At 46.3% G+C, this 49106-nt stretch carries 40 protein-coding genes and 1 rRNA gene (1 of these 41 only partly in view); 11 read left to right on the top strand and 30 right to left on the bottom strand.

Going from position 1 to position 49106, the window contains the following annotated elements; translation table 11 throughout:
- Together BM257_RS11295 and BM257_RS11290 are read right to left on the bottom strand one after the other, a co-directional pair.
- Positions 1-72, bottom strand: a 16S ribosomal RNA gene (locus tag BM257_RS11295); the annotation flags it as partial.
- Between the two features lie 353 nt (positions 73-425).
- Entirely contained in the window at positions 426-2747 is a 2322-nt protein-coding gene (locus tag BM257_RS11290; protein WP_092072545.1) for a transglycosylase domain-containing protein, read from the bottom strand.
- Positions 2748-3004: 257 nt separating this feature from the next.
- Between BM257_RS11290 and BM257_RS11285 the strand changes: the two genes are divergently transcribed.
- Genes BM257_RS11285 through BM257_RS11260 form a run of 6 tightly spaced genes read left to right on the top strand, consistent with a single transcriptional unit; the run spans position 3005 to position 9284 of the window.
- Positions 3005-4342: a TolC family protein gene (locus BM257_RS11285; protein ID WP_092072542.1), complete on the top strand. Its 1338-nt coding sequence runs from the start codon at positions 3005-3007 to the stop codon at positions 4340-4342.
- Positions 4343-4357: 15 nt separating this feature from the next.
- Positions 4358-5545 (top strand): efflux RND transporter periplasmic adaptor subunit, encoded by a 1188-nt coding sequence (locus tag BM257_RS11280; protein ID WP_092072539.1) that lies wholly within the window; start codon positions 4358-4360, stop codon positions 5543-5545.
- The gene (locus BM257_RS11275) at positions 5542-6297 is read left to right on the top strand and encodes an ABC transporter ATP-binding protein (RefSeq protein WP_092072536.1); all 756 of its coding nucleotides are present in this window, start codon (positions 5542-5544) and stop codon (positions 6295-6297) included. The genes BM257_RS11280 and BM257_RS11275 overlap by 4 nt, the downstream gene beginning before the upstream one ends.
- Before the next feature lie 2 nt (positions 6298-6299).
- Positions 6300-7517 carry an ABC transporter permease gene (locus BM257_RS11270; RefSeq protein ID WP_092072533.1) on the top strand — a complete coding sequence of 406 codons (1218 nt, stop codon included), beginning with the start codon at positions 6300-6302 and terminating at the stop codon, positions 7515-7517.
- Complete coding sequence (locus tag BM257_RS11265) at positions 7510-8559, top strand: sensor histidine kinase (protein WP_092072530.1); 1050 nt, start codon at positions 7510-7512, stop codon at positions 8557-8559. The genes BM257_RS11270 and BM257_RS11265 overlap by 8 nt, the downstream gene beginning before the upstream one ends.
- Positions 8560-8573: 14 nt before the next feature.
- The gene (locus BM257_RS11260) at positions 8574-9284 is read left to right on the top strand and encodes a LytR/AlgR family response regulator transcription factor (protein ID WP_092072527.1); all 711 of its coding nucleotides are present in this window, start codon (positions 8574-8576) and stop codon (positions 9282-9284) included.
- 121 nt (positions 9285-9405) lie between these two features.
- Here BM257_RS11260 and nqrF read toward each other — a convergent pair whose 3' ends face one another.
- The 6 genes from nqrF to BM257_RS11230 are packed head-to-tail and all read right to left on the bottom strand — an operon-like array spanning position 9406 to position 15080.
- Entirely contained in the window at positions 9406-10674 is a 1269-nt protein-coding gene (nqrF, locus tag BM257_RS11255; protein WP_092072525.1) for an NADH:ubiquinone reductase (Na(+)-transporting) subunit F, read from the bottom strand.
- A 6-nt stretch (positions 10675-10680) separates the two neighbouring features.
- Positions 10681-11307 carry an NADH:ubiquinone reductase (Na(+)-transporting) subunit E gene (nqrE, locus tag BM257_RS11250; protein WP_092072522.1) on the bottom strand — a complete coding sequence of 209 codons (627 nt, stop codon included), beginning with the start codon at positions 11305-11307 and terminating at the stop codon, positions 10681-10683.
- A 3-nt stretch (positions 11308-11310) separates the two neighbouring features.
- Complete coding sequence (locus tag BM257_RS11245; protein WP_092072519.1) at positions 11311-11934, bottom strand: NADH:ubiquinone reductase (Na(+)-transporting) subunit D; 624 nt, start codon at positions 11932-11934, stop codon at positions 11311-11313.
- A gap of 4 nt (positions 11935-11938) precedes the next feature.
- On the bottom strand, positions 11939-12556 hold the full coding sequence (locus tag BM257_RS11240; RefSeq protein WP_092072516.1) for an FMN-binding protein: 618 nt from the start codon (positions 12554-12556) through the stop codon (positions 11939-11941).
- A 21-nt stretch (positions 12557-12577) separates the two neighbouring features.
- The gene (locus tag BM257_RS11235; protein ID WP_092072513.1) at positions 12578-13735 is read right to left on the bottom strand and encodes an NADH:ubiquinone reductase (Na(+)-transporting) subunit B; all 1158 of its coding nucleotides are present in this window, start codon (positions 13733-13735) and stop codon (positions 12578-12580) included.
- Positions 13736-13739: 4 nt separating this feature from the next.
- Positions 13740-15080 carry a Na(+)-translocating NADH-quinone reductase subunit A gene (locus BM257_RS11230; RefSeq protein WP_092072510.1) on the bottom strand — a complete coding sequence of 447 codons (1341 nt, stop codon included), beginning with the start codon at positions 15078-15080 and terminating at the stop codon, positions 13740-13742.
- Positions 15081-15398: 318 nt separating this feature from the next.
- On the opposite strand from BM257_RS11230, the gene BM257_RS11225 reads away from it, so the two are divergent.
- Entirely contained in the window at positions 15399-19679 is a 4281-nt protein-coding gene (locus BM257_RS11225) for a translocation/assembly module TamB domain-containing protein (RefSeq protein WP_177216099.1), read from the top strand.
- A 194-nt stretch (positions 19680-19873) separates the two neighbouring features.
- Here BM257_RS11225 and BM257_RS11220 read toward each other — a convergent pair whose 3' ends face one another.
- The 20 genes from BM257_RS11220 to BM257_RS11125 form a co-directional block, all read right to left on the bottom strand.
- Positions 19874-22402, bottom strand: coding sequence for a glycosyl hydrolase 115 family protein (locus BM257_RS11220; protein ID WP_092072504.1), 2529 nt, complete (start codon positions 22400-22402; stop codon positions 19874-19876).
- Between the two features lie 175 nt (positions 22403-22577).
- Positions 22578-23774, bottom strand: coding sequence for an OmpA family protein (locus BM257_RS11215; RefSeq protein ID WP_092072501.1), 1197 nt, complete (start codon positions 23772-23774; stop codon positions 22578-22580).
- Between the two features lie 179 nt (positions 23775-23953).
- A complete protein-coding gene (locus BM257_RS11210; protein ID WP_177216098.1) occupies positions 23954-25324 on the bottom strand; it encodes an OmpP1/FadL family transporter in 1371 nt (456 codons plus the stop codon).
- Positions 25325-25484: 160 nt separating this feature from the next.
- Positions 25485-26027, bottom strand: coding sequence for a 2-oxoacid:acceptor oxidoreductase family protein (locus BM257_RS11205; RefSeq protein ID WP_092072498.1), 543 nt, complete (start codon positions 26025-26027; stop codon positions 25485-25487).
- Positions 26028-26054: 27 nt separating this feature from the next.
- On the bottom strand, positions 26055-26825 hold the full coding sequence (locus BM257_RS11200; RefSeq protein WP_092072495.1) for a thiamine pyrophosphate-dependent enzyme: 771 nt from the start codon (positions 26823-26825) through the stop codon (positions 26055-26057).
- A gap of 1 nt (position 26826) precedes the next feature.
- Positions 26827-27906, bottom strand: coding sequence for a 3-methyl-2-oxobutanoate dehydrogenase subunit VorB (locus BM257_RS11195; RefSeq protein WP_092072492.1), 1080 nt, complete (start codon positions 27904-27906; stop codon positions 26827-26829).
- 4 nt (positions 27907-27910) lie between these two features.
- Positions 27911-28141, bottom strand: a complete 231-nt coding sequence (locus BM257_RS11190) for a 4Fe-4S dicluster domain-containing protein (RefSeq protein ID WP_092072489.1) — start codon at positions 28139-28141, stop codon at positions 27911-27913.
- Positions 28142-28156: 15 nt separating this feature from the next.
- Complete coding sequence (locus tag BM257_RS11185; protein ID WP_255405819.1) at positions 28157-28360, bottom strand: tetratricopeptide repeat protein; 204 nt, start codon at positions 28358-28360, stop codon at positions 28157-28159.
- Between the two features lie 7 nt (positions 28361-28367).
- A complete protein-coding gene (folD, locus tag BM257_RS11180; protein ID WP_092072486.1) occupies positions 28368-29246 on the bottom strand; it encodes a bifunctional methylenetetrahydrofolate dehydrogenase/methenyltetrahydrofolate cyclohydrolase FolD in 879 nt (292 codons plus the stop codon).
- 8 nt (positions 29247-29254) lie between these two features.
- Positions 29255-30607: a signal recognition particle protein gene (gene ffh, locus BM257_RS11175; RefSeq protein WP_092072483.1), complete on the bottom strand. Its 1353-nt coding sequence runs from the start codon at positions 30605-30607 to the stop codon at positions 29255-29257.
- Positions 30608-30698: 91 nt separating this feature from the next.
- Positions 30699-31391 (bottom strand): hypothetical protein, encoded by a 693-nt coding sequence (locus tag BM257_RS11170; RefSeq protein ID WP_143096838.1) that lies wholly within the window; start codon positions 31389-31391, stop codon positions 30699-30701.
- Positions 31392-31403: 12 nt separating this feature from the next.
- Entirely contained in the window at positions 31404-32000 is a 597-nt protein-coding gene (locus tag BM257_RS11165; RefSeq protein ID WP_092072476.1) for an epoxyqueuosine reductase QueH, read from the bottom strand.
- Positions 32001-32023: 23 nt separating this feature from the next.
- On the bottom strand, positions 32024-32836 hold the full coding sequence (locus BM257_RS11160) for a DnaJ domain-containing protein (protein WP_092072473.1): 813 nt from the start codon (positions 32834-32836) through the stop codon (positions 32024-32026).
- Positions 32837-32859: 23 nt separating this feature from the next.
- Positions 32860-33522 (bottom strand): hypothetical protein, encoded by a 663-nt coding sequence (locus BM257_RS11155; RefSeq protein ID WP_092072470.1) that lies wholly within the window; start codon positions 33520-33522, stop codon positions 32860-32862.
- A gap of 480 nt (positions 33523-34002) precedes the next feature.
- Entirely contained in the window at positions 34003-35091 is a 1089-nt protein-coding gene (locus BM257_RS11150; protein WP_092072467.1) for a hypothetical protein, read from the bottom strand.
- Positions 35092-35440: 349 nt separating this feature from the next.
- Positions 35441-35971: a DMT family transporter gene (locus BM257_RS11145; RefSeq protein WP_092072465.1), complete on the bottom strand. Its 531-nt coding sequence runs from the start codon at positions 35969-35971 to the stop codon at positions 35441-35443.
- Between the two features lie 42 nt (positions 35972-36013).
- Positions 36014-36808 (bottom strand): prephenate dehydrogenase, encoded by a 795-nt coding sequence (locus BM257_RS11140; RefSeq protein WP_092072463.1) that lies wholly within the window; start codon positions 36806-36808, stop codon positions 36014-36016.
- Between the two features lie 7 nt (positions 36809-36815).
- Positions 36816-37880 carry a bifunctional 3-deoxy-7-phosphoheptulonate synthase/chorismate mutase type II gene (locus BM257_RS11135; RefSeq protein ID WP_092072460.1) on the bottom strand — a complete coding sequence of 355 codons (1065 nt, stop codon included), beginning with the start codon at positions 37878-37880 and terminating at the stop codon, positions 36816-36818.
- Between the two features lie 14 nt (positions 37881-37894).
- On the bottom strand, positions 37895-39085 hold the full coding sequence (locus BM257_RS11130) for a pyridoxal phosphate-dependent aminotransferase (RefSeq protein ID WP_092072457.1): 1191 nt from the start codon (positions 39083-39085) through the stop codon (positions 37895-37897).
- Positions 39066-39908, bottom strand: a complete 843-nt coding sequence (locus BM257_RS11125; protein ID WP_092072454.1) for a prephenate dehydratase — start codon at positions 39906-39908, stop codon at positions 39066-39068. The genes BM257_RS11130 and BM257_RS11125 overlap by 20 nt, the downstream gene beginning before the upstream one ends.
- A gap of 355 nt (positions 39909-40263) precedes the next feature.
- On the opposite strand from BM257_RS11125, the gene BM257_RS11120 reads away from it, so the two are divergent.
- From BM257_RS11120 to BM257_RS11110, 3 genes are read left to right on the top strand one after another with little or no spacing between them, the layout of a single operon-like run.
- On the top strand, positions 40264-42126 hold the full coding sequence (locus BM257_RS11120) for a heavy metal translocating P-type ATPase (RefSeq protein WP_092072451.1): 1863 nt from the start codon (positions 40264-40266) through the stop codon (positions 42124-42126).
- A 7-nt stretch (positions 42127-42133) separates the two neighbouring features.
- The gene (locus BM257_RS11115) at positions 42134-43228 is read left to right on the top strand and encodes an AI-2E family transporter (RefSeq protein WP_092072448.1); all 1095 of its coding nucleotides are present in this window, start codon (positions 42134-42136) and stop codon (positions 43226-43228) included.
- 13 nt (positions 43229-43241) lie between these two features.
- Entirely contained in the window at positions 43242-45308 is a 2067-nt protein-coding gene (locus tag BM257_RS11110; RefSeq protein WP_092072445.1) for a GH3 family acyl-acid amido synthetase, read from the top strand.
- 57 nt (positions 45309-45365) lie between these two features.
- On the opposite strand, the gene BM257_RS11105 is transcribed toward BM257_RS11110, so the two are convergent.
- Both BM257_RS11105 and BM257_RS11100 read right to left on the bottom strand, forming a co-directional pair.
- Positions 45366-46763, bottom strand: a complete 1398-nt coding sequence (locus BM257_RS11105; RefSeq protein ID WP_092072442.1) for a C1 family peptidase — start codon at positions 46761-46763, stop codon at positions 45366-45368.
- Positions 46763-47665 (bottom strand): M48 family metallopeptidase, encoded by a 903-nt coding sequence (locus BM257_RS11100; protein WP_092072439.1) that lies wholly within the window; start codon positions 47663-47665, stop codon positions 46763-46765. Before BM257_RS11100 ends, BM257_RS11105 begins: the two co-directional genes overlap by 1 nt.
- Positions 47666-48483: 818 nt before the next feature.
- Between BM257_RS11100 and BM257_RS11095 the strand changes: the two genes are divergently transcribed.
- A protein-coding gene (locus BM257_RS11095; RefSeq protein ID WP_092072436.1) for an AlkZ-related protein crosses the window boundary here: on the top strand, positions 48484-49106 show its 5' portion. It continues 46 nt past the right edge of the window; 623 of the gene's 669 nt are visible here — the first part of the coding sequence; it begins with the start codon at positions 48484-48486; its stop codon lies off the right edge, out of view.

Below are 49106 nucleotides of genomic sequence, written 5' to 3'. Positions count from 1 at the left end.
CTGCCCCTCGACTTGCATGTGTTAAGCCTGTAGCTAGCGTTCATCCTGAGCCAGGATCAAACTCTCCACTGTATAAATATCTTTCTATCCAATAAAGGATTGTCTCTGTCACAGAACGCTGTCATTATCCGGTAGTCAAGATGGATCTTATAAAGCACCTGTCATCTTCTTGACGGTTCGTAAATCTGTCTTACCCGAGTACCCGTAAAGGTACTCGCTTCTTGTACTACTACTTCTCTGTTTTATGCAATTTTCTCAAAGAGCTCTTTCTCCTTGCCATCGCATCAAGTTTTTGAGCGAAAGCGGATGCAAAGGTACAACAAATTTTTGAACCTCCAAAACTTTTCATGAACTTTTTTACATAAAAACAAAAAGTTTTCGCTTTCCATGACAAAAAGCGAAAACCTCTATACCTTATTTATATATTACTCAAAAATTTCACCTACATCCTCTTCCGGGACATCTTCCAATCCTGATTCATCATATTGACAAGGATTATACCCTGCAGGTAAATCGAATACTGCCTCGCTGTTATAACCGAGACGTTTGTCATTATAAACACGTTTCATGTAATATGCCCATACAGGAAGTGCGCCTGCGGCACCCTGTCCCATACTAGTCATGGTAAAGTGGATATCACGATCCTCACCACCTACCCAACACCCACTGACCAATGTTGGAGTAATTCCCATAAACCATGCGTCACTATTATTGTTGGTAGTACCGGTCTTACCAGCTATATCTCCTGGAATATTATATTTATAACGCAAGCGACCTGCCGTACCCCCCTCAACAACACCTTTCAACATATACAGCATTTTATGCGCACTCTCCTCGCTAATGACCTCATTCATACGAGGCTGGAATTCCACAATCGTGTTACCCTCATTATCAGCAATTCTTGTCACGAAAAGGGGTGAAGTACGAATGCCATGATTTACAAAAGTAGTATAAGCGCTAACCATTTCACCGACTGTGATATCACAAGGGCCAAGACAAAGCGCCATCGATGGATGAATCTCTGGATTATTAATACCATACTCCCGCAATAGCGTTACAAAAGCCTGAGGATTAAGTTTACTCATTAGATAAGCAGAAATCCAGTTGTTGGACTGTTGCAGTCCCCATTTTAATGTCACCATCTCTCCGTAACGGGCCCGACTACCATTACGAGGTGTCCAGGCTCGCCCACCAACGATATACGTCTCTTGCACATTAGGAGCCAAATCACAAGGGGAAAAACCATTCTCCATTGCCAAAGAATAAAGGAACGGCTTGATGGTAGATCCAACCTGTCGACGACCCTCCATACACATATCATAAGCGAAATGCATAAAGTCAAGACCTCCAACATATGCTTTGACATGACCATTCTGTGGACACATACTCATAAAACCACAACGGAGAAACGATTTGTAATAACGAATAGAGTCCAACGGAGTCATAATCGTATCCTTTTCTCCATGATATGTAAAGACAGACATCTCCGTTTTGGTATTAAACGATTTCTTGATTTCCTCATCAGAAGCACCCGACTCCTTCAACACACGATACCGCTCACACTGTCGCACTGAGCGCATCAATATCTTATTAACCTGTTCCGCCGACAGTTTACCCGAATAAGGAGCGCTTTTTCGCCCTCTGTTCTCCTTGTCAAAAGCTGGTTGCAAATATTTCACGATATGCTCACGGGCAGCCTGTTCTGCGTATTCTTGCATACGAGAGTCTATCGTTGTATATACTTTCAAGCCATCTGTATACACATTATAAGTATCCCCATTCCTCTTACGATTTTTGTTACACCAGCCATAAAGCGGATCCGTCTCCCAATTAATAGAGTCCTGATGAAATCTTACCATATTCCATGACGGATAGTCCTTACGTTCAGGTTTTTTTGCCATCATATACCGACGCAGGAAATCACGGAAATAAACTGCAACACCATCTTTATGGTCAGACACATGGAAATTCAATTTTATGGGTTCTGTCGAATATTTCTGATAGTCAGTCTCGGATAAATAACCTGCCTTTACCATCTGACTCAACACTACATTACGGCGTTCTTGGCTTCTCTCACGATAACGTACAGGATTATAGTACGACGGATTCTTACACAATCCCACTAATGTGGCAGCCTCATTCACTGTCAAGTCTTTTGGATCCTTTCCAAAATAGGTATTAGCCGCAGTCTTAATACCCACCGCATTATGTAAGAAATCAAAATAGTTGAGATACATCGTAATGATCTCATCCTTTGTATAATTACGCTCTAGTTGTACAGCAATCACCCACTCTATCGGCTTCTGCAGCAAACGTTCCATCACGCTATGGGCTGTACCTGAATAAAGTTGTTTTGCCAACTGTTGGGTAATCGTGGAGCCACCGCCTGCACTCTTCTGGCGCAGCAGTCCTCTTTTAACAATCGCACGTCCAAGAGCATAGAAATCAATACCAGAATGGTCATAAAAACGTATATCCTCGGTTGCCACCAATGCCTGAACCAACGAAGGTGATAATTGTGAATAGTCAACCAGGATACGATTTTCCTTATTATAGTTCCATGTTCCCATTATTTTTCCATCAGAACTATAAATCTGAGTAGCATATCTGTTAATCGGGTTCTGGAGTTCCTCAATAGGAGGCATATAGCCAATCCACCCATTGTTGATTGCCCAATATGCGAATACTGATGTGACAATAGTCGCTCCCAGTAAAGCCCACAATATGCGTATGACTATTTTACTCATTCAAATAGACCTTTTTTATTTAACGATGCAAATATACGGGTTTTTATTGACATAAGGAAATTTTTGAGACATTTTCAACCAAAGGAGCGAAATTTCTAAAAACTGTTAACAACCCTTTTCTTTATCGAAGTTTTAAATGATTATTTCTACTAACTCGGAATAATTATCTATTTCATTTCCTCGATTCTCAGAATATTCATACTTTTGCACCATCAAAAATGAACAAAAACGAATAAAAAACAGGTATAATTATAAAGATGAAAAGAATATTCCTGACCATGTCCTTATATCTCCTGACGATTCTAGTATACGGACAGAAGAAATGGACCTTACAAGAATGCATTGATTATGCGATGCAGAATAACATTACCATACAGCAGGCAAAGCTGAAGAAACAAACAGCTACAGAGACCAGGAAACAGTCACAGGCGGCACTGCTACCTTCACTCAACGCCTCTACCAACCAGACCGTGGGTTACCGTCCATGGTTAGAGACAGGTACAACTACTGTTTCCAATGGTACCGTTAATACTAAAGTCAATAAGACCTATTATAATGGTACCTATGGCATCAACGCCTCTTGGACCGTATGGAATGGCAACCAGAACCGCAATCAGTTGAAACTCAACAAGGTTGCTGAGGAGCAAGCTGATTTGGATATCGCAGAGGTCGCCAACTCTATTCAAGAGCGTATCGCCCAACTCTACATCCAGATCCTCTATCTCAACGAGGCCATTCATGTCAATGCAGAAAGTCTAGAGACCAGCAAGAAAAACGAGGAACGAGGCAAGGAAATGGTAGAAGTCGGCAAGATGTCAAAGGCAGACCTTGCTCAGCTTACCGCTCAACGTGCCACTGATGAATATAACTTAGTAGAGGCGAAGAGCAACCTCGCCGACTACAAGTTGGAACTGAAACAACTGCTGGAGATCACCGGTGAACAGGAATTTGACATTATGACTCTTGAAGCCTCTGACGAGCAGGCACTGGCGGAGATTCCCGCATTAAGTGGTGTTTATGAGAAGGCATTGGCACAGCGACCGGAGATCCAAAATGCCAAACTTGATTTAAAGTCGAGCGACCTACAAATGAAGATAGCCAAGGCTGGTCACCTGCCAACCGTCAGTCTTTCCGGTGGTGTAGGGACAAGTACCGCCTCGATGAGTTCTAATGAATGGGGTACACAGATGAAGACAAACTTCGATGCCTCCATCGGTGCCTCCCTCAGTATTCCTATCTTCGACAACCGTAAGACGAGAACGGCTATCAACAAGGCACAGATACAACGGGAACAGGCATTGCTGGACATCCAGAACGAGCAGAAAGACCTATACGCCACCGTTGAGGGTTATTGGCTGGATGCCAACACCAACCAGCAGAAGTTCAAGGCTGCCCAGAGCTCTGTCGCCAGCGAGCAGGCAAGTTACGATCTGTTATCAGAACAGTTCCATTTAGGATTAAAGAACATCATCGAACTGATGACCGGTAAAGACAAACTGCTCAAAGCACAACAGAACAGGTTGCAAAGCAAGTACATGACGATCCTGTATCAGCAACTGCTACGCTTCTACGAAGGGGAAACATTGAAAATATAAAAATAAAGAAGATATATGAAGAACAAAAAAGTATGGATTGGCGTGGGTGTTATCGCCCTCATCATCCTCATTGTCTTCCTGCTATCAGGAGGAAAGAAAGAAGAGAAAGTGTCTTTTGAGACAGCAAAAGCAGAGATACAGAACATCCATACCAACATTACTGCCACTGGTACTATTGAGCCTGTCACATCAGTAACCGTTGGTACACAGGTTAGTGGTATTGTGTCAAAGCTTTATGTTGATTATAATAGCGTCGTGAAGAAAGGACAAGTCATTGCCGAGCTTGATAAGACCAATCTAACCAGTGAGCTGAATACGGCAAAAGCCAACCTTGCGTCAGCCCAAAGTACCCTGAACTACGAACAGGCAAACTTCAACAGATACCAGACCCTTTATGACAAAGGACTCGTCAGTGCCAACGACTATGAGAACGCTCGTCTCTCATACGAGAAAGCACGCCAAACGGTGAACTCCTCTCGTGAGAGTGTTCATAAGGCGCAGACCAACCTCGGTTATGCCACCATCACCTCCCCTATTGATGGTGTGGTATTATCGAAATCAGTAGAGGAAGGACAGACTGTCGCAGCCTCTTTTAACACCCCCGAGCTCTTCACTATAGCCCAAGATCTCACAGATATGCGAGTGATTGCAGATATCGATGAGGCAGACATTGGCGGTGTGAAAGAAGGACAGCGTGTGACCTTCTCTGTTGATGCCTTCCCCGATGATTCTTTCGAGGGCGAGGTGACACAGGTTCGTCAGCAAGCCACTACCGAGAGTAACGTGGTAACCTATCAGGTTGTCATCTCCGCTCCCAACAAAGACCTTAAGCTCAAACCTGGACTGACTGCCAATGTCACCATTTTCACCATGGAGAAGAATCAGGTGCTGGCTGTTCCTTCTAAAGCCCTTCGCTTTACAGTCAATGAAGCATTCCTTTCCAAGGGAGAACAGATAAGCGACTGTGAGGGTGACCATAAAGTATGGACCAAGGAAGGAAACACTTTCAAAGCTCATAAAGTTGAAGTTGGTACAACCAACGGTATGCTCACTGAGATAACAAGCGGCATCAGTCAGGGCACTGAGGTGTTAGTTGATTTCAAAATCTCTGGTGGTGAACAGCCAGATGAGCAGCAAACCAGCAATCCTTTCATGCCAAGACCACGCGGAAATAACAAGAACAATCAACAACAAAAGAAATGAATAACGACAGAAAAGTTGTCATTGAATTGCAGAACGTGAAGCGATACTTCCAAGTAGGCAGTGAGACGGTGAAGGCATTGCGTGGTGTCTCGTTCAAAATTTATGAAGGAGAGTTCGTCACCATTCAAGGAACCTCGGGTTCCGGCAAGTCCACCCTGCTTAACCAGCTAGGCTGTTTGGATACTCCCACGAGTGGAGAATACTTCCTTGACGGAGTTTCTGTCCGTACCATGTCAAAGACTCAGCGTGCGCATCTTCGTAATCAGAAGATCGGATTTGTATTCCAGAATTATAACCTGCTGGCAAAGACTACAGCCATAGAAAATGTAGAGTTACCATTGATGTATAACAACAAATATGATGCAAGACAAAGACGTGCCGCAGCCATCAAGGCATTGGAAGCAGTAGGACTTGGTGACCGTCTGGAACATAAAAGCAATCAGATGTCTGGAGGACAGATGCAGCGTGTTGCCATTGCCCGTGCGCTGGTCAACGATCCTGCTGTGCTCCTTGCCGACGAGGCTACTGGTAACCTTGACACACGAACCTCTTTCGAAATGCTGGTACTCTTCCAAGAGTTATATCATCAAGGGCACACCATCATCTTCGTGACCCACAACCCTGAGATTGCGGAATACAGCAGTCGTAACATCAATCTGCGTGATGGTAAGATTCGCGAGGACACCATCAATACGAATATCAAGTCGGCAGCCGAGGCTCTTGCCGCCCTACCCAAACCGCAAGACGATTAAAAATGAATATATTAAATCTATTTAAAGTCAGTTTCAAGGCAGTAGCCAATAACAAGATGCGTTCCTTTCTCTCCATGCTAGGTATCATTATCGGTGTGGCAGCTGTCATCATCATGATGGCGATAGGACAAGGATCAAAGGAGAGCATCCGCAAGGAATTGTCGACAATGGGTACCAACCTACTGACCATCCGCCCAGGTGCCGATATGCGTGGTGGTGTCCGTCAAGATCCGTCTAGTATGCAGACATTAAAACCAGCTGATTATGAGCGTATTCTCCGTGAGAAGAAGTTCATAACAAAGGTATCTCCAGAGGTAACGGCAAGCGGACAGGTCATCTATGGTAATAATAACACCAATACGTCAATATATGGTGAGTCCACCGAATATCTGGACATCAAGCAATGGGAAATCGAGGATGGCGAATGTTTCACAGAAGAGGACATCAAAAAAGCCTCTAAGGTAGTTGTGGTAGGAAAAACCATCGTCACCGAGTTGTTTGGTGAGAATGTCGACCCTGTCGGTAAAACGATTCGTTTCAAGTCTATCCCGATGCGTATTGTCGGTGTCTTGAAATCGAAGGGTTATAATTCTTGGGGTATGGACCAAGATAATGTGATGATAGCACCTTATACCACTGTGATGAAGCGTATTGCTGCCCAGACGTGGTATTCGAGTATCGTATGCTCTGCTGTCACTGAAGAACTTTCCGATGCCGCCATAGAGGAGCTGACCCAGATTCTACGCGACAATCATAAAATAAAAGGGGATGCTGACGATGACTTCACCATCCGCTCACAGGCGGAAATGATGGAGACGATGTCGTCAACCATGGACACTGTCACGCTGATTCTGGTAGTAGCCGCTGCCTTCTCATTGCTCGTTGCCGGTATCGGTATCATGAATATCATGCTGGTATCTGTGACAGAGCGTACCAAAGAGATAGGACTACGAATGGCAGTAGGTGCAACAGGACCAGTCATCTCCTTGCAGTTCTTGATTGAATCCGTACTCATCAGCGTCACGGGCGGACTCTTAGGCATCTTAGTCGGGTGCTCGGCAAGTGCCAGCTTGAGTTCTTTTGGTATGCCTAGCAGTGTACCAGCCTGGAGCATCTACGTATCTTTCCTGGTATGCGTCTTTATTGGTGTATTGTTCGGTTATATCCCAGCCCAAAAGGCTGCCAATATGGATCCTATAGAAGCTATCCGCCATGAATAAAAAAATTGAGATTGTACTGCATATTGCCGCATGGTTGGTAATGTTCCTGTCGCCCATGATTTTCATGAACCAAGGACATGGTGTTTCCCCTATGCAGTTTCTGACCATGTGCACAGTGCCTGTCGCCTTTATAATCGTGTTCTACATGAATTACCTATGGCTTACCCCTCATTATTTTGTACCAGGTCGCCATCGTTACTATTTCATTGTTAACACTATTGTGATTATTTTGCTGGGTATTGGACTGCATTTTTGGATGAACTATACCCAAAAACTATTTAATCCAGGGCAACAATACACCAGCACATGGAACACGCTCGGTTTTATTATGCGAGACATTTTCAACCTTGTCATCTCAGCAACCATTGCCACCCTGGCACGTCTCTCATTCAAATGGTATCGTGCAGACCGCATCAGGCGTGACTCTGAGGCAGCACAAGTGGAGGCAGAACTGAAGACACTGAGATGGCAGATCAATCCACATTTCCTACTCAACACCCTCAACAATATATACGCCCTCACTGCCTTCGACACACAGAAGGCACAAGAGTCGATACAAGAACTATCGAAAATGCTTCGCCATATTCTATACGACAACCAACAGCCTACTGTGGCTATTAATGACGAGGTGGAGTTTATGAAAAACTATATCCAATTGATGCGCATCCGACTTCCTGAGTCGGTAAAGGTTATTTCTCAATTCTCCATTAAAAATACCCAATTAGAAATAGCCCCTATGCTCTTTATCTCACTCATTGAGAATGCTTTCAAACATGGTGTCAGCCCTACCCTGCCCAGCTTTATCCACATTGACCTGTCAGCTGATGACAAACAGATTGTCTTTGATATCAGTAACTCCAATTACCCTAAGAATCAGCAAGACCGTAGTGGACATGGTATTGGACTCTCACAGGTGCAACGTCGTCTCGAATTAGCCTATCCAGGACAATACATATGGGAAAAAGGCGTCAGCGATGATGAGAAGACCTACCGTTCTAAGATTATTATATCACCATCCCAAAATATCGAAATAACAAATTAATTATAGAATTCATTATGACCATTACATGTGCTATTATTGATGATGAGCCCCTCGCCGCCGGATTACTTAAAAGTTATGTTGAGAAGACCCCTTTCCTTCAGCTTATCGGAACTTTCGGCAGTGCTATAGAGGCAATGCGAGAACTCAGGTCTAATCCTGTACAACTGCTCTTCCTTGATATTCAGATGCCAGAACTCTCTGGTATTGAGTTTGCTAAGATACTGACTCCCAGTACGAAGATTATATTTACTACCGCCTTCCAGCAATATGCCATAGAAGGCTATAAAGTGAATGCCCTCGACTACCTGATGAAACCTATCTCGTACGATGAGTTCCTCACTTCTGCCAATAAGGCGCTCGACTGGTATACCATTGCCCAAAAGCAAGAACTCTATGCACGTGACCGCTTCATGTTTGTCAAAAGTGACTATAAGCTCATCCGCGTCAGTCTTGACGATATTCTTTATATAGAGGGACTTAAAGACTATGTCCGTTTCTACCTGCAGGACGGTACCCGTATTATGAGTCTGATGAACATGAAGAAGATTGAGGACTATCTGCCTCATCCAGAGTTCCTACGCACCCACCGCAGTTTCATCGTCCACATGCCTCTTGCTCAGCAAGTCGACCGTTTCCGCATTGTCTTCGGTGATCAGTTTATTCCCGTCTCGGATTCCTACAAAGACGAAGTTCTGCAGTATCTTGACGCTCACACGCTCGTATAATTTTAATTGAATGTCTTATTATAAGACAGACCGTACCTAAGACCCGTATTAGCAAAACGAAACAGGTTGCATGACTTATTGGAGTCACGCAACCTGTTGCAGTATTTAATCGGAAAGATTGTTATCCTCCAAAATTATCATACATGATGCTCTCTGGCTCTACACCGAGGGAGTCAAGCATGGAAACAACAGCCTTCGACATCGGACCAGGACCGCACATGTAATATTCAATATCCTCAGGAGCTTCATGGTCTTTCAGATAAGTCTCGAGCATTACCTGATGAACGAAGCCAGGAGTATACTTCACACCTGCAGCATCAGCAGCAGGATCAGGACGGTCAAGGGCGAGGTGGAAGTGGAAGTTAGGATACTCCTTTTCCAGACCCAGGAAGTCGTCGAGATAGAATACCTCATTGAGAGCACGCGCACCATAGAAATAGTGCATCTCACGGTCTGTGGTATGTAACGTCTTTGTCATATGCATAATCTGTGCACGAAGTGGAGCCATACCAGCACCACCGCCGACCCATATCATCTCCTTCTTCGAGTCAAAATGAGGATGGAAGTCACCGAAAGGACCTGACATAATCACCTTGTCACCTGGTTTCAAGGAGAAGATATAGGAAGAGGCAATACCCGGGTTCACCTCCATAAAGCCACTACGGTCGGGCTTGAAAGGAGGTGTGGCGATACGTACCGTCAACATGAACACATCACCCTCCGCTGGATAGTTCGCCATCGAGTAGGCACGGATAGTGGGCTCTGGATTCTTACACTTCAACGGGAAGAGTCCGAATTTCTCCCAAGAAGGCAGATACTCGTCACCTATCAACGACTTATCAAAGTCCTTATCGTAGTCAATGCAGTCGAAGGCTGGAATCTTGATCTGTGCGTAAGAACCAGGAAGGAAATCCATGTGCTCACCAGCAGGCAACTGTACCTTGAACTCTTTGATGAACGTAGCCACATTCTTATTGCTGATGACGGTACACTCATATTCCTTCACACCAAGGATACTCTCATCGACATGAATCTTCAAATCACCCTTCACTTTACACTGACATCCTAAACGCCAGCCAGCCTTAATCTCCTTGCGGCTGAAATGAGGCTTTTCTGAGTCGAGAATCTCGCCCCCACCCTCAAGGACCTGCACCTTACACTGTCCACACGAAGCCTTTCCGCCACAGGCAGAGGGCAGGAAAACACCATTCTCGTTGAGTGTCGACATCAGACTGTTACCTTGAGCAACAGAGATGGTGCGGTCACCATTAATCTCGATATTTACGTTACCACTGGGTGACAAATATTTCTTTGCCACCAGCAGAATAACAACCAACAGGAGTATGACAATCAGGAAAACTCCTATGCTATATGCTATAAACTGTCCCATAACGCTTTAGATATTTAGTCCGCTGAAACACATCATAGCCATAGCCATGAGTCCTACGGTGATAAACACGATGCCAAGCCCCTGTAAAGGTTTAGGCACATCAGAATATTGCATCTTCTCACGAATGGCACCTAGTGCTACAATTGCGAGTGTCCAGCCGATACCAGAGCCGAAGCCATAGACGATGGCATCCCATATGCTGGTAATTGCCTGAGAATTGTCAGGCTCCATGAGGATGCGCTGCTGCATAAACAGAGAGGCACCCATGATGGCACAGTTAACAGCAATCAGTGGCAGGAAGATACCCAGTGCAGCATAGAGTGACGGAGAATATTTCTCCACTGTCATTTCCACCAACTGTACCATACCGGCAATAACAGCGATAAAGAGGATAAATGACAGATAACTAAGGTCAACACCCTCCACCAGACAGTCGGGACCCAACACTTTTGTCTGCAACAGATAGTTTACAGGAACGGTCACGGTAAGTACGAAAGTAACTGCGAGACCTAATCCCAAGGATGTCTTCACGGTCTTCGACACGGCAAGGTAGGAACACATGCCGAGGAAGAAGGCGAAGATCATATTGTCCACAAAGATGGACCTGAATAATAGACTTATTGCGTGTTCCATAACTTATTTCTCCTTATAAAAGTAAGCACGATGAATCCATATCACACAACCCACAAGAATCAGTGCCATAGCAGGCATCGTCATCATACCGTTGTTCACGTAACCGAAGTCATAGCAGGCATCGGGGATAATCTGAAAACCTAGCAACGAGCCACGTCCGAGGAACTCACGGACAGCACCAACGATGACAAGAATCATCGCGTAACCGAGTCCGTTACCCACACCGTCCAGGAAAGAAGGCCAGGGTTTGTTTTGCATAGCAAACGCTTCCAAGCGACCCATCAGGATACAGTTAGTGATAATCAGACCAACATAAACGCTCAGTTGAACACTCACGTCGTAGGCGAAAGCTTTCAGAATCTGAGAAACGATAGTTACGAGAGCAGCCACAACCACCAGTTGTACCACAATACGGATGCGGTTAGGAATGGTGTTGCGGATTATTGAGATAATCACATTGGCAAATGCAGTGATTACCGTCACAGCGAGTCCCATCACGATTGCCGGCTTCAACTGTGAAGTGACGGCAAGAGCCGAGCAGATTCCCAGTACCTGTCCGAGTATGGGGTGGTCGAGGTTCAACGGATTCGTAAAGACCTCTTTATTTTGTTTACTGAATAATGCCATAGTCTTACTTCTTTAAAATATCAACATACTTTTTCAGACCTTCACGGAGCATGTCACTGACACCATTGGAAGTCAACGTGGCACCCGTCACACAATCAACCTCAGAAGAAGGGTTCTCCACTTTCTTCGCTACGGCAATCTTCAGTTCACCGTTCTCGTCGAAAATTTTCTTACCCTGGAATTTCTCCTGCCACTCCTGAGAGTCCTTGATCTCAGCACCTAATCCTGCTGTCTCACTCTCATGGTTAAAATAAGCGCCATAGATAGTGTTCAGGTCGTCATTAACAGAGACAAAAGCAGAGATTCCACCCCAAAGTCCCATACCCTTCAAAGGGAAGACATATTTTTTCTCACCTTTAATGTCACATATGTAGTATAACTGGTCACCAGCCTTTTCCTCACTCTTGACCACTTCTGCATACTTAGCCTCAGCTTCCTGTCCGTCCAAGCCACGAATATTCAGCGAATAGAGGATCTGCTTCTTCACGTCAAGCGCTACATTTGCATCCTGCATAGGCTTCAATGCCTGAAAGACAAACGCTAATAGGAAAGCAACAATAACCACAAGTATCGTACTATATATAATAATGTACGCGTTAGAGTTTGTATTTAACTTAGCCATAATTTCAATTCTTCAATCTTTTCAATTCTTCAATCTTTTCTGGCGTTTTGAGATATTGCGCTCCACGATAAAGTGGTCAATCATAGGAGCAATCATATTACCAAAGAAGATGGCAAGCATCATACCCTCAGGATAACCTGCGTTCATCACACGGATGATGATAGCCATGGCACCAATAATGAAACCATAGATATACTTACCACATTCGGTACGGCAGGAAGTCACAGGATCAGTAGCCATGAACACAGCACCGAAGGCAAAACCGCCCAGAATAAAATGATGCCACCAAGGCATGGTCGTCATACCTGTTGACTCAAAGAGGACACCCATAGCAGCACCACCGACAAAGACACTCAGCATCGTACGCCAAGAGGCAATACCCATCCACAACAGGATGATAGCGCCAATGGCGATGGCTATAACAGATGTCTCACCAATAGAACCTGGGATAAATCCCAAGATCATGTCACAGATACATGTATCTGGAGTAGTACCCTGTGCAATTTGTCCCAACGGAGTAGCAGCGGTAAAATTATCAGGCAAAATGTTACCAAGTCCGAAAATACTATCCTGTGCTACCCATACGGTATCACCTGTCATCTTCGACGGATAAGCGAAGAACAGGAACATACGTGCCGCAATGGCAGGATTGAACAAGTTCATACCAGTACCACCGAAAATCTCTTTACAGAAGATCACGCTGAAAGCACACGCCAAAGCCAACATCCACAACGGGCAACCAATAGGTACAATCAACGGAATGAGAATACCTGATACGAGGTAACCCTCCTGTATTTCCTCTCCTTTCCATTGTGCCCAGGCGAACTCGATACCCAGACCGACAATATAAGAAACGAGAATCTTTGGCAGTACGGCAAGGAAACCAAAGAAAAACACCTCAAAGAAAGAGGCGTTTGCCAGTGTTCCTGCAGCAAGATAGTTCTGATAACCTACATTATACATACCAAACAGCATGGCAGGCATCAGAGCAATCACTACCATACTCATAATACGCTTTGAGTCTATTGCATCATGGATATTCACGCCCGTCTTTGCCGTTGTATTCGGAACATAGAGGAACGTCTCAAAACCATCGAAGATAGAACGGAAAGCATGCAACTTACCTTCGGGTTCGAAGTTGGGCTTGATCTTATTGAGATAGTTTCTTAATGCGCTCATAGTCTTATGCGTTTTCTTTACGTAATATATTCAAGCCCTCACGGACTATGCGCTGCAATTCCAGTTTGGAAGAATCCACAAACTCTGCAAGGGCGAAGTCCTCAGGACTAACCTCATAAATACCCAACGCCTCCTGGCGGTCGATATCACCGGTAATAATAGCTTTGATAAGATACTCTCCGTAAATGTCCATCGGCAATACTTTATCATACTCACCGCTCATGATCATGTGGCGCTCACCACCCTTCACACGGGCATCCAAAGCATATTTCTTCTTGCCGAAGAGCCAGGAGAAATAACTGCGGTTGACAGAGAACTGATTGAAGCGTGGCATGATCCAACCAGCAAACTCATCAACATCATCACCCTCGGGAATCACAGTGATCTCAGAGGTGTGGGCACCCAGGAAACCATCCTTCGTGGTAGGTTTGCCTGTCAAAACATTACCATTGATGATACGCACATGGTGGTCAGCATCATAACTGTTGCTCAACAAGGTAGCCAACTCCTCTCCTACCAGCATATCCACATAAGCAGGAGCTTTTATTTCACTACCGCAAAGTGCAACGGTACGACGGAGATCAACCTTACCTGTATTAAACAGACGACCAATGAAGAGAACGACTGTCGGCTCTACAGTCCATACAACCTCCCCTTTGTTCACTGGTGAAAGATGATTCACCTGAACACCGACATTACCAGCGGGACATGGTCCGTCAAAGACATTTACCTCGACATTTTGACAGTTCTCAAAACTAGAGTGCACACCACAACCGAGGTAAGTCTTGGCAATCTTCGACAAGGCAGTAAGACCCGTCTGGAAATCACCTTCCTGTCCTTTCACCTCAAACTCAAAGTTACCAGCCAGCGGCATGTCACGCAAAGCAGAAACAAAAACAGCCTTTGGCATTTGTGAGGGATTCGTGGAGATGGCATAAGGCAACTGGTTGATATAACCAAAAATTCCCGCCTCCAACAACGCATCGATAACAGCCTTGCCGTCCATCTTCGACACATCCTTTTTGCCAAAATCAACTTGTTCCTGCTGGGCATCAGCGTCGACTCTGACACAGAGCACTTTTCTACGTTCACCACGCACTATCTCACGGACTGTTCCGCTGACAGGAGAGGCAAACTTCACTTCTGGATACTGTTTGTTGACAAACAAAGCATCCCCGGCTTTTACTTTATCACCTTCCTTGACCACGACCTTTGGAACAACGCCCTCGAAATCATCAGGAACCAGTGCATACTGCCCATTAGATTTCAGTTGGATACGCTTTTCCTCTGCCTTGCCTTGCAAGTTGATGTCCAAGCCTTTTCGCAATTTAATTACATTTGCCATTTATATAAATGTTTTGGAATAAACTCTCTCAAACGTTGCAAAATTAATAAAAATTAGGTATAAAATAAGCATTTTTCCTTTGAAATATTCCGAGGTCACAACTTTTTATCGTAATTTTGTAGCAAAAACAGAGAGTATCAAAAAAATTGCAATCTCTGTCTGACAGATTGCAGACTATAGAAGATACATAAAGTGAAAGTTCTCAAACATATATTCAGTATTACCATATGGGTAGTCATCGGACTGTATATTCTGATGATCTCGTCTTTTCATATTCCTGCTTTCCAACAATATATAGGTGAAAAAACCGCAAATCTGTTGGCTGACAAACTAGGGACAGAGGTCAAGGTGGGCAGTATCAATCCGGGATTCCTTAACCGACTCATTATTGACAAGGTGTCCATTATGGACCAACAGGGGAAGGAAATGCTGAAAGTACATCGCTTAGGCATCCGTATCAGTCTATGGGACTTATTTAATGGTAAGATATCCATCTCATCGGCACAATTATTCGGAGCCCATGCCCGTTTTTATCAGACGACTCCTGACTCAGACCCAAACTTCCAGTTTGCATTAGACTCTCTCGCCTCCAAAGACACGACCAATCAGACTCCCCTTGACTTGCATATCAACTCACTGATTATGCGACACTCCAGTGTGCGCTTTGACCGTCTTTATGAAACGGAGACCCCTGGGGTATTTAACTCCTCACATCTTTTCGTAAAGGATATCAGTGCCTATGTTATCCTCAAGACACTCACACCAGACACGCTGAATGTCAACGTGAAGAAACTTGCATTCACGGAACAGTCGGGATTGAGAATCAACAAACTATCGATGCGTTATGAAGGTGGACGTTCTATGAGTCATTTGTATGATCTACGCATCCAGATGCCTAACACAGATGTTTGTCTGAAAGACGTGACGGCAAACTATAAGTTTGATGGCGACCACTTGTTGATAGAATCACTAACCTATCAGGGGGAACTGCCGCAGTCGCATGTACGCCTCTCTGACTTGTCATGTTTCCTTCCCTCTTTCAAGACATTCAATAGTACCCTGACTATCGCCTCCCATTTCAAGGGGAAAGGCTATGACATAGAAATACCCGACGTTAATGTCAGTTCCTCTACAGGTGATATCGATATCCGTTGTAACGGATTCATCAAACAGCTTAATCATGAGCCACAATGGTATATCAACCTTAAAGATTTATCTCTCTCTGCTAAGACCCTTAACTTCATATCCATGAATTTGAAGGGAAAACAAATAGAGGTGCCTTCTGTTATTGAGCGTATGGGAGACATTCATCTAGCAGGTGATGTCAGTGGCAGGGCTTTGCAACAAGTCAATGCCAGTCAACAGATTCGCTCTGGTGCTGGTAATGCTACCGTACATTTCGCGTTGACACCTAAACAGGACTTCATGGGTGAGATAGAAACGACGGGACTGGACCTGAGGCAATTGCTTAACGACGAACAATTTGGTATGCTAGTCACCAATATCAAACTTCACGGCTCTCTTGCCAAGAATCAGGAGAAAGTGCATGCCGACGGGGTTATCAGTAAGTTAGAATACAATCATTATTGCTATCAGAATATCAAAGTGAATGGCAGCTATGCCCAACATCATATCGAAGGGAAATTATCTGTTGATGACCCAAATGCTACTATCGACATCGAGGGACATGCCATAACAGGGCAAGGTAAGAAAGATATTGATTTGAAAGGTTCTATCAGAGATTTCTCCCCACAAGCCACTCATCTCTCCGAGCATTGGAAGGATGGCAGATTCTCCGCTAACATCGAGACTACACTAAACGGCTCAAGTCTGAATGACGCAAAAGGATTTATTCGTATCACAGACTTTTCCATGAGAAGTAGTGAAAAAGATTACAAATTGAACGATCTACAGATACAGACAGGGTTCGATGAGCAAACACACTATATGTTATTGAATAGCGATTTCGCTCAAGTAGAGATACGAGGTGAGTTCGACTATCAGACACTGGCACAGAGTTTTACTAATTTCCTCGCCAGTAAGATGCCTACCATACCAGGACTACCCCAAATGAATCCTAACACCCACAATAACTTCACGATTAATGCTACTGTGCATAAAAGTGACTGGTTACAGCAACTCTTTGACATTCCCCTTTCTATCAGGAAACCTGTCATCTTGGAAGGATTTGTCAATGATAATGTCCATGACATCAATTTAGAATGTCACATGCCTGCATTCTATTATGGGGAAAGTGGCTACCAGAACGGGCAAATCACTATTACTACACCTGGTGACTCACTTGCTTGTAGCATCAATATCACCAAGTTAATGGAGAACGGGAATCACTTCGACTTGAACCTAAAAGGAAAAGCGCATAATAATCAACTTGTCTCTTCATTTGCATGGGACAACCATGCCCAAGAGCGTATGAGCGGTGTGTTAAACAGTACTGCTAATTTCTTCACGACACCTAATGGTGACCAAGTGGCGTTTTTCGGTATTGCCCCTTCTCATATTAATATTCATAATACTATATGGAACGCAGAGCCTTGTACTATCAGCTATTCCGACAAGCGATTGGAAATCAATGAATTTAACGTCCATCATGGAGAACAGCATCTGATGATTGATGGTACGGCATCGGAAAACATCAGTGATTCCATTGTTGTCAACCTCCACGGCATTGACGTTGCCTATATCCTTGAACTCGTCAATTTCGATGCGGTAAGTTTCAGCGGGCTCGCCACCGGAGAAGCTGTTGTTAAGGGTATTTTTGGTAAACAACTACAAGCGAATGCCGACCTTATCGTCAACCAGTTTGAGTTCGAACATGGACGAATGGGAACATTAGATGCCCATGTCAACTGGAATACGGAAAAAGAACAGATTGATATTCACGCCATTGCCAACGACGGCAAAGACGCTATGACATATATCGACGGTTATGTCTCACCCAGCAACAATTACATTGACTTAGGTATTAAGGCTGCTGGTACACATATCGACTTTATGCACTCCTTTACCCAGAGTTTTCTTAGTAAGGTGGAAGGACATTCTGATGGTGATGTACGTCTCTATGGTCCATTGGATGAGATTAACCTAACAGGTGAATTAGTCATCAACGGGCTTGCACACGTTAAACCGACTGGTTGCACCTACCAGTTACGAAATGACACCATCCGCATGGTACCAAACGAAGTGGAATTTGTCAGATGTCCTATCTATGACATCCACGACCGTCAAGGTATTGTCACTGGTGGCATTCACCACGACTGCCTGACAAATCTCTCCTACGACCTCAATATCAATGCCCAGAATTTACTTGCTTACGACTTCCCCGATTTCGGTGACGACACTTTCTATGGAACGGTCTATGGCACAGGTGAGGTATCTATTCATGGTCGTTCAAGGGAGGTTGTCATCGACATGAATGTGACACCACAGCCAAACTCTGTCTTCGTCTATAATGCTGCTGACCCTGATGCTGTCTCCAACCAGGAATTCATCCATTGGGGAATCACCGACCGCTCACAACCTTCCGATACAACGAAGGTAAAAGCAACACTTCCTGTAGAAGAACGCTCTGACTTACGTGTCAATTTCCTGATAAACTGTACGTCAGATTTAACCTTACGTCTCTTGATGGATAGCCAGACTGGTGATTTTATCACCTTACGTGGTGACGGAGTCTTACGTGCCAACTGGTTTAACAAAGGTGGATTCAATATGTTCGGGACCTACCGTGTTGCCAATGGTACTTATAATGTGACCATCCAGAATGTTATCAAAAAGAATTTCACCTTCCAAGAGGGAGGTAGCATCGTCTTTGGCGGTGACCCCTATAACGCAAGTCTTAATTTACAAGCAGTAAATACCGTTAATGGGGTGTCGCTCTCTGATCTCAATGTGGGCAGAAGTTTTTCGAATACTGTAAGAGTTAACTGTCTGATGAATATCACAGGACAGCCCTCTCAACCTGTCGTCGAATTCGATCTTGATATGCCGAATGTCAATACGGACGAGAAACAAATGGTACGCTCCCTGCTCAATTCTCAGGATGAGATGAACCAACAGGTGGTCTATCTACTTGCCATCGGACGTTTCTATCCTCAAGGTGCTAATAACGCTGAGAATTCTAATGAACAAAGCCAAACTTCCCTTGCCATGCAGAGTCTGCTTTCAGGTACGCTCTCTGGACAGATTAATACTATTCTGAAGAACGTCATCAAGAGTAACGACTGGAGCTTTGGTGCCAACATCTCGACAGGTGACGAGGGGTGGAACAATGCTGAGTATGAAGGACTTGTCAGTGGACGGCTTTTCAACAACCGACTGCTTATCAACGGGCAGTTCGGCTATCGTGACAATACCACTAGAGCCAATCCATCCTTCATTGGTGATTTCGATATCCGATACCTGCTGTTCCCCAATGGGAACCTTGCACTGAAAGTATACAACCAAACTAACGACCGCTATTTCACCAAGTCAAGTTTGAACACACAAGGTATCGGTCTTATCATCAAGAAAGATTTCAATAACTGGCGTGACCTCTTTTCGAAGAAGAAAAAGAAAGAAAAAGAAAAGAAGAAGAAATAATCACAAACGAGCCATTTGGCAACCACAATACAAAGAAACAGGTCGCTCATCCCGAGCAACCTGTTTTTTATCCTAACTAACAATCTTCTTACCTATAGAACCACCTATATGTTCTTTATGCTTTTTCTAATGCAAATTTACATCAATCAAACTTAATATTTTTCCATCTTGTCAGGAAAATATATCCCGATGCCTTATTTTTGACCTGAGTCAATCCGACAAGGTGACTCATTCATGAAGAGATAAGAGGGTTGATAACCACCTGCGTCTATCACAAACTTTTCAAAAACGATAGCAGGATCATCGGGCTGGAGGGTGAGCGTGTGGGTATCGCCTTTTTCCAAAGGCAATTCCAACACGCTCTCCACGACCCTTCCTGCCACTGTTGGGTAATAAATAGTGTAGATATTTTCCTTATCCTCATTAAGATTCTTATTAAAATTGACAGTGACAGGAGCACAGCCGTCAAGGGTTACCTGATAGGTCAGTCCACCTTTGTTCAGATAATCGAGAGTAGACTTTACCACCACATGTACTTTGACCTTATCAGGAACCTGTCCGTCGGTCTTAAAGCGATATGACAGACTACCTCCTTTTGTACCTTCCGTATAAGGCATTAATGTTATTCCACTGCGTGTACGTCCCATTTCAGGAATGATGGTCCATACTGTCTTGTCATTATGCTGAGCCTCAAAGAAATGTTCCGCTTCCATTGATACCACCCCATTCACCATAGTAAAGACATAGCCTCCAGGAACAATTTTTTCCATTCGTTTCACCTCTGGTATACGGTCTGCAGGGAAATCATCATTCCAAGAAGTATAACCAATATGCTTTTGTATCATCATTCCATTCCATTTTCCATGAGCTATATTATGGTTATAGTCTGCACATAACAATGAGTCACGACGGAAAGCCTGTTCCACTTTATCTGCCCAGAGATTACAATCAGGATTACCTTCCACATACAGTTGATGGTTCATCGCCTGAGCATAGTACATTTGATATAGGTTCGACATCGCTTGAATAGGAAAGAGTATCAACTGCTTATAGGCATCACGATAACGTTCGTCGAGAGAAATGTACTGACGTAATGCTTCTGCTTCCAGACACATATATTCATCAGCGACCTGTCGCCATTCTCCTGTGTGTATATTATAAGTCCTAAAGTTCAGCATCTCCGCCGTAATTCGACCATTCATTTTACAACAAAGATTAAGGAGGCGCGCTGCCTCAGCAGCCTGGCTCTCACCAAACTGCTGACGGCAGAACGCATGAATATGGTTGATAACTAGTTTTGGTTCATATTGAAGAGGGTTCCATGCCATATCCATGAATAAGGAGATAGGATACTCCATCGGTTTCAAATCACCGACATTCAATATCCACATCCGCTCAATACCATTGACATAGGCAAGATACAGTTGTTCGCACATGTTTTGGGCTGGTGTTACATTCAACCATTTTGTATTACGGGGAGCTCCCACATAGTCAACATGATAGTAAAGTCCCCACCCTCCTGGATGCTGACGTTCTTTCATATTTGGCACACGACGCACATTTCCCCAGTTGTCATCACACAAAAGCATGATAACATCATCAGGAACCCGCATGCCCTTATCGTAATAGTCTAACACCTCTTTATATAAAGCCCATACCTGAGTCGTCTCTTTGGCTTTCTTTCCTGTCACCTGACTAATCATACGACGTTGGTTTTCAACAACACGCTGCAATAGTTTGATATCCGCATCCTCACTCATTGCCTCGTCTCCATCACCACGCATTCCAATAGTCACCATATCCTCCGTATCCTTCATCCGTTCAATACCTTCACGGAAGAACTTATCGAGGTTCTGTTTATTTTTTTGGTAATCCCATGGACCCCATTCTGTACGATGGCGTGCATACTCCTGATGGTTACGCGCCATGGGCTCATGATGGGATGTGCCCATGATAATTCCCATATCATCAGCCGTCTTAGAGTTAAGCGGGTCGTCCGCATAAAAAGCCCACATCCACATCGCAGGCCACATCATGTTACCACGCAGACGAAGAATCAGCTCAAATACTTTCTCATAAAAACGATGATCACCATAATTCGTGCCGAATGTATTTTTCACCCAGGTGGTTAAACACGGAGCCTCATCATTGAGAAAGATACCACGAAACTCTACCACTGGTTCACCATCCGTATATATTCCCTGATGAATATATATCTGATCATGGTGTTCTACGGGTACATCTGCCCAATAATACCAAGGCGAGACACCCATCTGTTGAGAAAGCTCATATATACCATAGACAGTACCGCGGCGATCACTACCTGCTATGACTAGTTGATTATCTATTAATGTAATAATATATTTCTCTTTCTTACCTTGTAATAAAGAAGCATCCAGTTTCTTCTGCTTAACAAGTTGATCAATGAAAACAGACTTTCCTAATGTGCCTACTATAATTTGAGCCTTTGAGGAATTAACCAAGACAGCATCTTGTCCTGTTACTCTTCCGAAATCTTCTGTTAAAGTCTTGGACGCAATAGCCACAGCTTTTGCATCTTTAGCATCATAGCCAATGGTTATCTTACCCTTGGATAATAACATGTCACCTGCAGAAAAATCCACAAAACGAGGAGCTGCCATTGAAATGGTACACACATGAAGAAATAGGAGAGTCATCACACGACAAACATTTCTTCGTAGGATATATAATATATGTTTCATAAGTCAATTTTGTCGTTTCTTGTTTTTGCAAAGATACTACCATTATGCATACTACACAAGCAAATAAAACGAAAAAATGAAGGGATGAAACAAATTGAAAAATAATTGATAAAAAAACGAAAAAAAATCCCCGCAGACTTTTCGTCTACGGGGACTTTTTTATTTTAAGTTTTGATTATTTTGTTGTATCAACGAACATTGCAACACGGTTGAAGTCGTTCTCCTCAGAGATTTCGCTGGTAGCACCCAGACCCTGAGTGGTGATACGATCCTTAGAGATCTTGTAACGCTTAATCAGAGCATTAGCAACTGCAGTTGCACGAGCCTCAGAAAGCTTCTGGTTCAGCTCTGCAGGACCCTCTGGAGAAGCATAACCCTTAACGACAACCTTTGCCTCAGGATGATTCTTCATGTACTTAGCAACCATCTCAACACTTGCATACTGAGCAGCGTCAATAGTGCTCTTACCCTGACGGAAGATAACGATAGGCTGGAGAGTGGTCTCCTTCTTCTCCTCTACGATCTGAGTAGGACGAGCCTCGCACTCAGCGAGCTTCTTCTTCAGGTCGTTGATGGTCTGGTTAGCAGCGTTGATCTGACCGTTCTTAGCGTCAACGTCAGAACGAAGCTCATTGATCTTAGCGTTCAGAGCGTCGATCTCAGCCTGGTCGCGGAGCTCCTCAACCTTGAAGTTGTGAGTACCGTTGCTTGTACCGAATTTGTAGTTGATACCAGCCTTCAGAGAGAAAGCACCGTTGGTCTTCTTACCATTGAAGAGGAACTCAACCTTGCGGAATGGGTTTGCATACATAGGAACAGGCTGACCGAATACAACACCTGGCTCCAAATAAACCTGCCACTGCTTAGCAGAACCGAAGTTCAGAGCGAAGTCGATAGCAGCTTTTGCGTTAATACCACCCTGCTTCTCTGCCCATGCGCGGCTATAACCACCACCTACGAGAGCGATAACCTCAAATGCACGTGGCTCACCTTTGTAACCAGCGAACAAATTGTTCAGGTTCCATGTGCTCAAAATGTCAAAGTCTGTAGCGTTGATGAAAGTCTTGCTACCGAACATGGACTTAGAATCAGACTTGTTTCCGAAGTAGTTGTTGATGTCCAAAGCCAGACCGAATACGGTGGTCAGGTTCTTACCAATGCGTACACCGAACTCGGGAGATACACCCTTCATGAAACCATAATCTTCACCACCTCCCAAATTAGTTCTGAACTTATTCATGGGAGTAGCTACACCGGCATTGATACCGATGTACCAGTTGTCACCAGCCTTGTTAGCTGTAACTGCAGTTCTCTGTGCATACACAGAAGCTGTCATCATAGAGACAGCAAGCATTAAAAAAAGCTTTTTCATTTTCTTACTAACTTAGTTAATTTATAAATAAATCTACCTATTCTCTTTAAATTTGGGTGCAAAGTAAATAAAAAAAACTATAAGTTCCAAAAAAAACGTGTAAAAAGTACGATTTTTACTTCATTTTCTTGATTTATATTGACTTTTTTACGTTTTCACTTCCTTTCTGTAACAAAAAATCAGAATTTATAGTCAATACCGACACCTATTACATTGTTTGTACGGGAATATACATCCTTGCCTGCATAGGGTGTTCCGAGGTAATTATTCTGGCTCTTGGTATAGTCACTGTAAATACTGATGAAATAACCGGCATTCATACGGATCTTCTTGGTGATATTCCAAGCACCACCCAGTCCGATAGACCAACTATCACATGCAAATGAGGTATTTTGTTCGTAACCGTCGCTCAGACCATAGTCTGTACGCTGCGCTCCGCAACTGACAGTGAATTTCTCATTGATATCATACTCCACACCAGCCAGGAACTCATGTGTACCATGCTTCAGTTCTTTTTGACGATCATTAGCCATTTTTGCGTTTTTGTCATCAAAGAAATGATACTCCAGAGTAGCACGTAATTTCGGGGTAAACTCATAGCCCGCAGCCACCGACAATAAAGCAGGCATGTCGTAACGGGTTCTGGCTCCATCCTCATAGGGTGCAGTATATCCACCAAGCTGTGTGTTAAGAGCTGACAGTTTTGCTTGTGCCCCAACAGGATCAACTGCCATCATAGCAGCGATGAGATTGGTGCCGAGTCCGGCATCCAGGACATTAGTCTCGTTCTTTGGATTGATTTTGGTTCTGAATTCATAGCGTGCTGCCAAAGTCAGAGGTCCTTGGTGGTAGTTGAGACTTATGATTGGTGTAAATCCCCACCCTTTCTGGTCAACATCAAGTAAGAGTTTTGCCAGTTCTCCAAATTGAGGATGATCTGTAGCAATGACGTGTCCACGATAATATCCATCGTAATAGTTAGCACGGAATCCGACAGCTGCAGAGAGGTAGTCCGTAAAGCGGTAGGTGAAGTTTAGTTGTCCGCCATAAATATACTGTTTACCTTTCATCTCAGAGTCGAGTTTATACTGATTTGGCATGATGCCGTTGCTTGCAAGCATACTGGTCAGGAGTATGTTGAACATGGGAACACCCTCTTTATACTCTACAAAACCGCCGCTGCCCACGATACCAATCATTGCCGATACAGCAATACGGTCTTTTTTATAGGAAGCAAACAGGGCAGGCACAATAGGAGCTGAAGCCTTGCCATGATATTTATGATGGAAGTCATTACCAAGGAATCCCGGTATCGTCGTCTCTATATCACGGTCTTGCCAAGGTTTCTGGAAATTCAGAGAGAGCTGCCACCCCTCATGTCCCCATGCAAGTCCTGCAGGATTACTGAAGACAGCGTCAATATCAAAAGAAGTACCACGTGCCATCATACGGTCAAAGGCGATGTGATAATTTGTGTTGGTCATCAGTCCGCCGGCACGAACGCCAACAGACATACATAAGATTACTACAAGAGTAAAAAATTTCTTCATATTCATTTCCTTAATGGTTTTCGGCTGCAAAGATACAAATAATAAACGAATAAACCGAAAAAAAGGCGATAAAATTACGGAAAACGAACAAACTGGTCGTTTAGGCATAAAAAGAGGCATGGGAGTTCCCATACCTCTTATACCTTATTATAAATATTATTTATATCTTCTCTATGATCTTTCCACCCTCTTCGATAGCCTGCATATTGAGAGGAATCATAGCATGGTGGCGTTCTGGGAGCGTTTTGAAGAGAGCCTTCTCCACTCCTTTCGTACTGACGACAGGAGCCACTTTGAGGAGACCTCCAAGGACAATCATATTGAACACCTTGGCATTTTTCATCTCAGCAGCTTTGTCCATAGCATCAATACGATAGACAGTGATATCCTTACGTGTCGGTGGATTAATAATACCATAGCCGTCATAGATAAGGATGCCACCAGGTTTGAGCTTAGGTTCGAACTTCTCCAAAGAAGGTTGGTTAAGCACGATAGCGATATCAAATTTACTAAGGATGGGAGAACTGATTTTCTCGTCACTCACTATCACAGTAACATTAGCAGTACCGCCCCGCTGTTCCGGACCATAAGCAGGCATCCAAGTCACCTCCTTGTCGTCCATCAACCCGGAATAGGCAAGAATCTTACCCATCGAAAGGACGCCCTGGCCACCGAAACCACTGATAATTATTTCTTTCTTCATAACTTCTTACAACTTACATCAAACAACTTATTTCTCACTGGTTGTGTCTTTCAAGTCACCTTTCGGATAGTAGTTGAACATATGTTCCTCCATCCACTCATTGGCTGCTTTAGGTGACATTTTCCAACCACTGTTACAAGTCGAGACAATCTCTACCAGACTGCTGCCCTTGCCTGCCATTGAAGCCTCAAAAGCCTTGCGGATAGCCTTCTTTGCACTGCGGATGGCAGCAACGGTCTCTACTGACTGGCGGGTCACATAACAAGTTCCTTCCAGTGTGGCGGCAATCTCAGTGATATGCAGGGGATAACCATGCAAGTCAGCCTGACGACCATAAGGACAAGTAGAAGTCTTCATACCCATCAATGTCGTAGGAGCCATTTGTCCACCCGTCATACCATAGATCGCATTATTAATAAAGATGATAGCGATATTCTCTCCACGGTTCAAGGCATGAATTGTCTCACATGTTCCGATGCAGGCAAGGTCTCCATCACCTTGATAGGTGAATACCAGGCGGTCAGGCCACAAGCGTTTGATAGCAGTAGCGACAGCAGGGGCACGTCCATGTGCAGCCTCCTGCCAGTCGATATCCAGATAGTTATAAGCGAAAACCGCACATCCCACAGGTGACACACCGACAGTTTTCTCCTCCATTCCCATTTCCTCGATAACCTCAGCTACGAGTTTATGGACTACACCATGCGAGCAACCAGGGCAATAGTGCATATGGTTGTCGTTCATCAGTGCAGGCTTCTGATATACCAGGTTCTCTGGTGCTATGATATTGTTTTCCATCTTACATCATCTTCTTTAAAGCTTCTATAATCTCCTCAGGCTCTGGTACGATACCACCCAGACGACCGAATTGCTCAACAGGCAGGGCACCATTAATAGCAAGACGCACATCCTGTACCATCTGTCCGGCATTGATCTCTACGACAAGAACACCTTTCTTTCCCTGTGCCATCTCAGCAATTGCCTTCGAGGGGAAGGGCCATAATGTAATTGGACGTAACAGTCCCACTTTGAGACCCTCCTCACGAGCCATCTCTATAGCTTTCTGTGTCAGACGCGCCGCAGAGCCAAAAGCGACAATCAGGTATTCCGCATCATCACAATAGAGTGTCTCATAACGTACTTCCTTCTCCTGGATCTCCTTGTATTTCTCCTGCAAATGAAGATTACGAGCCTCCATTGCCTCTGGCTTCAATTCCAAGGAAGTAATGATATTCGGTTTACGATCTTTGGTGCGCCCGATCGTTGCCCAAGGACACTCCTTCCGGATTTGCTCCTCTGTGCGACGAGGTTTATAAGGAGGCAAAACTATTTTCTCCATCATCTGTCCGATAACACCATCGGAAAGAATCATTGCCGGGTTACGGTATTTGAAGGCAAGCTCAAAGGCAAGGTCGACGAAGTCAGCCATCTCCTGTACAGAGTTAGGAGCCAGTACAATGACATTATAGTCACCATTACCACCGCCACGGGTAGCCTGGAAATAGTCACCCTGGGAGGGCTGGATAGTACCCAGTCCAGGACCACCACGCTGTACATTCACGAAGACGCCAGGCAGTTCTGCGCCTGCCATATAAGTGATACCCTCCTGCATCAAGGCGACACCTGGTGATGAAGAAGAGGTCAGCACACGCTTTCCAGCGGCTGCCCCACCATAAATCATATTAATAGAAGCCACCTCGCTTTCAGCCTGCAGCACTACCATACCAGTAGTCTCCCAAGGCTTTAGCTCGGCAAGCGTCTCAATCACTTCACTCTGTGGGGTGATAGGATATCCGAAATATCCGTCAGCACCACAACGGATGGCAGCGTGGGCTATCGCCTCGTTGCCTTTCATAAGTGTTACTTCCTGTTCTGCCATCTTTTTACTCCTCTACTTTTTTACGATAGACCGTGATACATCCATCCGGACAAACCACTGCACATGACGTACAGCCAGTACACTTGTCTATCTGTGCCGGCTCCACATAAGGATAGCCATGCACGTTGACACGATTAGCCAATGCGATGACGCCCTGTGGACAAGCACTCACACAGAGCACACATCCTTTACAGCGGTCGGTATTCACCACAATAGCACCTTTCAGTTTAGCCATTTTTTTAGTATTTGTTTATGGATTATAGTAATCCTTATGATAAAAACTCATGATATCGTCGAGCATCCGTTTCGCCTCTACGGCAGGACTCTCTGGGTCAAGCTCTATCGCCTTGATATAGCAGTTAATCGCTTCTTGCCAGTTACCCTGTTTCCGCCAGTCATTGCCTTGTTCGTAGTATTGCCGGGCGGTAGTAAGTTCCAAACTCTCGACTTTCAACTCTCAACTATTTATAATACTCTTTCTTACCAGCGGCAAGGGTATTCTTCATCAACGAACAGATCGTCATGGGTCCTACTCCACCAGGAACAGGTGTGATATAAGAACACTTAGGAGCCACCTCGTCAAATTTCACATCACCATTCAGACGGAAACCGCTCTTACGAGTTGCATCCGGCACACGAGTGGTGCCCACATCCACGATGACAGCCCCCTCCTTCACCATATCCGCAGTCACGAAATCGGGCTGACCGATGGCAGCGATGATAATATCAGCCTCACGGCACTCTTCTTTGAGTGTTTTGGAGCGTGAGTGGCAAACGGTCACTGTAGCGTCACCATACTGTTTCTGCATCATCAACTGTGCCATAGGCTTTCCCACGATATTCGAGCGTCCGAGTATCACACATTTCTTACCACTGGTCTCAATATTATAACGCTTCAGCAGGGTGATGATACCCAAAGGAGTAGCAGAGATAAAACAAGGAAGTCCGATAGCCATACGACCCACATTGATAGGATGGAAGCCGTCGACATCCTTACGATAGTCGATAGCCTCGATGATCTTCTGCTCGTCAATATGTTTGGGAAGGGGCAACTGTACGATAAACCCGTCGATATCACCATTCTTATTCAGGCGATCGACACACTGTAATAGTTCTTCCTCCGTGATATCATCCTCGTAGCGGATGAGTGTCGACTTGAAGCCGCAAGCCTCACAGGCAAGCACTTTATTCTTCACGTAAGTCTCGCTGCCACCATCGTGACCTACGAGTACAGCAGCCAAATGAGGCTGCTTACCGCCACGTGCCACAATCTCTTTTACCTCTTCGGCAATCTCCGCTTTAATAGCTGTTGCCGTTGCTTTTCCATCTATTAATTGCATATCTTAAATTATAATTTCGGCATTCCGCCCCGCATCTTCATAGCGGCAGCCATCTGCGCCATCTTTGAGCTTCCTCCTCCTGCTACCATCTTCATCACCTTACGTGTCTGGTCGAACTGTTTCATCAGACGGTTCACTTCCTCTATCTTCGTTCCAGAGCCTTTAGCGATACGCTGACGACGGCTTTGGTTAATGATATCAGGATTGGCACGTTCTTTTGGAGTCATTGAGTTGATGATTGCCTCAATACCCTTGAAAGCATTATCGTCGATATCAATATCCTTGATAGCCTTTCCCACTCCTGGGATCATCCCTGCGAGATCTTTGATATTACCCATCTTCTTGATCTGCTGTATCTGTCCCATGAAGTCGTCGAAGTCAAACTTGTTCTTGCGGATCTTCTTCTCCAGACGCTTCGCTTCCTCCTCGTCAAACTGTTCCTGGGCACGCTCTACCAAAGAGACGATATCACCCATTCCGAGGATACGGTCTGCCATTCGCTCTGGGTGGAACACGTCAATTGCCTCCATCTTCTCACCTGTTCCCACGAACTTGATAGGTTTCGTGACCACAGTACGGATAGAGAGGGCGGCACCACCACGGGTATCACCATCGAGTTTAGTAAGTACCACACCATCAAAATCAAGACGGTCATTAAACTCCTTAGCGGTATTGACAGCATCCTGACCCGTCATCGAGTCAACGACGAAAAGTGTTTCGTCAGGATTGACAGCCTCCTTCAAGGTAGCTATCTCGTTCATCATCTCCTCATCGACGGCAAGACGACCAGCGGTATCGATGATGACGACGTTATAACTCTTTGCCTTTGCCTCTTTGATGGCATTGTTGGCAATCTCCACCACATTTTTGTTGTCTGGCTCTGAATAGACGGGAACACCGATGCTCTCACCTACCACATGCAATTGCTGGATAGCGGCAGGACGATAGACGTCACAAGCCACCAGTAAAGGATTCTTATGCTGCTTTTTCTTCAGCATATTGGCAAGCTTTCCACTGAAAGTTGTCTTACCAGAACCTTGCAGACCAGACATGAGGATGATAGAGGGACGACCCTCCAGTTTCAGTTCCACAGCCTTGCCGCCCATCAGGTCAGCAAGCTCATCATGGACGATCTTCACCATCAACTGTCCCGGCTTCACGGCAGTGAGCACGTTCATACCCATTGCCTTCTGCTTAACGGTATCCGTGAAGTTCTTTGCCACCTTGTAGTTGACGTCGGCGTCCAACAGGGCGCGACGTACATCCTTCAAGGTCTCCGCCACGTTTATCTCGGTGATTTTACCCTCACCTTTCAGTATCTTAAACGACCGTTCTAGTCTATCACTTAAGTTCTCAAACATAATACATTATTAATTTTAGGGTGCAAAGGTACACAAAAAAAACGAGACTCACAAATAATGCGCCTCGTTTTTACTCTAAATCGAAACTTTGTTATTTCATCTTCCCTTTTTTGTCATAACCATAGACATGTTTCTGTCCATCCCATGTATAGACATGGCTCACTGTCTCTTCTGCTGCAACGTCGTACTCTGTAATAATAAAGTCCTTGCCCTTACGAGGCAGGTCATAACTATAGAACTCATACTTAGGCTTGAACGTGTCGACAGGACTCTCTACGGGAGTCATCGTCTCTGTCTCCGGGTCATAGTCATAGAAACATACGACCTCTATCTCCGGGTCGGTAGGACCACCCATGAGGATGGCAAACAGACGATGACCATTGTCACAACGCCATACACACGACTCCATATAGTCACTGTCCGTACCTCCTGAGTTCACACACATATAACCGCTCTTGCGGTCTACGATATCCTCGGAATCATATTCCGGATAAGACTTATAAGTAAACTTCGGGTCCTGTGCCTTTTTCAGGATACCACTGACCACATACACCTTCCATACATCATTGAAAGCTTTCGTCAAGGTGACCACGCCAGGAGCCTTGCCGCCTCCCTTTACTTTGATGGGACGCGCTGCCCAACCCTTGCCGACTTTTACCATATCCATATCCTCGTATGATTCATACGTATAGGCAGGATTATACCTTTTATCTGGTTTCATCTGTGCGTTTGCCTGTAGGCAGACCATCGTCATCGCCATCAGCGTCATTAAAACTTTTCTCATCTTTTAAAAGGTCTATTGGTTATTGTTATCTGTTGTTTCTTTCCTTTGTGAGAACTCACAACCGCAATACTGCTGATTATAGAACTGATACTCCCTCAACAGTTGGTTGCGACGCTCCTGCAGTCCTCCCTTTCGCCAGTTCTGATCCCAGAAGGTAGTACCCTCTACTGTCTGTTCCGCGAGATGTCCCGCACGGTTAATCTGTTCCAGGCTCTTCCAACGGGAGGAGGCAAGCGTGGTAGTGAAATACCGCAGTCCCTGTTTCCTTGCCTCTTGCGCCGCCCTCGTCAATCGTAGTGTGAAACACTGTTCACATCGCCTTCCGCGTTCTGGCTCAGCCTCCATGCCACAGATATCCCGCAACCACCCCTCATGGTCGTAATCCCCGTCAATCCACCGAATACCCAGACTCTCCGCATGACGCTTACTCTCGTTCTTACGGATCTCATATTCCTCGTGAGGATAGATATTGGGATTATAATAGAAGATCGTTGGTCTCACACCATTGGCGAGCATCCACTCTACAATAGCAGATGAACAAGGAGCACAACAGGCATGCAGCAATACCTCATGTAATCCATCCGGCACGATAATAGCAGGACTCTTCAACTATCAATTATCAACTGTCAACTTTATAGCCCTCTTGCTTTCCAGATACGGTCCTTTGCCGCATTGATCTCCTGGAATTTCTTCTCAGCGGCTTTGCGGATATCCTCACCCAAGGCAGCAACCTTGTCAGGATGATGCTCCAGGGCTAGTTTGCGATATGCTTTCTTCACCTCCTCGTCTGTTGCATTGGGTGACACACCAAGTACCTGATAGGCAGAGGCAAGGTCGTCCTTACCTAATCCCATCATCGAGTCGACTTCATCAGCAGACATCCGCATCCACTGGGCGCACTCCTTCAATGCCATGATCTCACTCTGAGGCACCTTGCCGTCAGCCTGTGCCACCATCACGAGGAAGTTCAGCAGTTGCAGGCGCTGGGAATAATCCATATTTCGGGATATCTGCTGACAACAGTCCGCCACAGTCTGTCGGAAGTTCTGCATCCCTACCCTTTTCTGCTCGTCGAAGAGTTTCTTCAGGATGTCATTACCTTGAACGACAGCTTGTTCACCGAAGTTCTGACGCAGCATCTGGCGCACCATCTCCATCTCTGAGTGCATCACCTTGCCGTCAGCCTTCATAATATAAGAGGAGAGGACGAGCATCGAGAACAGGAAACTGTTACGCTGACCATAGTCTGTGCGCTGTCTTGTCTGCTGATAATTATTTGCCGCCTGTTGTCCGAAAGGATTCTCGAACGTTCCTTGCGTCTCTGGTGTATTGACGGAATCCATCATCGAGTCGAAGAACTTACCCAACACGATACCAGCCAGCGCACCTAACGGTCCTGCCGTCATCCATCCCAGGAAACCACCTATCCAAGCTCCAAATGCCATATCTTATCTCTATCAACTATCAACTAATACTCATGCCACCATGCCGACTGGTTCTGTTCCTCACGCTCCAAGTCGTCAATCAGACACTCAGCCAGTTTATACACCACTTCCTGAGGCACCAGGAGACGAGGGTCGTCACTATGGGGATTGATAGAGGCAAGGAAATGAGGAACCTCTCCCTTGTAGACCTCCTTCATACGAAGGTTGTTATCATTGACACCCGAGCAGCTATAGGTGATATTCGCCAGACGGTCACAGAGCTTGACGAAAGGCGCATAAGGGGTCTTGCGGATTCCCTTGTAGTATTCCTCTCCTGCCCGTTCTGCACGAGTACGCCCTTTATCATTGGTCAGCGCATAGGCTATCTCCGTCGCCATCAATGCCTGTTCCTCAGTCATCATCCCACGAGCTGTCTTCAACACGTCATTATAGGTCAGACGGGCATCCTCGATACTGTCGTGATAATAACCACCAAAGAACAATGGAAGGAGATCTTCCTCCCTTGCACATACCAAATGACCAAAGTCCCTGATTCCGTTTACTACCATATCCAAATGATAACCATAAGGTAACTCATCTCCATAGGTCTGGTTCACACTACGATGTAACTCATGAGCCGACTCTCTGATGCGTTCTATCTGTTCGGCATACTTCGTCATCAATGCCTCGTATTCTGCTCTTGTCATTTATTTGTCATTTATTTGCTGCAAATTTACAAAGAAATCGTTAATCTACAAAAATAGTAGAAGAAAAAATGCATTCTCTCGTTTTTTCGTAACTTGGGTTTTGCAGAATTTCCCCTCTTGTCTTCGTCCATGCAGATATCATGGCGAAAGTTTAAAGCCTTTAATTAATTCGTTTGGAGGCTTAAATCACCTCGTTTGAAGCCTTTATTTATCGGCGTTTCAGCCACATCAAGTGATTTAAGTGATTCTATAATACACGAATTATATATATAGCAAAAATAATTATGGGGATAATTAATTTAGTAATATATAGATTTACAAAAAATACAATCACTTAAATCACTTTTTTATCAAAATAGCGATGCAAATCACTCATTATCAACAAGTTTCGACATTTTTATATCTATCGTTTTAGATGACACTATATATTTATTGTACCGAATTCGGTACATTTAGAAATATGGCTGGTAGTAATGACACTTACCTGTTCCTATGTCCCTCAAGGTGAACCGTACCATCATGAGTAAAGCGTGAAATTTCCAATGCAATCAGATTCATTTGTGCACATTGTGCGGCTGATAGCTTACGCTTATCATTATGATGCTCCCATGGCGACAGGATAAGCAGCACACCTTTGGCACATGCGTAAAACTGTTCACCATAAGGCTTCGACAGGGGCGTGAAACCATTTTCCACTATCACGATAGTCGGGAAGCCTGCATCAAAGACTGCTCTCATCACTCGCTTCTCACCAGGGGATATGGCTGGCGATACCAACACTGAGCCCTTTCTTGCCTCCTCAAAATACTGCGAGACAACAGTCTGTATCTCATTCTCACTCAGCCGACGAGACACACGGACTGCCATGAGCTTTCGAGCTTTCAACAATTCTCTGTTCCCAACTCCACTGAATCGGTGCTCCCCTATGTCGAAATTAAAGAAAGGATACAACCATTCTGGGTGTGCGCGCTTCATCAACAAGCGGCGTGGGTTGTCACGCAGATAGTTCAGCCATGTGGGAAACTCGTCGTAAGAACGGAGTATAAGGTCGTTATAACCCTTCGCAAAGAGTGGCTGATAAGACGCTGTCCCTTGTGACGGCACAGCCGACACCTGCAAGCAACTGGCTGTCTCTTTCTCTGTATGTTGCGGTTTCACCGCAGCATGCAATGCCTTTTCCACCCTTCGGCAACCTGTCTTGAACCCCGAGATCACCTGCCCTAAATGGATGGGCAGCTGCTCTCTCACAAAGAGAATGCCGTGCATATGGTCAGGCATCATCTGCACTGCCATCACCTCTATTTGTGGATAATAGCCATGAATACCATACCATTCGCTCTGCACAGCCTCTCCCAGTTCTGAGAGCAATATACGAGGTTCGTCATTGCTACCCTTCGGAGCATAGGCATCGCCCACCACCTGCCCAAACAAGGGGCGTCGCCCTTCTACCTCCAAGGTGATCATATACATACGGCGTTCCATATAGTCATGATGGTCGTCACGACGTTTCATCGAGGGCTTCTTCTCCCCCGCATGTACCTTCTTAGCAGCAATCTGTTCCTCCGTCATACTGGATGGCGAAATTACAAAGAAAATCTGACATAACCAATTTTCTTCCCCTTTTTTGTTGCTGGTGGATGAAATAAGGAAAGACAGGAACGAGAAAAACATGGGGACTGCATGATCCACTTTAGCCCTGTACACAACCCCATAACTGATTTATCATCTGGATAGCATTGCTTTCTTTTGCTAATTGTGAGTAACAACGAGGTAACAACGGTGACAACGAATATAAAGAAGTATCTACTATGAAAGTAAATTCAGTGTGTTTACTCAGTAAATTCACTGAATTTACTCACCAAATTCAGTGAATTTACTGAGACAAGAGATATCGGAATAAAAAGCAACTTGTGGAGCTTTATTTTTTCTTGTCACAAAGGTACATGCCGACAAGGATGAGGAGGGTGCCTAAAAGGAACCAAGGGGTGATCTGCTCGTTGAGGAGCCACCATGCGAAGATAATGGTGGTGATGGGATTGAAGTAAACCCAGTTGGTGGCAACGACTGCCCCCAGCTTACTAATCGTCCAGTTCCAAAGAAGGAAACAGAGCATGGAGGCGACCACCCCTAAGAACAACAAGTTCAAGAGGATAGAGATATTGAAAAACTGAAAGACTGAAGAGGTGAATAGCCAACGATCCGAAGGGACAAGGATATAATAAGGGATGATTGACACAAGTCCATAGAAGAACACCTTGCGGGTGATAAACAAAGTGCTGTAGCGACCTGTCAGCGCCTTCATCAACAAAGAATAGACAGCCCAGCACAGACAGGCTCCAAAGGCAAGCATGTCACCTATTGGTGAGAGATGCAGCACGAAATGACCATTCAGTACGACGACAATCCAGCAAGAAGCAGCATCTTCGTGAACACGAAGGTGCTGCCCCATATTGCCACTACGAGAAAGGCTACCAGATGATAGCCTAACGTACTATTTCTTAATCTCGATGTCACGCTTCACGTTATTGCGAATCTTCGTCAGATATGCCTTCATCCCATCCGCGTCCTTATTATCGATAATCTCCAGCAGTTCCTTCAGCTCCGTACGGATCTGACTGACCTGGTCATGCGTATAAGGGTTGAAGAGAATCTCCTGCAACAGATAGTCATCCTCGTTCAGTACCCCCTTGGCAATCTTCATGTGACGCTTGAAGGTGGTACCTGGTGCGTCCTGATGCTTCATGACAGCAGCAAAGACGAAGGTGGAGACGAAAGGAATACTCAACGAGTAAGCCACCGTCTTGTCATGCTCCTCGAAGGTATACTCATAGATGTTGAGTCCCAGTTTCTGGTAGAGGTCCTTGAAGAAGATACGCCCCATATAGTCGCCCTCGCTGATGATGATGGCGTTCTCCTCAGAGAGCTGATGCAGGTTGGCGAAGGTAGGTCCGAACATCGGGTGGGTAGACACATAGCGCATCCCCGTCGACTCATAGAACTCCTTCATATCCGTCTTCACAGAGGCGATATCGCTGATGATACACTCTTTGGGAAGATAAGGGATGACCTCCTTGAACACCGGAATGGTATATTTCAGGGTAACGGCATTGATGACGAGTTCCGGAGCGAAGCCCCTGATCTCCTCCAGGTCCGTAAAACGCTGACAGTTATAGGTAAAGCGCATCCGTTTAGGGTCTCTCTCATAGACCGCCACCTCATGATCAAAACTCAGCAAGTCGATGAAGAAACTACCCATCTTACCTGCGCCTAAAACAAGTATTTTCATACCACCTTTACTTATTAATAATCTCTATTTGCTGACGAACACTCTCCTCATGGATACTCTCAAAGACATGAGCGACGAACTCAGGACCCATCCCCAGGAGCGAGCCCTGTGCGCCACGCTTGTCGAGAATCTCATTATAACGGGAGGTCTGCAGTACCGTCATGTTATGCTCTTTCTTATACTGTCCGATCTCACGACAAACCCGCATACGCTTCGACAAGAGCTCCATCAACTGGTTGTCGAGCTCGTCAATCTGTTTACGCAGGGTGGTGATACCCTCCGTAGAAGTATTCTCGTCACGAATGACAAGCAGAGAGAGGATATAGTCGAGGACATCAGGAGTCACCTGTTGCTTGGCGTCACTCCAAGCCTTGTCAGGATCACAATGGCTCTCCACGATCAGACCGTCGAAGCCAAGGTCCATTGCCTGTTGGCACAACGGAGCGATCAGCTCCCTCCTACCCCCGATATGGCTGGGGTCGTTGATGATAGGCAGTTCGGGGATACGACGATGCAGCTCGATAGGGATCTGCCACATCGGCATGTTACGATAGATCTTCTTGTCGTAGCTGGAGAAACCACGATGGATAGCCGCCATACGCTTCACACCAGCCTGGTTCAGACGTTCCAACGCACCAATCCATAACTCCAGGTCGGGATTGACGGGGTTCTTCACGAAGACAGGGACATCCACACCCTTCAAAGCATCAGCCAGTGCCTGCATGGCAAAGGGGTTAGCAGAGGTACGGGCACCAACCCAGAGGATATCGATGCCATATTTCAGACAGAGTTCCACATGCTCAGGCGTTGCCACTTCCGTAGCCACCAGCATCCTCGTCTCTTTCTTCACCTGCTGCAACCATACGAGGGCTGGTTCTCCATGTCCCTCGAAACCTCCGGGCTTCGTACGGGGTTTCCATACTCCCGCACGGAAGTTATGGCAACCGTACATCGCCAGTTGCTTTGCCGTGGTCATCACTTGCTCCTCACTCTCTGCACTACAGGGACCTGCAATGACGAAGGGGCGTTCATTGTCACTTGGTAATTTCAGTGGTTCTAAGTCTAATTCCATAATTATATTGATTTTTACATTTTTGCATTTTTACATTTCTCAATTCTACAAAGTGCCTCTTTGATTTTCTCCTCTTTCGCACAGAGCGAGATGCGGATATACCGCTCACCATTAGAGCCGAAGATAAAACCAGGAGTGATGAAGACACGAGCCTCATGCAATACACGCTCCGTCAGGTCCTCCACATTCTTGACATCCGCAGGAATCTTACCCCAGAGGAACATACCCACCTGGTTCTTATCGTAAGTACATCCTAAGACATCCATGATCTGCTCCGCATACTGGCGACGACGGGCATAGGTGTTGATATTCGCCTCCCGATGCCACTCCTCACTATTGTCATAAGCCTCAGCGGCTGCCAGTTGGATACCACGGAACGTACCACTCTCGATGTTAGACTGTACCTTCAGGATCCATGAGATGAACTCGGCGTTGGTAGCACAAAGACCTACACGCCATCCAGGCATGTTATGCGACTTTGACATGGAGTTGAACTCGATACAGCAGTCCTTGGCTCCAGGAACCTGCAGGATAGACAGGTGTTCCTCACTCAAGATAAAGGAATACGGGTTGTCGTTCACCACGACGATATCGTGATCCTTGGCAAACCGCACCAGACGCTCGTAAGTCTCACGCTGAGCCCGTCCACCCGTCGGCATATTGGGATAATTAGTCCAAAGAAGTCTGATGTTAGATGTATGATGTATGATGTCCTCCAACTGCTCGAAGTCGGGCTGCCAGCCATTGTCCTCCTTCAGGTTATAATAAACGACGTCGGCACCTAATATCTTCGACAGAGAGGTATAGGTAGGATAGCCGGGATTAGGTACCAGCACCTTATCACCAGGATTGACAAAAGCGAGGGTGACATGAAGGATACCCTCCTTCGAGCCAATCAACGGCAACAGTTCCGTCTTCGCGTCCAGGTCGACATCATACCAACGCTTGTAGAAACGAGCCATTGCCTCACGCAACTCCGGGGTACCCATCGTAGGCTGATAGCCATGGGCATTGGGTTGGTGAGCCACCTCACATAGTTTCTCGATGGTCTTCTCTGAGGGCGGCATGTCAGGACTGCCGATGGCAAGACTGATAATATCCTTACCCTCCGCATTGAGCTGGGCGACCTCTTTCAGTTTACGACTGAAATAATACTCACTGACTAAACTTAATCTATCTGCTGGTTCAATTCGTTTGTTTGCCATCTTTGTATTCTCCTAAAATCTTAAAGTCCTTGGTTAATGGGATAATCGCGTCTATCGACTGACGATAGCGTGTCAGGTCGTCATACATCACATCGACATAGAACAGGTATTCCCATTCCCTTCCGATAATCGGCAGCGACTGTATCTTCGTCAGGTTGATCTTATAGAACGAGAGGATGGCGAGGACATGCGACAGACTACCCTCCTCGTGAGGCAGTGAGAAGACGATGCTCGCTTTGTTTGCCTCCGTCAACGGACGGAGCAAGTCTGCCTTGTTGGGATTCGACACGACGAGGAAGCGGGTGAAGTTATGCTTGTTGTCCTCGATATGGTCTTCGAGAACTTTCAAGCCATAGAGTCTGGCAGCCTCTGCGTGACAGATAGCCGCCCAGCCCTTATGCTGTCCCTCGGCAATCATCTTGGCACTACCTGCCGTATCCTCCGCCTCCACATGTTTCATGTCCGGATGCTGGGCAAGGAACTCCCTACACTGCATCAGGGCGACGGGATGGGAGTGGATCTCCGTGATGGTATCCCAGTCGTCGTCAGGCAGGCAACAGATACAATGGGAGATATGCAGCTTATGCTCTCCCACGATAGTAGTACCTGAGTCACGCAATAACTCGTAGTTATGCAGCAATGAGCCCGCAATGGTATTCTCGATGGCGAGCATACCGATTGCCGTAGGATCCTGCTTGATAGACTGGAACACCTGCTCGAAGGTAGAACAGCAGATGAGTTGTATCTGCTCATCCTCGAAATACAGATGTGCCGCTATGTCGTGGAACGACCCGATTAATCCTTGTATCGCAATTCTCTTCATCTCTTCATTATTTAAAAAGAAACTCCGCTTTCACTTGGTTTGTGAAGCGGAGCCTTATTTCATTTTGAATCTTTCATCTTTAATTTACTTACATACGGCTTACCGCTTCACAGGTCTCTGCAAAGTAAAAGTAATAACCGTAAAAGTAAGCGTTCATATTCAACATTTTTCTGTCATTTTTGTCTCATTGGGTGCAAAAGTATAACATTTTCTGTAATTACGCAAACATTTTGCAAGAAATTTTCGTAAATTTGTGACCTTTGTCACGAATTTGCCACGTCTCGGCATAAAAAAGAAGTAAATTTCTTTTGTTCTGCTCTCAACTTTTCGTAAATTTGCACCAAATTCACAAAAGATGGAGAAAAAAACGTTTGCCGTGTTAGGTATGATGTGCGCCGGATGTGCCGCTAACGTGGAGAAGCGACTCAACCAGACGGAGGGAGTCGCCACTGCCGCTGTCAACCTGCCCGCACGGACGGCAATGATAGAATACGACGAGCAAACGACCTCTCCAGAGAAGATGAAGGAGGCGCTGGCGGCTATCGGCTACGACATGGTGGTGGAGGAAGACCGCAATGTGGAGGCAATAGAGCGACAGGCATATAGACGACTGCGCGACAAGGTCATCCTCTCATGGGTCTTCGCCCTGTTGGTGATGGCTATCTCCATGGGTTGGATCAATATAGGTACACGCGATATCGCCAACCAGACGATGCTGATCCTCGCCTTGTTGAATATCCTGTACTATGGCAGACAGTTCTATGTGAATGCCGCAAGACAACTGCTGCATGCCTCCGCCAATATGGACACGCTGGTAGCATTGTCAACGGGTATCTCTTTCCTCTTCAGCACGTTCAACACGTTCTGGGGGGAGCGTTATTGGGGTACTCAGGGTATCGAGTGGCACACCTGGTTTGACGCCTCCGTGATGATTATCACCTTCGTCCTGACAGGACGGTTGATGGAGGAGCGTGCCAAGCATGGTACTGCCTCCGCTATCCGTTCCTTGATGGAACTGGCTCCCAAGACAGCACATCTGGTAGATACGGGGGAGGTAGTGGAAGTACCCCTGTCGGCTCTCCAACCTGGTGACACGATAGAGGTGCGTCCCGGTGAGAAGGTTCCTGTGGATGGTAAGATGGTTAGCGATGCCATTGCCTATATCGACGAGTCGATGATGACGGGCGAGGCTGTCGCCGTAGAGAAGCATACGGGTGACAAGGTATTAGCCGGAACCATCGTCCGTGAGGGTACTTTCCGTTTCAAAGCGGAGGAGATCGGACAGAAGACCGTCCTTGCCAATATGATACGGATGGTGCAGGAGGCACAAGGGTCAAAGGCTCCCGTCCAAAGGGTTGTCGACAAGATCGCCCTGATTTTCGTACCAGCGGTAGGAGGCATCGCCTTGTTGACATTCCTCGCCTGGTATCTCATCGGAGGTCACGTATACTTACCCCATGCAGTTCTCTCCGCTGTCAGTGTCTTGGTGATCGCCTGTCCCTGTGCCATGGGACTTGCCACCCCCACCGCCCTGATGGTGGGTATCGGCAAAGCCGCGGAGAAGAATATCCTCATCAAAGACGCTACTGCGTTAGAGGAGATCCGCCATATCGATGCCATGGTGATAGACAAGACAGGTACGCTCACAGAGGTAAGAGGTCAGCAGGAGGAGTTAAAAAGTAACGCCCAGGAAGCGATGAGAAAGTTACAAGACATGGGCGTGGAAGTCTATATGATGAGTGGTGACAAGGAAGAGCGTGCCGCCCATATCGCCCAGCAGGCTGGTATCACCCATTATCGTAGTCAGGTATTACCTCAGGACAAAGAGGACCTGGTACGTGAGCTCCAACGACAGGGCAGACATGTAGCGATGGTGGGTGACGGTGTCAACGACTCCCAGGCACTTGCCGTTGCTGATGTAAGTATCGCGATGGGAAAAGGGACGGATGTGGCAATGGATGTGGCACAGGTGACCCTGATGGGCTCTGACCTCCGTCACATCCCGGAGGCTGTCAGACTGTCGAGGCAAACTGTCAATATGATTCACCAGAACCTGTTCTGGGCATTCATCTATAATATCATCTGTATACCGCTGGCGGCAGGACTCCCCTACCTCTTCGGACTCCCTTGGCAGATCACTCCCATGTGGGCATCGGCACTCATGGCGTTCTCCAGTGTCAGCGTGGTACTGAATAGCTTGAGGCTAAAATTGAAATAAATAAGATATGGAACGAAAAGAGATTACTTTTGACTCATTTGTGCGGGGTGCCCTTGTGGTTGCCGGCTTTGTAGGAGCCTACCTGTTGCTCGACCGGTTGAGCAACGTCCTGCTGCCCTTCTTCCTCGCATGGCTCATCGCCTATATGTTATTCCCGTTGGTGAAATTCTTCCAATATCGCTGTAAGATGCGCTATCGGGTCGTGGCGATACTCTGTGCCCTGATAGCCGTCAATCTCGTATTGGTATGTGCTTTTTGGTTGATGATACCTCCGATTATTGAGGAGATGATGCGTGTGAAGGACATGCTGATAGAATATGTCACCAAAGACGCATTAGCAAACAATATCCCGGACCAGATAGAGATGTTCATCCGTGAGCATCTGACAGTTGAGGATATCAAGGCGATAGTGACCCAGGAGGGTTTCATCAATACCATCAAGGAGGCGACACCCAAGGTATGGAACGTACTGATGCAGTCGTTCAGTGCCCTCTCTGGTCTCGTCACAGTAGTCATGGTACTTATTTACACGCTGTTTATCCTCATCGACTATGAGAAGTTCACACAGGGATGGCCGGAGCTGCTGCCCCAGAAATACCGTAACATGGTAGTGAGACTAGTCAATGACGTACAGGAAGGTATGAACAAGTATTTCCGTGGACAGGGTCTGGTGGCATTCTGCGTAGGAGTCCTGTTCAGTATCGGTTTCCTCATCATCGACTTCCCAATGGCTATCGGACTGGGAATGTTCATCGGACTGCTGAACATGGTACCCTATCTGCAACTGATTGGTTTCATCCCTGCCATCCTGCTGGCGATCGTCAAGGCTGCGGATACAGGTCAGAGCTTCTGGCTCATCATGCTGATGGTCATCATCGTGTTCTGTGTCGTCCAACTCATCCAGGACACCTTCCTCACTCCCAAGATCATGGGTAAGGTGATGGGACTCAACGCCGCCATCATCCTGCTCTCCCTCTCTATCTGGGGTTCTCTGCTGGGAATCTTGGGTATGATTATCGCCTTGCCGATGACAACGCTGTTGCTGACTTACTACCAACGGTATGTCATACGGAAGGAACAGGAGAAGAAGATGAAAGATTAAAAATTAAAGATTAATGTATAAGGTATCAGTCGTTACACCCTTCCACAATGTGGATATGGGTATGTTTCAGAAATGTGCCGATGGGATGCGTTGCCAGACTATCGGTTTTGAGAATATAGAATGGATCATCGTGGTGCATAATAGTAAGCCCCACTATTTCCCATTAGTCACGGAGATGTTCAAGAACGACAAGAATGTCATCGTCAAGGAGTTGAATGACGACATGCACTCGCCGGCATCACCACGTAACCATGGGATGCAGTTTGTCACAAGTTCCTATCTGGGTTTCCTGGACGCTGACGACAGCTACACACCGGATTGTCTGGAGGTGGTGAGACGCGAGATGATAGAGACACAGTCGCAGGTGGTGACCTTCCGACGTGAGTATGAGTTGGAGAAAGAGAGCCTCCACCCCCACACGGAGAAGGTGGTATGGAACCAGACCGAATGGCGTATCGTCATGGACCGGAAAGACTTCCAACTGGACAAGATGTTCACGGGTCTGTGGCCCTTCTCCACCTCACGTCTGTTCGATGTGGCATTCCTTCGTAAGCACAACCTCACGTTCTCCGATAAAGTCCTGTGGGTTGAGGACGTATGGCATACCGGCATGTGTCTGATGCTTGCCGACCGGGTATGTTACCTGCCACAGTTCATTGGCTATCATTACTTCATCAACAGCGGTTCTATCATTCAGGACAAGAAGAAACCGATGGAGGAACTGATCGAGTGCTTCAAGTCTGCCAATATCATTATTGATGACCTCTCGGAGATGGGTGTCGACATCACTGATACTACTAATACCTTATTCACTTTGTTGACACAGTACTACCTCGCCTCCGACCTGACAGTGGAGCAGCGTCGCACCCTCTGCGACATAGCACGTCCCTATCTGGAGAAACTACAAAAGATGTCGCCGTCGAAGATACATACTCCCGAGGAGTGCTACCTGTCCTACCACCTGTCGAAAGAGGTGCTGAGCAATCCGGAGGATCCCATGGCAAGTCCTATGCTGAAGGATGCGATGAACGGATGGATGGACATGATGAATATCCTGCGTAACAACGCGTCGACGGACTATGGACGCCACTACCATTTCGACCAGGTGGAGACGCTTGCCGACTATCAGCGACTGGTACCGATGAGTGACTTCGAGAACTACAAGCGACTACTCGATTTGCAGGCGAATATCGGGGAGAGCGGGATACTGACGACAGCTCCCACACGCCAGTATCTCGTCAATGCCAAAGAACAGCTCATTCCTTGTACGGACGATCACCTGCGTCCTTATATGGAGAGTTTTGCCACTACCCTGAAACGTCATCATAACCTGCTCGTGGCGATTGTCGGTCCACGTAAGAAACAGACCAACGACGGCTGTACGGTGGAGACCCTGGAGAGTCAGATGGTGAAGAAATATATGTGGTATTACCATTATGCCCGTGGCAAATGCCGCGCCACCTTCTCCATGCCCGACGACTTGTTCTTCAAGACGGAACCGAAGGAGGAGATGCATACGATATGCCGCTATGCGCTGCTGGACCGTGACATCGACCAGATCGTGGCTCTTGACACACGACGGGTTGCCGAGATGTTCGACTATATCATAGAACACCAGGAGATGTTGATGACGGAGCTCCGGGAGTTGGATAACGTACGTGCTGACGAGGTGGCTGACGCCTTCCGTTCCGGAAAGCCTCTCGCCCAGGCACTGTGGCATCAACTGGAACGTGTCATTGCCTTTGGTGCCGGCGAATATTACGACGCGACGACACACATGAAGCAGTTTACGGGGCAGATACCTCATAACAACGGCTATTACTATACCGAGGAGACTATCTATGGTCGTGCCGTGGCGGATGACAGTGACCTTTTTGAGACGTTGCCATCCACTGGTTTCCATGAGTATCTTCCATTGGAAGAGGACAATGCGACAACTGTCCTTCCCACCAACACGAAACGTGGTGTGCCCTATCAACTGGTGGTCACCAATAACGCCGGTCTGTACCGCTATGTCACCGACCATATCGTATGCATACAGGAGACACAGCTGGACAAGATCTTATTCACGATCTATTAAGACAAAAAGAAGGAAGGCTGATCCATCAACCTTCCTTCTTTCTTTTTTATCTCAATCCTACTCGTCCTCTTGGAACAACGGATCCTCCGGCATCACCATGATAGGCTTCTGCTCATAGTCCTTCAGGAGCTTGTCGGAGACATACTGCTTATCGACAACCAGACGGAACATATACTCACGGAACCAGCGGTCGGTCATGATCAGACACCCCTGCTGTCCCCAGGTGGCACCCCATGAGTTCTCCACCTTCCATTTCGAAGCCTTGCCGTCAGCGGCGATATCCACTGCCGTCAGGGTCATCGCATGGGTAGAGCCACTGTCAAACGTACTGATACGCTCTGCCTTCGTCATACCGAAAGTGGTACCGAACAACGACGCATAGTCGAAGTTCTCCGTGTCAGCATAGCCACGCTTGCGGTCAAGTTGCTTGCCCACGTCATAGCTGGAGTAGAGCTTACGACCGTCCTTCAAAGAGGCGATGGCAAGCTGCTCGATATCGTCCATCGGCAGGTTGAGGTATTTCCAGTTATGTCCGTCGTAGGTATGACGGTCATATTCCACCTCGAAGGTCTTATAGTAAGGACGACGGGGGTCGTTCATCACCATGATAAACGTACCGTTCAGCGGACCGCCCACCGTCTCCTCGTAGAACGACTTCGGGGTGTATTTCCTCGTCTCCGTCAACTGCTTGCCGTCTTTGTTCTTGAAAGCATAGGTGAACTCCTTCACGGGTTCTCCCAGCGTCAGACAGAGCATCCTGTAAATCTGGGTAAGAGCCTCCGTCTTTGCCTTCTGGATATCGGCAGTCTTCTTACCGTCTGCCACCATCTGACGCAGTTGCAAACCATACTCACGGAGCTTCGACTTGATGATAGCCGCCATGCGTGACGTGCTCTCCGCAGAATAGGTCTCTGGCTGTACCGACATCGGTACGAGTCCGTATTTCTCGGCTAAGTCGGCAACACCACAGAAGGTACCTCCGTCACCAATGGGATAATGGAAAAAGAACTGCACACGCTGGGCGTCGATAGGTTCTTTTGCTGTGTCAATCACTCCCTGCAGCATCAGGTTCGATTTCTCCAGTTGGTCGTAGAAGAAGAGGTAAGCCTGTGAGTACTCCACTGTCAGCGAGTCGGTACGCTTGGCGAAGTTGGCACGCAGCACGTTGAGTCCACTGAACATCCAGCAGCGTCCACTTGACTTCTGGTCGTGAATCGACTGCTTTTTGGTCTCGATACTGAAATAGGTGTCCAACGCACCGGCATTCTCCTGGTTCTTCGTCAGGTTATCGATGGCATTCGACGCAATGGCGTTACGCAACGCCTTATGGGCAGGCTGGGTGGCATACTGCCGCTCCATCTGTTGCAGCATCTGCTCTGAGATACCGCCTCCCGCGGTCTGTGCCGTTGCTGTCAGGGTGAGCGCCGCCGACAACAGGATCGCAATCTTCCTCATTACTTCTTGTTCTTTTTAGATGATATCTTGATGGTCTTGGTTGTCTTGGGGGTACTGCTGGATTTACCAGAAGAAGTGGAAACACTGCCACCACTCGCCTTGTAATACTGCAGTGCCTCTGGCATCCATCCCTGGATCTGTTTGATACGGGTGGCGTCACTGGGGTGACTGCTCAGGAACTCGGAGGTCTTGTTGGTACTTGCCGCTGCCATGCGCTGCCAGAAGCTGACAGCCACCTGTGGGTCATAGCCTGCCATTGCCGCGAAGATCAGTCCCAGATGGTCTGCCTCACTCTCATGGTTACGGGAATATTTCAGGTTGGCAAGTCCCAGTCCTGATGACAGGACGCTCTGACCGAGTGCCACCGTGTTACTGCCGACACCTGCGGCACTGGCGATAGCGGAACCGATCTGCAGACCATACTGCTGGCGGTACTGCGTACTGTACTGCTCTGCGGAATGGCGTGCCACTGCATGGGCGATCTCATGACCCAGCACAATAGCGAGAGACGCCTCATTCTGCGTCACCGGCAACAGTCCCTCATAGACACAGATGAGTCCACCAGGCATACACCAGGCGTTCACATTCTGGTCTTGTACCAGGTTGAACTGCCATTTGTAATACTGCACGTCCTCCGCCATACCGTTATTCCTCAGATAGCTCTCCACAGCGGTGGCAAGGCGCTGCCCCACCCTTTTCACCATCGCCGTGTTAGCGGCATTGGTGGAAGGCTTCGCTGTCTTCATATACTCCGAATACTGCTGGCTCGAGAGACTCAGCATCTGACCGTCTGACACTACCAGGTTCTGCTTACGACCTGTGATGGGCACTGTCTTCGTCGTTCCACAACTGACGAACAACAATGCGATGACTGACAAAAGGATTACATTAACTTTTCTCATATCTTTTCTGATTAAAATTGTTTCTATGATGCAAAGATACAACTTTTCTCTGAATAGACAAAAAGAACTGACAAGAAAAAACCACGATCCTCACAACGACGGGACAAGCATGGCTTGCATAAGTCGTGTTAATAATTCAAATCCCTGATACGCTTCAGCATATGGGCATTCCATGTCATAGGTTGAAGAACGACTGTGCGAAGTCTGTCCCCTGTGCGAGATAGCTCCTATGGGGGTATAACAGATGCTGCCATAGCTCTATGAAGGCGGCACCTTCGACCCTTGAAGGTGACGCCTTCGTAAAACACCCCTATCAGATGCTTTTTATTCCGATGCCTCCTATCTCAGTAAATTCACTGAATTTGGTGAGTAAATTCACTGAATTTACTGAGTAAACACACTGAATTTACTTTCATAGGAGATATCGTTGTCACCGTTGCCGCTTCGTTGTTACCCGCAATCCACTGACAATCAAATACTTTTGCAAGGCGGCAACGGTGACAAGGGTTTAAAAATTATGTGTAGGGAATGGTGGTACTCTCAATAGCAAAGAGACACCCCTAACCTCCCACTAAAAATGCCGCAAACATCGATAAATAAAGGGCGCAAGACCAGTTGGAGGTTAGGGGGTTGGAGGAAAACGATTCTTAATAATCCACTTTCTTGTGTGATTATTTTGAGGTGACAATGGACTATTGTCTGCCGAGAATGAAATTAATATTAATTTATTTTGCATTCTTCTCGCTTATTCGTAACTTTGCAGCAAGATATAATGATAAAAATGCGGAGGGGCAGCCCGATAACACTGGGACAATAAGATGAAGCACGACGAGATATATTCAGCAGCCCAACTGACGGAATTCATCCAGGAGGTGGGATTTCTACCGCTGTTAGACAGTGGCATACAAGGCTATTCCGCAGAAGAGATAGTAGCTGACGACTGCCGTTATGTGGTATTCGACGATGGAGGGTGGGACTGGCCGTTGTGGAAGTGGAAAGGTCCCATCGTGTCGGACGGCAGCTGTGTCTATGGCAAGTTCTTCAATAAGAAAGCCGGGTTCATCAGTCGCGAATGGTGGCCCGACTTCTGCAACTACCGTCGCAGCAAATATCCTGTGCCCGTAGAAGGAACCATTGACGACATCATCCTCACTACGCTTCGTGAGCACGGCAGTCTCATTACTCGTGAACTGCGTGCGGCTTGTGGCTTCGACGGTCCCAAGATGCGTAGTAAGTTTGACGGCTATGTCACCCGCCTACAAATGGCATGCCTTATCGTCACCGAGGACTTCGTATATCCCACTGACAAGCATGGACGTGAATACGGTTGGGGATGGTCGCTACTCACCACTCCCGAGACACTCATGGGACGTGATGGATTCCGTTGTCCACGTACCCCGGAGGAGTCCTATCAACAAATTATTTCCCACTTCCGAACTCT

This window comes from Prevotella sp. tf2-5 (genome assembly GCF_900115435.1).
GTDB lineage: Bacteria > Bacteroidota > Bacteroidia > Bacteroidales > Bacteroidaceae > Prevotella.
Note: the sequence above shows the minus strand (reverse complement) of the source record. Positions and strands in the feature narration are given on the sequence as shown.

Excerpts from the sequence above, each read along its gene's own strand:
- BM257_RS11205 (WP_092072498.1), bottom strand. The coding sequence starts at position 26,027 with ATGAAGAAAGAAATAATTATCAGTGGTTTCGGTGGCCAGGGCGTCCTT.
- BM257_RS11245 (WP_092072519.1), bottom strand. The coding sequence starts at position 11,934 with ATGGCATTATTCAGTAAACAAAATAAAGAGGTCTTTACGAATCCGTTG.
- ffh (WP_092072483.1), bottom strand. The coding sequence starts at position 30,607 with ATGTTTGAGAACTTAAGTGATAGACTAGAACGGTCGTTTAAGATACTG.
- BM257_RS11215 (WP_092072501.1), bottom strand. The coding sequence starts at position 23,774 with ATGAAAAAGCTTTTTTTAATGCTTGCTGTCTCTATGATGACAGCTTCT.
- BM257_RS11110 (WP_092072445.1), top strand. The coding sequence starts at position 43,242 with ATGTATAAGGTATCAGTCGTTACACCCTTCCACAATGTGGATATGGGT.
- BM257_RS11170 (WP_143096838.1), bottom strand. The coding sequence starts at position 31,391 with ATGAGAAAAGTTTTAATGACGCTGATGGCGATGACGATGGTCTGCCTA.
- BM257_RS11235 (WP_092072513.1), bottom strand. The coding sequence starts at position 13,735 with ATGAGCGCATTAAGAAACTATCTCAATAAGATCAAGCCCAACTTCGAA.
- BM257_RS11140 (WP_092072463.1), bottom strand. The coding sequence starts at position 36,808 with ATGAAAATACTTGTTTTAGGCGCAGGTAAGATGGGTAGTTTCTTCATC.
- BM257_RS11260 (WP_092072527.1), top strand. The coding sequence starts at position 8,574 with ATGACCATTACATGTGCTATTATTGATGATGAGCCCCTCGCCGCCGGA.
- BM257_RS11265 (WP_092072530.1), top strand. The coding sequence starts at position 7,510 with ATGAATAAAAAAATTGAGATTGTACTGCATATTGCCGCATGGTTGGTA.
- BM257_RS11200 (WP_092072495.1), bottom strand. The coding sequence starts at position 26,825 with ATGGAAAACAATATCATAGCACCAGAGAACCTGGTATATCAGAAGCCT.
- BM257_RS11160 (WP_092072473.1), bottom strand. The coding sequence starts at position 32,836 with ATGGCATTTGGAGCTTGGATAGGTGGTTTCCTGGGATGGATGACGGCA.
- BM257_RS11145 (WP_092072465.1), bottom strand. The coding sequence starts at position 35,971 with ATGGGGCAGCACCTTCGTGTTCACGAAGATGCTGCTTCTTGCTGGATT.
- BM257_RS11230 (WP_092072510.1), bottom strand. The coding sequence starts at position 15,080 with ATGGCAAATGTAATTAAATTGCGAAAAGGCTTGGACATCAACTTGCAA.
- BM257_RS11270 (WP_092072533.1), top strand. The coding sequence starts at position 6,300 with ATGAATATATTAAATCTATTTAAAGTCAGTTTCAAGGCAGTAGCCAAT.
- BM257_RS11275 (WP_092072536.1), top strand. The coding sequence starts at position 5,542 with ATGAATAACGACAGAAAAGTTGTCATTGAATTGCAGAACGTGAAGCGA.
- nqrE (WP_092072522.1), bottom strand. The coding sequence starts at position 11,307 with ATGGAACACGCAATAAGTCTATTATTCAGGTCCATCTTTGTGGACAAT.
- BM257_RS11135 (WP_092072460.1), bottom strand. The coding sequence starts at position 37,880 with ATGGAATTAGACTTAGAACCACTGAAATTACCAAGTGACAATGAACGC.
- folD (WP_092072486.1), bottom strand. The coding sequence starts at position 29,246 with ATGCAATTAATAGATGGAAAAGCAACGGCAACAGCTATTAAAGCGGAG.
- BM257_RS11210 (WP_177216098.1), bottom strand. The coding sequence starts at position 25,324 with ATGAAGAAATTTTTTACTCTTGTAGTAATCTTATGTATGTCTGTTGGC.
- BM257_RS11190 (WP_092072489.1), bottom strand. The coding sequence starts at position 28,141 with ATGGCTAAACTGAAAGGTGCTATTGTGGTGAATACCGACCGCTGTAAA.
- BM257_RS11280 (WP_092072539.1), top strand. The coding sequence starts at position 4,358 with ATGAAGAACAAAAAAGTATGGATTGGCGTGGGTGTTATCGCCCTCATC.
- BM257_RS11195 (WP_092072492.1), bottom strand. The coding sequence starts at position 27,906 with ATGGCAGAACAGGAAGTAACACTTATGAAAGGCAACGAGGCGATAGCC.
- BM257_RS11240 (WP_092072516.1), bottom strand. The coding sequence starts at position 12,556 with ATGGCTAAGTTAAATACAAACTCTAACGCGTACATTATTATATATAGT.
- nqrF (WP_092072525.1), bottom strand. The coding sequence starts at position 10,674 with ATGGGACAGTTTATAGCATATAGCATAGGAGTTTTCCTGATTGTCATA.
- BM257_RS11125 (WP_092072454.1), bottom strand. The coding sequence starts at position 39,908 with ATGAAGAGAATTGCGATACAAGGATTAATCGGGTCGTTCCACGACATA.
- BM257_RS11150 (WP_092072467.1), bottom strand. The coding sequence starts at position 35,091 with ATGACGGAGGAACAGATTGCTGCTAAGAAGGTACATGCGGGGGAGAAG.
- BM257_RS11155 (WP_092072470.1), bottom strand. The coding sequence starts at position 33,522 with ATGACAAGAGCAGAATACGAGGCATTGATGACGAAGTATGCCGAACAG.
- BM257_RS11220 (WP_092072504.1), bottom strand. The coding sequence starts at position 22,402 with ATGAAACATATATTATATATCCTACGAAGAAATGTTTGTCGTGTGATG.
- BM257_RS11120 (WP_092072451.1), top strand. The coding sequence starts at position 40,264 with ATGGAGAAAAAAACGTTTGCCGTGTTAGGTATGATGTGCGCCGGATGT.
- BM257_RS11130 (WP_092072457.1), bottom strand. The coding sequence starts at position 39,085 with ATGGCAAACAAACGAATTGAACCAGCAGATAGATTAAGTTTAGTCAGT.
- BM257_RS11100 (WP_092072439.1), bottom strand. The coding sequence starts at position 47,665 with ATGAGAAAAGTTAATGTAATCCTTTTGTCAGTCATCGCATTGTTGTTC.
- BM257_RS11285 (WP_092072542.1), top strand. The coding sequence starts at position 3,005 with ATGAAAAGAATATTCCTGACCATGTCCTTATATCTCCTGACGATTCTA.
- BM257_RS11290 (WP_092072545.1), bottom strand. The coding sequence starts at position 2,747 with ATGAGTAAAATAGTCATACGCATATTGTGGGCTTTACTGGGAGCGACT.
- BM257_RS11105 (WP_092072442.1), bottom strand. The coding sequence starts at position 46,763 with ATGAGGAAGATTGCGATCCTGTTGTCGGCGGCGCTCACCCTGACAGCA.
- BM257_RS11115 (WP_092072448.1), top strand. The coding sequence starts at position 42,134 with ATGGAACGAAAAGAGATTACTTTTGACTCATTTGTGCGGGGTGCCCTT.